The organism is Vibrio lentus (genome assembly GCF_002875945.1).
GTDB lineage: Bacteria > Pseudomonadota > Gammaproteobacteria > Enterobacterales > Vibrionaceae > Vibrio > Vibrio apostichopi.
The window spans coordinates 1-53,441 of sequence record NZ_MCZK01000010.1 but is presented as its reverse complement, the minus strand read 5'-3'; the positions used below and the strand labels follow the sequence as shown (position 1 = coordinate 53,441).

The window sequence follows — 53,441 nt, the reverse complement described above, 5'->3', positions numbered from 1 at the left end:
TAAGCGGAGAAGAGCCCTTTAGGTAATCCGCATAATGCACATCACATGCGGTCTCGTTCGCATCGCCGGAGTTTTGCCCGCGAAGCGATAAAGAGTGATTAAGGGGGAAAGCACCACGATAAGAGACTGCTGGTGGAATACGCTCTACGCCTGCCATTAACGGCCCCATGCCTTCACGAAAACAAGCTTCACCGCCGACAGATATTGCATCCAGTGACGCACCATGGAAGGAATCCCACAATGACACTACTTTGAAGTTGTTAGTGACATGTCGAGCCAGCTTGAGTGCCATACCGATAACCGATGTACCACCTGGCGCAAACAAAACACGGTTTAAATCGCCACCGCAGATCTGTGTCAGCTTTTCAGCGCACTGAACCGCAGTTTCATTGGTAAAGCGACGCGGTGAAAACGGCAATGACGCCATTTGCTGAGTCACTTTATTAATGATGTGTGGGTGACCATAACCCAACTGATGAACGTTGTTACCGTGAAAGTCCATGTACTTCTTGCCAGTCGCATCTTGAATGTAGATGCCCTCTGCGGCTTCAAGTGTGTCTAGGCAAGGCGTTGACATCGCTTGATGGAGAAACACGTCAGAGTCACGCTTTAACATCGCTTGAGTCGCATCATCGTCTAGCGATTCGTTCCATTTCTCACGCGCTGGCGTGGTGTTCACATCGCCTTCGCTTCGAAAGTGTGTTGCTTGTAGAAGCTGCTCTTGATTAGTCGTCGTCATTATTTGATGTCCCAGTACATAGCGTTTCTCACTGCGCCGATTAGGGCTTCAATATCAGACGGGTACACTTCACCGATATTGCCGATACGGAAGCAGTCTGCGTTTGAAACCTTGCCCGGATAAATCACAAACCCTTGTTCTTTCAGACGGTCATAGAATTCCTTGAATTGGTAATCGCTATGAGTTGGAGAGTAGAAAGAGGTGATGATAGGTGAGTGAAGATCATCATTGAGTAACGGTTCAAAACCAAGAGAGCGCATGCCAGCAACCAATGTGGTTTGGTTAGTTTGGTAGCGATTGTGACGAGCTTCGATTCCGCCTTCTTGTTCTAATTCAAGCAGGGCTTGGTAAAAAGCGCGCACTGTGTGAGTCGGAGAGGTGAAGCGCCATTTACCATGGTTGCTTTCCATGCAGTGCCATTGGTCAAACAGATCAAGGCTTAATGAGCGAGCTTGGCCTTTACACTTCTCGAGATCCGATTGCTTAGCAATAACAAAGCCGAACCCCGGTACACCTTGAATACACTTATTTGCTGAGCTGATCATGTAATCGATACCCAAGTCAGCAATGTCCATAGGGATACCGCCAAAGCTCGACATCGCGTCAAGAATGATGGTTTTGTTGTGCTGTTTTGCCAATTTGGCAATCTCTTCAATTGGATTCAGCATGCCGGTAGTGGTCTCACAGTGCACAATTGCCACGTGAGTAATGTCTGAATCCATGGCCAATGCCGTTTCCATTTCGTTCAAGTCAGGCTGTGATGTTTCACCTGGGGAAACGACATGGCATGGAATGTTTAAATATTCTGCGATTTGAGCAATACGAGCACCATACGCACCGTTATCAACAACTAGAAGTTTACCGCTGTTAGAGATAACACTACCAATCGTTGCTTCAACTGAAGCCGTACCGCTACCTTGCATTAATACGCTTGTGTAGCCCGGTTGCTTGGTGGCTAAAGTCACTAGCTTGCTACGAATCACTTCAACAACGTCTTTGTTGTATTCATCATCCCAAGTACACCAATCTTTTAGCATCGCTTGGCGAACGGTTTCAGAAGTAGATAGAGGGCCTGGTGTCAGCAGTAAGTATTCGTTTCTCATGTTCAATTCTCGTGATTGTCATTTTGGACTATACCAATATTTAGGGCTACTTTAACAACCAATTTAAACGGTCGTAAATAGCCCAAACATCATTTTCACAAAAGCTTCATATTCAAATCTGTCACTTATCTTGAGAAAGCTATCGATCTTGAAACTGCCATTTTTTGTTCATTTAACCGTCACAAAAGTCGATTAGGTTAATACTCGCTATCTGGTACATACCAAGTTGTGTGTGCTAACAACCTAAATGAATTTATGGATATAGGTGCCTTTTTTAAGGCCTCTAACTTCTAACCTTGGCATTGGGCCTGACTGGAGAAAATGATGAAAAACCGTTTTATGAAAGGATCACTTGCAGCATTAGTTACTCTATTAGCTGGTAATGCTTATGCAGCACAGGAAGTGACGGTTTACACCGCTTTTGAAACTGACATTTTAGCGAAATACAAAAACGCATTTGAAAGTGAAAACCCAGACATCAACATCAAATGGGTGCGTGATTCTACCGGGATCATGACGGCGAAATTATTGGCTGAGAAAAACAACCCTCGTGCAGAAGTAGTATGGGGTCTTGCGGGTTCTTCTATGGCTTTGCTTAAAGAAGAGGGCATTCTCAAGCCTTACACACCTCAAGGTGTAGAAGCGTTGCGTGCAAACCTTAACGACCCGCAATCTACTCAAGCTTGGTACGGCAATGACGCATTCTTCAATGCAGTTTGTTTCAACGAAGTGGTTGCCAAACAACTTAACTTACCTGCACCTAAATCTTGGGATGACCTAACGAAGCCTATCTATAAAGGCCACATTGCGATGCCAAACCCAGCGTCTTCTGGTACGGGCTACATGCAGGTTTCAGCTTGGTTACAGAACATGGGTGAAGATCAAGGTTGGAACTACATGCAGAAGCTAGATCAAAATATTGCTCACTACACGCACTCAGGTTCGAAGCCATGTGTTCAAGCGGGTATGGGTGAAGTGGCGATCGGTATTTCTATGGCGAGCCGCGGTGCGAAGCTAAAAACTCAAGGTGCGCCACTTTCTGTGATTACGCCCGAAGGTATCGGTTGGGAATCTGAAGCGGTAGGTCTTGTTAAGCCTTCGGATGCAGCGCAACGAGTTATCGATTGGTCTATCTCTAAAGCAGCGAATGAACTTTACATCGAAATGTACCCAGTTGTTGGCCACCAAGATGTTACAGGTAAAGCCGAGAATTTCCCGAACGTAGAGAAGAACATGGCAAAAATGGACTTCGCTCGTATGGGCAGTGAACGTGCAGATGTTCTGAAAACATGGTCTGAGAAGTTTGACGCTAAATCAGAGCCAAAATCTTAATCTGTTGAGCTATTCAGTTAATTAATTATTGAGTTCATTAGAAGTTAGAAATCAGTAAAGGAAGGCTTCGGTCTTCCTTTTTTAGTTTTACGCCTTTAGGTTTTAAGTAAGGTACAACAAATGAAAAAGCACTACTCATATTGGTTCAAGCAAGCATTGGAACAAGAATTTGGCAGCATCAATGCGGGACTGGAATCCGCTAAACCGCTTCAAAAAGACGTTAACTGTGATATCGCCATTGTCGGCGGTGGTTACACTGGTTTATGGACGGCAATTTTAATCAAACAGCAACAGCCTCAAAAGCACGTTGTGGTGATTGAAAAAGGCTTGTGTGGCAGCGGCGCTTCTGGCGCGAACGGCGGGTGTATGTTGACGTGGTCGACTAAGTATCCAACGTTGAAAAAGCTCTACGGCAAAGAACAAGCAAAATGGTTGGTTAAGGAATCCGAAAAGGTCATTTACGAGATCGAAGCTTTCTGTAACGAACACGACATTGATGCGCATCTGTATCGAAGTGGCACTTATTACACGGCAACCAATCAAGCTCAAAAGGGTGGAATGGAGCCTGTCGTTAATGAGTTGATCAAGCAAGGCATCAATAGTTGGAAGAAGTGCGATCAGTCATTACCTGATAAAGCTGGGTCAGATCGTCATATTGAAGGTTATTACTCAGAGGCTGCTGGTAGTGTGCAACCGGCTTTATTAGCGAGAGGTTTACGTCGAGTCGCGCTCGAATTGGGTGTCGAGATTCACGAAAACACAGAGATGACTTCGCTCGATTACGGCTCTCCAGCTCGCATTCAAACTAAGGGCGGATCTGTCTTTGCCGATAAAGTGATTTTAGCGCTAAACGCGTGGATGCTCGATCACTTCAAAGAGTTCAAACGCAGTATTGTGGTTGTCTCGTCAGATATGGTTGTAACCAAGCCAATCCCAGAAAAACTCAAGCAGTTTGGCCCCGAAAAAGGAGCAGCTGTGGTGGATTCTCGAATCTTTGTTCATTACTACCGAGACACCCAAGATGGACGACTCATGTTGGGCAAAGGCGGCAATAAATTCTCGTTTGCGAATCAAGTCGAAAGCATGTTCAACCAAACCACCAATTATCTGCCGATTCTCAATCAATCATTCCAAAAGCTGTTCCCTAAACTGGAGCAAAGTGAGTTCGATTACAACTGGTCGGGCGGTTCAGATCGTTCCGTCACAGGATTGCCATTTTTCGGTAATCTAAAAGGCCAAAACAACATCTATTATGGACTCGGTTACTCAGGTAATGGTGTTGCTCAAACTCGTATGGGCGGAAAGATTCTGTCATCTATGGTGCTCGATATCGACAACGCTTGGACGTGTTGTGGGTTAACCAAAGGGCCGCTTGGGCATTTCCCACCTGAGCCATTCCGTTGGGTGGGCGCCATGATGGTTCGCGATGCAGTTCGAAGAAAAGAGAACGCGGAAGATTCTGGTAACACGCCTTTGTGGCTGGATAAGCAATTGGCAAAGCTCGCGGGTGCGGCAGGGAAAGCCGACAAGGTGAAGTAAATACGTGGTTTAGATTGATCATTACCAGTTAAGTCTAAGTCGTTTGGGAAGTAACAGTAGTTTGGAAGTAGCCGTAATTTTTTGAAGTAAGAATAGGTTTGAAACAAGGTTGGTTTTTAAGCAAGAGCTGAGTTCGAAGTGAAATTTGATTTGAAGTGAGAATTGATATGACGACCCCTCTGTATGTATTTGATCTAGAAGAAACACTCATGGACGGTAATAGTGCCATGATTTGGAACGAATTTTTGGTTGAGAAAGGCTTGGTTAATGATCCTAGTTTTTTGAACGAAGAACGCCGGTTGATGACGTTGTATGTTCAAGGGATTCTTAATGAAGAGGCTTATCTTACATTTGTTACTCGTCCACTCAGCAATAAAACACACCGAGAGGTGTGTGATTTATTAGAGGAGTGCATCGACCGCAAAGTTCTGAGCAAGATCTTCCCTCAAGTTATGCGTGAGAGCTGGTCGTCAAAAACACAAGATCAGCCGATGGTCATCTTATCTGCCGTTGTTTCATTCGTTCCTGCATGCGTGGCGAAAAGGCTCAATATTCCGAATGCGGTCGGAATTGAATTAACGGAAGAGTCTGGTCAATATACAGCTAAGATTTTAGGTCTGCCTAACCATCCATATGGGAAGTTCGTTGGCCTAAAAGAGTGGGCTAGGGATTACCATAGCACGTTTAGTCAGCAGCAAGGTTGCGACTCAATCAACGACTTACCACACTATGAATTGGCTGACCGCCCTCACTTAGTTAATCCACATGAGCGCTTAAGCACTCGAACAGATTCTATTCCGTGGTGTGCGGTGTACTGAGCTTAGCTTTGGTAGAAGCAAGAGGTAGAACCATAAGCAACCATTGATATTTGGCGGTGAAAAGTACATTGGCTTTCATCGTCGAATTTCTTTCATCGTCGAATCCCCTTAATTGTTAAATATCTTTTATTGTTAAATACCTCTCGAACGGCAACCCCTTTACTGTAACTTATTGAACATTCGAACATGTTTAACTCGCGTCATCCTCCGCCAGAATGAATTTTATTTCTGCAATATAACTGTCACTTAGCTTCTATAAATTTGTCACTCAACTGCAATATTCAAAGTTTAAATTTGGTATATACCATTTAAAGAGTGCTGTAGTATGAGCAACCAAACTTATTTGAATATTGAAAACGTTGTAAAGCAATTTGGCCAATTTACAGCGTTAAAAGACATCTCTCTATCGATCGATAAAGGTGAGTTCGTCTGTTTCCTTGGCCCATCTGGCTGCGGTAAAACGACACTACTACGTGCGATTGCAGGACTGGATTTACCGACCTCAGGTTCGATTGAGCAAAATGGAACGGATACGACGTTCCTACCTCCTGAGAAGCGCGATTTTGGCATCGTATTCCAATCTTATGCTCTGTTTCCTAATCTGACGGTAGAAGAGAACATCGCGATTGGTTTGAAGAACCAAGGGATGTCGACCAAAGAAGCGCTGGAAGCGGTAGAGTCTTGGTTAGAAACCATTGGCTTACCAACATCTGGCCAGAAATATCCGAATCAATTGTCTGGTGGACAACAGCAACGTGTTGCTCTCGCTCGTGCATTGGCTTTGTCTCCAGGTTTACTACTCCTCGATGAACCGCTCTCTGCGCTTGATGCGAAGGTCAGAACACATCTGCGTGATGAGATCTGTCAATTGCAGCGTAAGTTGGGCATCACCACCATCATGGTGACTCATGATCAAGATGAAGCCTTAACCATGGCCGATCGCATTGTAGTCATGAATCATGGTGTTATCGAACAAGTGGGTGCTCCGCAAGAAATCTATCAAAACCCAGTCAGCCGCTTTGTGGCTGAATTTGTTGGTAGCATGAACTTCATTCAAGCTTCTGTTGCTGCGAAAGGCAAAATGCGGATTGCAGAGTCGATGTTACCGTTGCCAGTTCTAGATAACATGACCCCAAAGCATGGCGATCGTTTTGATATCGCGGTGCGTCCAGAGCAAATTCAGTTTGTTGACCGTTTTAACGAGTCTTTGCCAGTCAGAATCGTATCGAGCGAGTTCCTAGGGGCTTTCTATCGAGTTGAGTGCGAATTACAACATGATTCAACGGCGAAAGAGATCATCGTTGATGTGTCAGTCAAAGAGTTCAATCGATTGAAACTGCGTCGCAGCGATATTCGTTACGTAGCGTTTGATGAAGAAGGCCTTAGAGCTTATCCCTCTGAAAGCTTACAAGCGATGAAAGACGAGGCTGCGTAACAATCATGGAATCGACTCAAATGATGCAATCTAAGCTGCTTATTCAACGACGAATGCAACCTTTCGTTGCTCGCTTAAGTAAAGACAACGTAATTCTATTTGGGCTTTTGGCATTTTTGTCCGTAGTCATGACGCTATTCATTCTGATGCCACTGTGGGCAATGTTGAAGAAAAGCGTTCAGAATGCAGATGGCGATTTTGTAGGTTTACAAAACTTCGCAACCTACTTTTCTTCTCAAAGCCTTTGGCAATCAGTAGGTAACACCTTCACTTTGGGTCTGTTGGTAACGGTTGTCGTTGGCGCATTAGCGTTTGGTTATGCCTATGCGTTGACTCGTTCATGCATGCCTTTCAAGGGGCTTTTTCAGGTACTAGGTTCTGCGCCGATTCTTGCGCCATCATTGCTTCCGGCAATAAGCCTGATCTTCCTATTTGGTAACCAAGGTATCGCCAAAGAAGTCTTGAGTGGTAACTCGGTATACGGCTTGATTGGTATATCTCTAGGCTTGATATTTTGGACTTTCCCACATGCTTTGATGATTCTAACCACTTCACTCAGAACGTCCGATGCTCGCCTTTATGAGGCAGCACGAGCACTGAATACTTCATCGCTTAAAACCTTCTTTATGGTGACTTTACCTGCAGCCAAATATGGCTTAATCAGCACTTTGATCGTTGTGTTTACGCTGGTGGTGTGTGACTTTGGTGTACCGAAAGTGATCGGCGGTAGCTACAACGTTCTATCGACGGACATCTTTAAACAGGTGGTTGGTCAACAAAACTTCTCGATGGGTGCGGTGACCAGTATCTTGTTGCTATTGCCTGCGCTACTTGCGTTTACTGTTGATCGCTGGGTGCAAAAGAAACAGAAGAGCTTGTTTGATACTCGCTCTGTCGCGTACCAACCAGAGCCAAACACCATGCGTGACAGCTTGTGTTTCCTTTACTGCACACTTATTTCGGCTGCTGTCGTTATCGTGTTGGGCATGGCGATATATGGTTCTATGGTTACCTTCTGGCCTTGGAACAAAGCGCTGACACTGAACAACTATAATTTCGCAGAGATGAGTACCTATGGTTGGACTCCGTTCTTCAACTCTCTAACGCTTGGCGCATGGACTGCCATTATCGGTACCGTGTTGATTTTCTTAGGTGCGTACTGCATTGAGAAAGGCAGAGCATTCGGTCCTGTTCGTCAGGCGATGCAGATGCTCAGTGTTGTGCCAATGGCGGTTCCGGGGATGGTGTTAGGCTTGGGCTACATCTTCTACTTTAATGACTTGAGCAACCCACTCAACTTCCTATATGGCACGATGGCGTTCTTGGTTATCAATACCGTGGTCCACTACTACACTGTAGGGCACATGACGGCATTAACTGCGCTGAAACAGCTACCTTCGGAAATTGAAGCTACGGCTGCCTCGGTAAACTTACCGCAATACAAGTTGTTCTTTAAAGTGACAGTACCCGTTTGTCTGCCTGCGATTTTAGATATTGCGACATACCTGTTTATTAATGCACTTACCACGACATCTGCGGTAGTATTCTTGTATTCTACCGATACGATACCTGCGTCAGTTTCAGTACTGAATATGGACGATGCGGGGCAAACCGGTGCAGCAGCAGCCATGGCGGTGATGATCATGATATCTGCGGCGAGTGCGAAGTTGATTCATATGTTAATCAACAAGTTATTTGAGAAGCGCACCCAAGCTTGGCGCAAGCGCTAGCGAACCATTTTATATTGCAGTTGGCCAAGGACTGGCTGACGACAAGAACAAGAATGAAAGGAAATTAAGTGCAGTACGTAAAAATCAAAGATGTCATCGTAGAGCAGATAGAGTCGGGGATGTTAACGCCACGACAGAAGCTCCCTGCAGAACGTAAGCTGGCTGAATCGTTTGATACGACACGAGTTACATTGCGCGAAGCTTTGTCTTCACTTGAAGCGGAAGGGCGCATTTATCGAGAAGATCGACGTGGTTGGTTTATCTCACCGGATCCGCTTCGTTATGATCCGACACAGACACTGAACTTCACCAATATGGCTTTGTCACAGAATCGTAAGCCGAAAACAGAGTTGGTGGCGGCAAAAGGTATGTTAGCAACCAAGGAAGCAACTAGGCTTCTTGAACTTCAACCTTTTTCGGATGTTTATCGTGTAGATAGAGTTCGTTACCTTGAAGACAGGCCGGTTGTGTATGTGACCAACTACATTCGACCAGAGCTGTTTCCCAACTTACTCGATTATGATTTGTCTAAATCACTGACTGATATCTACCGCGAGCACTTTGGCGTGGTGTATCAGAAGATCCGTTACCGAGTAAGCACAACGTCTTTGCTTGGTGAGACAGCGCAAGCCCTGCGTGCGACTTCTGGTTCTCCTGCGATGGTTGTTGAGCGTGTTAACTACAATCAAAACGGTGATTTGATTGACTGCGATATTGAATATTGGCGTCATGACGCGATCAGTATTGAGTCGATAGCGCAGTTAGAGCGTTAGTCTCTCAGTTAGTTAGAAAGCTAACCTGCCAATTAGAACGCTAGTCATAAAGCTAGAACGCGCATCGTATTGGTTGGCACCTGCAATTTTGTAGCGTGCTTAAGTGAAACGATCAAAGGTCTCTTATTCGGAGGCCTTTTTTATCAGCTATTTTCAGCGACTGTTCTTATCAGTTATCAATTTAGGAATGAAATGGAATTCTCTGCCATCATCATCGTGATCATTTCGGCTTTGCTTCATGCGGGTTGGAATGTTTTAGGTAAATCTAATCAAGGATCGGGCTCGTCTTTTTTCTTAGCATCTGGGGTTGCTGCCGCAGCGATATTGACGCCATATTTGATTTGGTATGTTCACAGTGTTGGGCTATCAAATATCTCACTTCCATTTTGGCAATTGGTTTTCTTGAGCGGGATTTGCCAAATCGTCTATTTGATTGGGTTGGGTGCTGCCTATAAACAAGATGATATTGGTGTGATTTACCCAATGGCACGAGCACTTCCGGTGTTAATGGTTGGTTTGGGTACCGTATTGATTGGCTATGAACTGTCGCCGAATCAGTGGATGGGTTTTGCACTGATCACATTGGGTTGTTTGTTTGTGCCGCTTAAACAATTCTCTGAACTGAGGCTCAAGGCTTACCTGAACCTTGGCGTGTTGTGGGCATTAATCGCCGCCATTGGTACCACGGGTTACTCCATTATTGATAAAGAAGCGCTTCTGTTATTGGAGCCGTTAAGCACACCCATCATTACCAATAAGCACACCGCGGTTTTCTATTTAGGCATTCAGTTTTGGGCGATCGTGATTCCGCTGAGTATTTGGTTGCTGGTGACCAATCAAAGAGTCGAGTTTACCAACGCATGGATACTACGTAAGAAAGCCACAGTTGCAGGCATTATGATGGCATCGACTTATGGCTTGGTGTTATTTGCGATGACTATGACAGAGAACGTCAGCTTGGTTGTGGCACTTAGGCAAGTAAGCATCATCTTCGGCGTAGTGATGGGGATCTACTTTTTAAAGGAAAAGTGGCACATGACTCGCGGTGTAGGCGTCATTTTTATCATAGCTGGTTTAGTTATCTCACTGACGTAAAAGGAAATTTAAACACACCTCCAACCTATAATGTGACTTTTCAGCCACATTTTTCTTATTGATAGCAAACGTTTTACTAATGTTAAAGATGTGATCCTTCTCATAGACAAGGCTGTAAAGTTACCGGTAACATCCACTCCAACGTTACCGGTAACATATAACAACAAACCGGACTCTGTGAAACTCATAAGGATACCCAAATGAAAGCTCTGACTAAAACGCTGATTGCTGCTTCCCTCACTGGCCTATTTGCTACTTCAGCAATGGCTGCAGACTTTAAACTTAAGATTCAATCTTCAGACCCATCTGGTGATTTGAACTTCAAAGTTCAGCAGAAGTGGGCTGAGCGCGTAGAGACGATGTCTAACGGACGTATCGATATCGATCTTCTTCCTGTTGGCGCTGTGGTAAAGCACACAGAAACGTTAGGCGCGATCAAAATGGGTATCCTAGATGGTCACATCACAGCAACAGGTTACTTCTCTGGTAAAGATCCAGCATTCGGCCTTATCGGTAACATGGTTGGTGCATGGTCAGACACAACACAACTGCTTCAGTACATGAACTACGGCGGTGGTAATGAGCTAATGACTGAACTGTACAAGCCTTACGGTGTTCAGTTCGTTGGTGCTTCAACAACCGGCGTTGAGTCTTTCATTTCTAAAAAGCCAATCGACGGTGTTGCGGATCTTAAAGGTCTTAAACTGCGTGCGCCTGAAGGCCTAGTACAACAAGTATTTGCAGCCGCAGGCGCGACTCCAGTAAACCTGCCGGGTTCTGAAGTCTTTACTGGCCTAAGCAAAGGCGTAATCGATGCTGCGGACTACACAGTATTTTCTACAAACCAAAAAGCCGGCATGAACGATATCGCTACCCACCCAGTTCAACCGGGTTTCCACTCACTGCCTCTTATCGATATCTCTGTATCTCAGAAAAAATGGGACAAGATGCCAGCTGATCTACAAACCATTCTACAAACATCAGTGCGCGACTTCTCTTACGACATGACGACTCAGCTGAAAATGGCTGACCAAGCTGCACTTAAAGAAGCTCAAGCGAACCCAGAAATCACTATCCATGACTGGTCTCAAGAAGAACGTAAGAAGTTCCGTGAAATCGCGAAAGGCCAATGGAAAGTATTTGCAGAGCGCTCTGACAACGCAGGGAAAGTTTACACCTCAGTGACTGTGTTCCTAGAAGAAAACGGCTTACTGTAATTCAAATTTAGTTTACTGACGGGGGAGGGCACTGCTCTCCCGTATTCTCCCAGGAAATTTGGCTCATGACCGATAAAATCCCCCACGCCCCAGCTGAAAACGACGAGCAACCAAGAAATGCGCTTGATCGTTTTGTTATAAAGTTCAGTAATCTCGTTAGCTGGTTGTTTATTTTTACTGTATTGATTTCATTTTATGAAGTTGTGATGCGTTACGCATTTGATGCCCCGACCACATGGGTACATGAAACAGCTTCTTTCATCGGTGGTTCATTATTCATTATTGGTGGTATCTACGCGTTTGCTGCGAATAAGCATGTACGTGTGGTTCTTATCTACGATTCGGTGTCTAACCAAGCACGCAAATATCTTAATCTTGTTCACCACATTGTTGGTTTGGCCTTTGCTGGCATGCTCGCTTATGCGGCTTACTTCACTGCGGAAGAAGCGTGGTTTGCACCTTGGGGTGAATTCCGCCTTGAAACATCAGGTTCAGTGTTAAACGCGCCTTATCCTGCGTTGTTGAAAGGCCTGATCTTTGTCGTTTTGTGTGTTCTTGTTGTCCAGTTTGTATTGCACCTAATCCAAGAGTTGATGGGTCTAAGGAAGAATGACGATGTTTGATTTATCTTCTATTGGTATCGCGTGGGGCAGTTTGCTCATGCTGGTTATGATGATTGGCTTGCTACTCACTGGTATGCAGCTGGCCTTCGTAACAGGCTTCGTGGCGATTTTCTTCACCCTATGTTGGTTTGGTCCTGATGCATTGCCTTTGATTGCAAGCCGAACTTACAGCTTTGCTTCTGGTTATGTATTCCTCGCGGTTCCCATGTTCGTATTGATGGCGGCTTTATTAGACCGTTCGGGTATCGCACGTGACCTGTTTGATGCAATGAAATCCGTTGGCCGCAAGGTTCGTGGTGGCGTTGCAGTACAGACGTTATTGGTAGCCGTGTTATTGGCTTCCATGTCGGGCGTTATCGGTGGTGAAACTGTACTACTAGGTATTCTTGCACTGCCTCAAATGCTTCGTTTGGGTTATGACCGTAAGCTTGCTATCGGTACAACTTGTGCGGGCGGCGCACTTGGAACCATGCTTCCACCAAGTATCGTACTTATCATTTACGGCATGACAGCCAGCGTATCGATTGGCGACCTGTTCAAAGCGTCTTTCTTGCCTGCGTTTATCCTTGCGGGTTGTTACATCGGTTACGTATTGATTCGCTGTAAGTTGAATCCTTCTCTTGCGCCAATTCCAAGTGATGATGAGACAGAAGAAGACATTGCAAATCAGCCTAGTTACTTCAAGGCTCTGTTCTTCCCACTGCTCTCTGTAGCAACGGTGTTGGGCAGTATCTACACCGGTATCGCTTCAGTAACAGAAGCTTCTGCTTTGGGTGTGGTCGGCATCATGATCAGTGCGCTGATCCGTGGTGAGCTGAACTTCAGCATGTTGAAAGAGAGTGCCATCGCAACCATGCGTACCTGCGGCATGATCATGTGGATTGGTATCGGTGCAAGTGCATTGGTTGGAATCTACAACCTGATGGGCGGTATTGACTTTGTTGAAGAAACCATCCTTGCGCTCAGTGGCGGTAACGCGACAGTAACGCTATTAATCATGATGGCTATCTTACTGGTTCTAGGCATGTTCCTTGACTGGGTCGGTGTAGCACTTCTAACAATGCCAATCTTCGTACCAATCATCACTGGCCTTGGTTTTGACCCAGTATGGTTTGGTGTGGTGTTCTGCCTAAACATGCAGGTGTCGTTCTTGTCACCACCGTTTGGTCCTGCGGCTTTCTACCTAAAATCGGTAGCACCAAAAGACATCAGTTTGGGTGAGATTTTCTCTTCACTACTGCCGTTCATTGCACTTCAAGTTCTGGTTCTGGCACTGGTTATTATCTTCCCTCAGCTAGCACTTTGGTGGCAATAACGGCGAAGGTTCCTGAGCAAATTTAGCGTTCAGGGACCGATCATCAGCAACACAAGTTTAACTATTAGATTCGATTGTCAGCCCCAGTTTTGGTTGGGGCTTAGGGAAGGCTTGCCTTATGAAAAGCAAAAAAATACTCGTGATGGGCGTATCTGGATGCGGAAAAAGCCTTATTGGTAGCCGTATCGCAGAAGCATTAACGCTTCAGTTTTTTGATGGGGATGACTTCCATCCCCAAAGCAATGTAGAAAAGATGCGTCAAGGTATTCCTCTGACAGACGATGATCGTCAAGGATGGCTGGAAACACTGAATAAGCTATATATTGAGCAACCAAGTGCGGTGATCGCCTGCTCTGCATTGAAACCTCAATATCGCGACATTCTACGTGAGAATAACGAAGACTTGGTGATTGTGTACCTACAGGGCAGTTTCGATACGATTTGGAATCGTCATAAAGCTCGTGAAAATCATTATTTTAATGGTCAAGAGATGTTGAAAAGCCAGTTTGAAACCTTGGTTGAACCTGAGCTAGATGAGGCGTTATTTGTCGATATCTCGCAAGATGTTGAGCACGTGGTTGCAAGCGCACTTAAACAAATTAAGCAGATAGGCTAAACCATGACTCAGATAAAAAATGACATCGCGATGATTGGTTTAGGAGTGATGGGCAAAAGCTTAGCGCTCAACCTACTTGATAACGGCTTTAACGTTGCTGGCTTTGATTTGAATATAGAAAACATTGATCGCGCCAGTTCAGAAGCGAAGGAGCTTAATGAATCGTTTACTGGTAAAGGTCAGCTCACTAAAGGCACTAGCCTTGAACATATGTTGCAAGGATTAGCGAAACCGCGTGTCATTGCGTTGTCGGTTCCTGCAGGGAAGCCCGTTGATATCGTCGTGAATAGCTTGCTAGATGCAGGTTTAGAAAGCGACGATATTGTTATCGATACAGGCAACAGCTTATGGACAGATACCGAGGCGCGTGAAGTGAGCTACCAAGGCAAGCTTCGCTTCTTCAGTACCGCCGTTTCTGGAGGTGAAGAGGGTGCCCGCGTTGGCCCAGCGCTCATGGCGAGTGGCGACCAATCAGCTTGGCAGTATGTGAAGCCGATGTGGGAAGCGATTGCTGCGAAAGTCGATGCGAACGGTTTACCTGTCGCCCAGTTTGAAGCGGGTGAAGCATGCGCTGCTTATGTTGGACCTTCGGGTACTGGGCATTACGTTAAGATGGTTCACAATGGTATTGAGTATGCCGACATGCAGCTTATCTGCGAAGTGTACCATTTCATGCGTGATGTGCTTGAAATGCCAGCTCAAGAGATTGGGCAAGTCTTTGAGCAATGGAATAATGGTGTACTTAATAGTTACCTGATGGAAATCAGTGCCGACATTCTTCAGCAAGAAGATGTGATGACGGGTAAGCCATTTGTTGATGTTGTGCTTGATAAAGCGGGACAAAAAGGCACGGGATTGTGGACAGCAGTTAACAGCCTGCAAGAAGGGTGTCCAACCCCAACAATTGCTCAGGCGGTTTATGCTCGTGCGATGAGCGGTCAAAAATCTCAACGCGTTCAAGGCAGCAAGCTCCTTAAAGGTAATGTTGCTGATGCCAGCCAGTTGGATAAAACAGAGGTTATTTCTGAGCTTCACGATGCTCTATATTGCGCCAAGTTGTCTGTTTACGCGCAAGGTTTTGATTTACTAAAAACAGCGTCCGACAAAGAAGGCTGGAATCTCGATTTCATCCAAATAGCTAAGATTTGGCGAGCGGGTTGTATTATCCGTGCTGCTTTCTTGCAAAGTATCACGTCGGCTTACCAACAAAATAGTGAGCTAGCGAATCTGTTGTTTGATGAGGCTTTCATCAAACAGGTGGAGGAGCGTGAGCTTGCTTGGCGTATCGCCGTTGCTAATTCCGCTTTGTATGGTGTGCCGATGCCGGGAATTAGTTCAGCATTAAGCTACTTTGATTCTCTTCGCTGTGTAGTGCTACCAGCGAATCTATTGCAAGCGCAACGTGACTTTTTTGGCTCTCATACTTATTCGCGAGTCGATAGAGATGAGGCTGAAAAATTCCATGTAACTTGGAGTCAGTCTCCAAGAACTGAAGTAAAAGTTAACGCTTAAATGATGTATAACGCCCTCGCAATGAGGGCGTTATTGTTTGAACAGTAAGCAGCATTAAATATATCTGTTTTTATGTTCTTGTCGCGGTATCAACCTTTTGTTAGATAAGGCTTCAAATTCCAAGTCAGTTGGATACACTGTTACCAGTAACATAACCAAAAATAATAACTATTAATTATGTCGAATAAGAAAAAACGTCCCACATTACAAGATGTTGCCAACCTAGTTGGTGTCACTAAAATGACCGTCAGTCGCTGTCTGAGAGATTCTTCTCAAGTATCAGAAGCACTACGAGACAAGATCAACGCTGCAGTCGATGAACTGGGTTATATCCCTAACCGTGCGCCAGACATCCTTTCCAATGCCAAGAGTAATGCCATTGGCGTGCTGGTTCCCTCGTTAACCAACCAAGTTTTTGCTGAGGTTATCCGTGGTATCGAGCAAGTCACCGCACCTGCGGGTTATCAAACCATGATTGCTCACTATGGCTATAGCGCTGAACTGGAAGAACAAAGCATTGCTTCGCTGCTCTCGTACAATGTTGATGCGATTATTCTGTCTGAGAATGTCCACACAGATAGATCTCGAAAAATGCTGCAGACCGCTTCAATCCCTGTGATTGAGATTATGGACTCGGTATCGCCAAGAATTGAGCAAGCCGTCGGCTTTGATAACTTCGAAGCGGCTAGAGCGATGACCAAAACCATGCTCGACAGAGGACGCACCGATATTGCTTATTTAGCCGCTCGTATGGATGAGCGTACTCGTTTGAAAATGGCAGGCTATGAACATGCGATGCAAGAAGCCAACAAAACGCCAGTAACACTGCAAACGGAAGACGCTTCCTCGTTTACTCTCGGTGCTAAACTGATTGGTGAGCTACTTGAGAAACACCCACAAGTGAATGGCATTTTCTGTACTAACGATGACTTGGCGATTGGTGCCTTCTACGAATGTATACGTCGTGGTATTCAGGTTCCAGAACAGATGGCGATAGCAGGTTTCCACGGACACGACATTACAGTGGCGATGACACCTCGTTTAGCGACTGTGCTAACACCTAGGGAGCAAATAGGTAAAGTCGCGGCAGAGCAAATTGTGGCGCGTTTAAAAGGCAATAAAGAGTGGGTTGCGAAGTTGGATCTTGGCTATGAGATTGAAGTCGGTGAGAGTATTTAACTCGGTATTACGCTTCTTTGATTGAATTCAATAAAAACGCCCTTAACGAGATTAGCTTCGTTAAGGGCGTTTTCAATTTGTCTTTCTATACTTTTAGCATCAAGGCTTGTCTAACAATTAGCATCGAGGCTTGTGTAGCAAGGAACTTTAACTCGCTAAGGCCTGAGCATCCTGTTGTTTCAACACTTTATGACCATCTTCAGTCACGCCACGTTTCCAGTAACTGCTGATGTAGATGTTCTCTTTGGTTACTTCTTTTTCGTTTCGGAAGTACTGTCTTAGTTCACGCATGCTTTCAAATTCACACGCTGTCCAAATCGAAACCTGACCGTCTAACCATTCTGAATTGCGAACTGTCTGTGAAAGTGTTTCTTCAGTTTCATCTTCAATTAACCAAGTGACCTTGATTCCTTGAGGGACTTCAAGTGTTTGCTTATCTGCTGCTGAATTGATCTGAATGACAGCGTGGCCCGTTGCTGTTTCTGGAAGTGTTTTCACTTTTGCAGAAAGCGCAGGCAGTGACGTCATGTCTGCAACTAAGAAGAACCAGTCAGACTCAAGATTTAGCCCTTGAATCAAACCAGGGCCCGCCACTGAAATCGTGTCACCCACCTCTGCGCTCATTGCCCATAGTGCGGCAAAGGCACATTGCAAATCTGTGGTGATGTGACGAACGAAATCAACCTCAATCCACTTTTCTACAGGATTGTATTGTCGAATGGTGTAGGTGCGCATGGTTGGACGCTCACCTTCACTCAGTTGGCTTAAATCGGTTGTGCCTAGTGGCGAGAATAGAAGCTTGATGTAGCCGCCAGCACATTCTGTTGGATACTTACTTAATCCCTCACCGCTAAGCGTTATACGCTGCATGTTTGGAGTAATGGTTGAGGTTTGAGTAACGGTTAATGTGATAGGGCTAGGCTTGCTCATATAGGGCTCTCTTAGATTTTGATTTCCACATCATAATCCTGAACCAGAAAACACTCAATACTAATAGTTATCATTTACTTTTATTTACACAGGCGCAACGTAACTTGAATGCTCTGATCTATATTGGCAACAACCTCAACAAAAAAGCCCTTTAGAAAACTAAAGGGCTTGATGCATTAGAGCGGGCTAACGTGAGCAGAATTAGCTGTTTGCTTGCTCTAGTTCAATCGTTTCTTCAGCCGCTTTCGCTGCTTCTAGCATCTTACGAATAATGAACGACGCAGCCATTGCGATACCCACCATCACTACCGCTAAAACGGTTAGCATTTGGAAGTAATCGCCGTAAACCGTTTGTACGATCTCTTGTGTGATTTGTTGACCTTTCTCTAGTGCAATAGACGTTGAGAACACCGCGCCAACAATACCTGATAGTGCGATTGCTACAGAGAACAAGCTTACTGAGAAGTTCTCGATGTGCTTAGGTGCAACAGACAGAATGAACGCCACAACCATAGAGCCAACAATTACTTCACCAAATGCTAAGAAGAAGTGGATAGCTAGGAACACTTCTGGGCGAATCAGAACGTCATCACCAACTGTGGTTACTGCCATCGTAAGGATACCGAAAGCGATAGCCGTGAGAATGAACGAGAAACCCACTTTGGTAGCGGTAGAGAAGTTGATGTTTTTCTTTTCTAGGTTAGAGAAGATGCCCGCGATGATTGGGCCAGCGACCATGCACCATAGTGGGTTCATTGCCATTGAAGCTTCTGGAGCAACAGGGATGAAGCCAAATAGGTCACCACGCATTGTGTTGATCGCTACCATTGTCATCGATGTCATCATCTGACCGTAGTACACGAAGAAACATGTGGTTAGGAATGTGATGATTAAGATAGTGCCCATTTTCAGCATGTCTGACTTCTTCGATTTTAGCATCAAAGAGACAAAGTAGACGATCGCTGCACCACCAATTGCGTAAACGATGTTTTGGCCAATATCCATGTTAGAGAACATGAAGAATACCAAACCAATCATTGCTGCAGAAAGACCAAGGAACGCAGCCCAGTTTTTCGTGCTTACTGGTTGTTGATCGATTTCAGCACTTGCTTCAACAAGGCCTTTGCGAACAAAGATCATCATTAGAAGCGCAGCACCTGCTAGAACCGCTGAAAGAAGGAAACCACCGTGGAAACCCACAACAAGCACTAGCATTGGGAACAAGTATTGGCCTAGTAACGCACCAATGTTGTTTACTGAGTAGTTGATAGGGTAGCAGTTTTCAAAATCTTCTTGAGTTTTGAACGTGCGTTTGTAAAGACTTGGGTAAGAAGGGGACATCAAACCACGTGCATAACTTGCTAAAGCGATACCACATAATGCCATCGGTACATTGGTTGCTGCTGCACCGAGTACCAGTAAAACATAACCACTTGCGAAGCCTAAAAAGGCAATGGTCAAAGATCGGTATGCGCCTAAAAATTTGTCGGCGATAAAGCCACCTGCGATAGCAAATAGCGGTCCGATTGCAGAGAAAGCACCAACAACCATCATGGTGTCGGCTTCATTGTAGTTCAGATCTTCAAGGAAGAAACGAGTCAAGATCACCATGACGCCATAGAACGAAAGTCCGAACATCATTTGGCAGAACATCATTGATTTGTTTAATCTATTCCACATTATTTTATTCTCACATTTGTATTGATATGTAGTGTAATTACCCAATTATAATATCATTACTAGCAATACATAAACTGAAACATGTATCCCAAACCGGACTTTGCTCGATATACCTTTTCTTATGAGTGCATTGATATTTCTCATGAATGAAATTTGCAATGTTAGATTTTGCTAATGGATGCATGGCTGTGTGAAATTCAACCATTTTTATTTGTGGCTAAGTAATGAACAAATATAGGGAAAGTTAGCGAGGATCATCTTGTAAAGTTTTTCAAGTGAGTATCACTTTCAATTGGCCGTTGGGTTTTAGCCATTAAAAAAGCCAGCTTGGCAGCTGGCTTTGTTTGGATATTGAAAACTAAGTTTACAATAATGAGGTCTGAGTGAGGGCTTCTGTTAGTCGAATAGCTTCACTTCATTGCACTTCAACTATTTGTAGCATCTCACTACTCACTTCATCGCATCTCAACTATTCACAAGGTGGTGCCATGTGGATTACCGCTAGGCCACCTAAAGACGTTTCGCGGTACTTCTTGTTCATGTCTTTACCTGTCTGGTACATGGTTGCGATAACCTTGTCTAACGAGATAAGGCACTTGCTAGTGCGTTTCAGCGCCATACGTGATGCGTTGATGGCTTTCATTGCACCCATGGCATTACGTTCAATACACGGTACCTGAACAAGCCCACCGATTGGGTCGCATGTCATGCCTAGTGAGTGTTCCATTGCGATCTCAGCAGCAATACAGATTTGCTCGTTACTACCGCCTCGAAGGGCTGTTAACCCTGCCGCTGCCATTGAAGAAGATACGCCAACTTCACCCTGACAACCTACTTCAGCACCCGAAATCGAAGCATTAGTTTTGTAAAGGATGCCGATAGCGCCAGAAACTGCCAAGAAGTCTTTCAACTGCTTAGTGTCTAGCTCTTTGATGAAACGATGGTAGTACATTAATACCGCAGGAATAACGCCAGCAGCACCGTTAGTTGGGGATGTTACAACCTGACCACCTGCTGCATTCTCTTCACTTACAGCAAAGGCAAACAGGTTAATCCAATCCATGATCTCCATTGGATCGTTTTCAATCGAGGCATTCGCTTCAAGCTTTTTCAGCAGAGCAGGCGCTCGACGTGTCACTTCTAATCCGCCATCAAGGATGCCTTCGGTATCGAAGCCACGTTGCATACAAAGAGACATCACCTTCCAGATTTGGTCGGCTTTCTGGTCAATCACATCCATACCTTGGAACGAGACTTCGTTGCGCAGGATTAAGCCTCCAAGGCTAAGTCCTTGTTGTTCAGACAACTCAAGCAATTGATCAGCAGAAGTAAAAGGGAATTCAACTTGTGTTTCTGACTCTGACTTGCCGTTTTGTAGCTCATCAGCGGTCGCGATAAAGCCACCACCAATGGAGTAGTAAGTCTCCATATCCAAAAGGTTACCGCTTGCATCAAACGCAGAGATCGTCATGCCGTTTTCATGAAGTGGAAGATTGGTTTTATGGAAGAGTAGGTCGCTTTCTACATCGAAATGAATGTCGTGTTTGCCACTAACCATTAAAGATTTATCTTCAATTGCTTTACGCATGGCTAAATTAGCGCTGGTTATTTTGATCGTATCAGGGCGATTGCCAAGCAGGCCTAATAGGGTTGCACGGTCGGTGTGGTGACCGATACCTGTTAGTGACAGTGAACCGTATAAATCGATTTGAATACGGGTAACTTGATCAAGTACCGATTCAATCTTTTGGGTAAAATTAAACCCAGCGATCATTGGTCCATTGGTGTGGGAGCTGGAAGGCCCGACCCCGATTTTGTAAATGTCAAAAATAGACAGCATAGTAACTTCCTGTGAAGACGGTTCGATGTACGAACTCTGTGTAAAATTTGTATTTTGTTCGTTTCACTTTTCATGAAACATTTTTAGTCGAGCTTGTTCTTTGCTTGAAACGTCTCTTTTATTGAAACTTGTGTTAGCAAGCGTAGAGCAATGAAATACAAGAGCGTGTTATGTTTGCTTTATAAGCGTCACGTCTATTCCTGCATTACATATGGTGTTGCTATCAATAGTGAGCATTATTGCGAGCAACCTATGAGAATTTAAAAATACTTTTGTTACTGGATATTGTATACATAATTCACTCTATCTAATCACTAAAACGAGACTTGAACATAAAATGAGCATTAATCACCTCCTTATTGTGCTGGGTAAGCGACTTAATGGGAATAAATTGACTGATGAAGGGATCAGTCGAGTTGATGCTTTAGTTGAGTATCTGGCGGAGCTTTTGGTAGAAGAGTCCAATCAGCAAACTGCGGTTGCATTTTGCGGTGGGGTGACAAAAGGCCAAACCCTCTCTGAAGCGGATGCTATGCACCAGTATTTTCGAAAGCTGGAAAGTGAACGTGAAGCGCCGTTTGTGTTGGGCGAGATCTTACTAGAGCAGCATTCGACAAACACAGTTGAGAATATTCAGAATTTGGCTTCAGAAATGATAGAAAGCGGGTTGTTTTCTCGCGGGCAGAGTGTAAAAGTGACTTTCGTTTCGAATGACTATCACTTACAACGTATTTTTGAGATTCAGATGTTGATGGACGAACAAGGCTTACTTAAGGTTCTAGTCGAGAAGTGTTCTGCACTTGGGGTGGATCTGCAAATAGATCGTCAACTAGAGGCTCATGTTGCGGTGCCATATCCTCATCAAAGTACGCAAGGGCAATTGTTTTTATTGATGGATGTACTGACGACCTATCGCGTCTATCTTGAAGGAGTTGTTGCTGGTTCGTTTGAACGTGATTTAGAGTCCGTAAGGCGAGAACCTGAAAGATTGGCATTAGAGGCTTTAACGAGAGTGGGGTGCCTTCTGAAAGAGTCATCTCAGTTTGGCATCATAGGTACCTTGCGACCTGTTTTAGCAAGCTGTATTCAACAAACTCCTGCAGTTACAGACATTAAAAAAGTCAGGGAGTATCTAGCGCTGTTAGACACAAACCTGACTTTATTGAACCGATATTTAGACCCAGAGCAGGATAAGACTCAACGCTGGTGGCGATAAATGGTTATTTCTTTTTTGTGATGCCATTAACCGTCTTTAGACTGGCAAAAGCAATCAAACAATAAGCGAGTAGCTCGATGCCTTCTTCGGCGATATTTTTAACCACGCGAACGTAATCATCACCCATAACATTGTGCCAAAAACTTCCCATGCCAAACAGACGAGAGAACACCAATAGCAACACTACGCCTGTAACCAGAAGGTTCATGTGCGGAGACGCAAGGATCAACGCAAGTTGGTCAATGGTGCGCTTACCATTCTTTATTGCGTAGAAAATGGCACTACCTGCAACCAATAGAGCAGGGACAACCCATGCACCATGTACGATTTTGTCGAACCAAAAATCCATTTCACGAATGAACAAAACTGCGAAAAATGCACTGATGAGAAGAGCTGCATGCTTAACTTCACTTTTCTCTCTTGCTAAATAAGCGAAAGATGCAGATGTCACGATAAGCAATAATTGTTGCAGCATCTCGGTCACTGAGATCTCACCAACATTGCCATTCAACAATACAAAATCAATTCGAAGTGCAAGGTTTGCGACAATGCTGATCGCTAAAACGACCAATGCTGTCTGGCAGCGCTTATAGATAACTTCAGAGGTTGATTGTGAGAGTGTGAACTCTGGGAGTTCAAGTGACATGTAAGTTTGTTCTTTCGTTTTAGATTGGCTTTTCATTTCAATTCAGCTTGTAATATTTTGTAACAGGCTGGCATTCTATCGGGCAGAAGCTTACTAATGTCAGAGTAATGTCATAAATAAAACACTGTTCAATTGGTGTGTGTATACGGTAAACCGCTGCCTTAAGGCAGACAGTTTACGTAATTTAATAGAATTTTGGGGGTGGGTTTTTACAGCGGTGAGGTTGGAAACTTGCAGTAGAAGTGATTACTTTTCAGTTTCTTGCTCGTGGTTATTGCGGTAGTACTCCCACTGTTCGATGCGCTCGCCGTCATCGAATACACAATAAGTTGTGCGTTGATTGTTTTCAGTCACAGTGTCTAATTCGCCGTCTTGTTGAACACAGTAAACCGCGGCTGGGTTAGCAACTGAAACTCGTTGGCCTTCACTATATTCTGCATAGTCGTTCGCACAACCGCCTAATACAACGGCAAATACAGCCATCAAACCAATTTTCTTCATGTGTATCTCCTACGTGATAAGTCTATAAATAAATGCGTTAAGTTCTACAGAACCCAATTAGAAGCCCTATGAAATGAGTATATTTTAGATTTCAGAAAAGGTTGTCCTAATTTGGTCAAGATATTGAAATAGGTTGATATTTCTTCATGTTTAGCTGCTTTTTGGGTGTTAGATCAAGCTAAGCTGATTGTTGCTATGACAGGTGTATTCTTGTCTGAGGCGTGTTGGTTTGATGGTTATTGCGCTTCGATCACCATTCAATAGTGATGAGTGAGCAACAATGAGAATGAACGGGTAGCCGTTCTGGTCCGCGATTGTGCACCTCGAATCTATTGATGATTATGATATGATGCCGCCAAATTTCAGTTGAGCAGTCAGAATCATGAGACACCTAAAAACCACTATTCACCCTGATATCGATCACCTAGACAACAAAACTGTATATAAGCGCAATGCAGCACGTGCGATTGTGTTAGATGGCGAAGACATTTTGATGCTTTATACAGAGCGTTATCACGACTACACCATTCCTGGTGGTGGCTTGGACGAAGGTGAAGATGTGATCGCAGGTATGGTCCGTGAACTGGAAGAAGAGACTGGCGCAAAGAACATTCACAGCATCAAGCCATTCGGAATTTTTGAAGAGTTTCGCCCTTGGTATAAAGACGACGCAGATATGATGCACATGATCTCTTACTGCTACTCATGCAAGATCGATCGTGAGCTTGGTGAAACGGCTTACGAAGATTATGAAGTCAAAAATGGGATGAAACCTGTTTGGTTGAATATCCATGAAGCGATTGCTCATAATGAAAAAACCATGGCAGAGAGTGCTAAAAAGGGCATGAGCATCGAACGTGAAACCTATCTTCTGCACTTGATTGCTAAAGAGATGCTGTAAGCCGCAATAACTTCCTCCTTATCAAGCTTCTATCTTTTAAACTTGCTAATTATTAACCGCCTAAGAGTCCTGCGCTTTTCGGCGGTTTTTGTATCTGGCACCAATCGCTTTGTTTGAAAGTGAGTGTAGCGCTCGCCTTTTGATTCCCCTATATCGGTATAAATCTTGGTTAAAAGTCGGTGGTTTTTAAATTGACGTAACACTTGAGCAATTTGATTCTTATTTTGAGTATATTGATCACGAATCCTAGCTTTAAAACCAAAATAAAAAATTTATCTTTGATTTCATTATCTTAATTCCATGTTTTTTTGAACGGAAACTTGGCCTTCCTCTTGCTTCATTGACTAAGCAGCTCGCTTTATCGACACCAAAATAACAAACCACTACTTTGGCTTAATTATTAATTTGGCATGTGGAAAACTTTTATTTAACCGTCGTTCAGAGTTCACACACTTTTCAAGGAAATCGCTCATGCGAAGAAGAAGTCGAGGTTTACTATGAAATACAAACAAGTGATTTGTCTGTTGACGGCAGTAGTCAGTGTCCCTATCTACGCAACGACGGTGGATTTGGACTTTTCAAACCATATAGAATCAACTAATGGGAGTAGTAGCTGGGCGGGACCGACGTACGATGGGGTGTCAATGCATTTTCTGAATGTCGGAACACATGATGGAAAAATAATCGATGCCAAAGTGACTAGTAGTGTGTTTGGTGATGCGACATTTTTGTTTCATGCTCCTAACTACAAAGTTGGCGCAACGCAGCCTTCAGGAGATATTGGTTTTCTTTACCAAACTAATTCTGCGGGCTCTGCAGGCTTAATCTATACCTTTGAATTTTATGATGGCACGGATGGCCTCTCCGGAACCTTCTCAGTACCTTATACACTTCCCGAATTTGACATGATTGGTTATGACATAGATGGAGAACCCGCACAGTCTGAACAAGTACGAGTCTTTAAAAGCGAAGGTTTTTTCAGTTATCAGCTCGGTAGTGCGAGTGCAAGTTTGACGGCAGAAGAGAGTGCCGACGGGACTTCAGTTTTATTCACGGGACCAGGTACAAACTACTCTGAAATAGACACTTCAGGGGCGGTTAAATTCACCTACAAAAACACTTCTATCGTTACACTTCAGTTTGAAACGGTTACCACGAGTACTGGACCGAACCCTATATTCTCGGCATTTGATGGTAACTGGGAGCTATCCGGTTTTACAACTCCCATCGAAAGCTCAGACGAATCTGATTTTGGTGATGCGCCTGATAGTTACAGCACGTTACAAGCGAGTAATGGTGCTGAACATGCGATTTCGTCAACGCTTTATTTAGGGGCTAGCATCGATGCTGATACTGACGGCCAACCTGGTGCAGCATCCAATGGCGACGACTTGGATCTTGGCGGGAACGACGACGATGGAATTACCTTGTTGTCCAACCTAGAAATTGGATTGGACAGCTTAATCAATGTCAACGTAGTCGGTAGCGGCTATCTACAGGCTTGGGCTGACTGGGACATGAATGGCGTTTTCGATGATGACGAGCAAATACTGAAAAATCATTCTGTTGTCGATGGAAGCCAAGTTGTTCCTATTCGTGTCGGCGATGATGCCGTCGTTGGTACAGTACAAACTCGATTCCGCTTGGCTAGTAGCCCAAACATTCCTAGCGATGGTTATGTTGGTGATGGGGAAGTTGAGGATTACGTTTTCAATGTAACCGACCCAGGGACCACGATCCAACACTCTAATTACTACACTGCGGCCTTTGAAGATAATTGGCCAGAAGTGGGCGACTTTGACTTAAATGATGTCGTTGTTTACTACCGAACCACCATTTTAAGTAAAGACGATGCCGTTCTTCGAATGGATATTACTGGTACTGTCATGGCTTATGGTGCTTCTTACGGCAATGGCTTAGGTTGGAAGCTCAATGGATTCGACGAGGCGGATGTTGATCTTCAAACTGCTCGAGTACAAAAAAATGGGGCGACTCGCGTTAATATTTCACCATTTACTGGTGAGGATAAAGCGGTTGCATCGCCAGGAGGAGACGTTGTCGTTGTTGCATCTCTAAACTTAAGAAATGATCTGCCTATTAATGCCGAATGTATGTTCCACCGTACTAACCCATCTTGTAGCATGTCGCTCGAAGCAGATAATATGACGTTCAGTATTTCTCTACCGTTTGCGTCTGGAAGCGAGCCAACTGTGAGTTCATTGATGCCATTGAGTGGCTTTGACCCATTCATCTTCGGTCCGGGTGAAGGTTTGTATCACGGTTCGAGTTTCACGGGTTCTCCAGGGAAAGATCTCGAGATTCATACTGCAGATCTACCTCCAACAACTCGTGGTACGTTAGTCAGTGATTTCTATGGCATAGCGCAAGATGACTCGGATCCATCGAGCAATAAGTACTACAAAACCACACAAAATATGCCTTGGGGTATCTTAATTTCATCTCCTTGGAATCATCCATCAGAGTACGTTGACATCAGTGAGGCATACCCAGACTTTGCTGAATGGGCGACCTCAGGAGGTTCTTCAAAACCAACTTGGTACTTGAACCCTAACTCAGACAAAACTTGGTCTACTGAAGATTAATCAAGGAGGATTTATGAATACAACTAAACTAATGCTGAGTAGTGTCACTCTGGTCTTTCTTACTGCTTGTGGCGGCGGAGGCGGTGGTGGCGGTTCAACTACTTCATCGCCAAGTTCCGTTGCTCCGCCGAGTAGCGCTCCTGCTGGCGGTAGTAACGCGGTTACCTCTAGCGTTGCACCTGCACAAGCGCTGAAATCAGTAGAGCTATCCGTACCAGAAGGTTTTGACTTCTCTACCGAGAGGGAGGTTGTTGTAACCGTTGATGTAGCAAGCTCACAGAGCTCACGAGGCTTTATGAGTATCTACACTGATTTCAATGGTGAGGTTGTTGATTACACCTCACAAGTGTTGAGAACGCCGATCAATGAGGACATCGATTTTTCAACGACGCTGCTTCTTCCAAACCATGTCGATAAAGTTTGGGTGGAAGTATGGTATCCATCAGCAATGGGAAGTGAAGTGAAGCGTTTAGTGGACATCAACAACGGGCAGGTGGACGTCGTCCTTTAAATATCATCATTTAACAAACCTAAAATATTTGCCGCCATTTTGGCGGCAAATTTTCTTTTTGTAGCCTTGAAAAACAACGGAACGATCAAAATATCAATTTGGTTGATATTGTCAACTATGTCTTTTTGGTGTACCTTTAAACCTGAGAATGTACCAAGCTCCTGATGAATCCATGGTACAGCCGCGAACCCGTCCTCAAAGAAAGAATTCCATGAATAAAAGACAGTTTATTGCCCACTATTTGCGTATGAATCGCACTTCTTATTTGTTGGCGATAGTTTTCATTTTTCTCGTAAATTGGCTTCAAGTTGAAATACCGCGCTATATCCAATTGGCGATAGATCTGATTGATGATGCCTCCTCAAGTGGCCATCAGCAGCTTCAAACTTATGTTTGGATTGTGGTTGGCATGTCGGTCGCTATGGTTGTGGTGCGTATATTGTCTCGTATCTATGCGCTGAACCCTGGGCGGATTACAGAGGCGGCTCTTAAGACGACACTTCTCCAAAAGTTAAACCGTTTACCTAACAGCTTTCACCAAAGGTTTGCGTCAGGCAGGCTGATCTCCATCATTAATAATGACCTCAGTGGCATTCGTTTGCTGTTTGGTGTGGGCTTTCTGCAGTTCTTTAATGCTTTGTTAGCACTGTCATTAACACCGCTCTATATGTGGCGTATATCGCCAGAGCTTACGATGTATTCGATTATTCCTATCTCAATCGCATTTGTGATTTTCCGTGTTGGTTTTAAACGGATGAAGACGTTGCATTTAGAACATATGAAGCGTCTACAGAATCTGTCTGCTCAATTGATGAGTTACCTATCAGGGATTGATTTGATTAAGAGCCAACAGATGTCACCTTGGGTGAAGGCCGAAACCGAAAAGCTCAATCAGCTACTGCTTGAATGCCGCCTTAAGATCACTCGTATTCAGGTGTTCTTTATGCCTGTTCTCGACTACGCCAACGACTTAATGAAAATCATCATTCTGGGACTTGGTGGCTTTATGCTAATGAGGCAGGAGCTTACTCTAGGCGAAATAACAGCTTTCCTGACGTACTCCGTTTTGCTCGCAATGCCATTGATGCAGCTAGGCAGAATCGCGACGATTTATCAGCGTGGCATGGTAGGTATTCAAAGTGCACAAACTATTCTCAATGCGCAAGTTCCAGAATTGGATGAAGCGAAGTTGTCTGAATTAGACGTTGAATCTCTCAAGGGAAAGGCGTTTTCTGTGCGTAACCTGAGTTTCCAATACGAAGGTGAGGATCGACTCATTCTCGATAACATCAGTTTTGATATTCCAGCAGGTAAGAAAATTGGTGTATTAGGAGGAATTGGCTCAGGTAAAACGACATTAGTTAACTGCTTAAACCATCACTTGGACGTTCCAGAAGGAACGGTTTTTCTCGGGGAAACAGACGTAACAAGTTTCTCCCGCAGTGATCTACGTCGCTATGTTAAAACGGTCACTCAAGACCCTTATCTGTTTTCAGCAACGGTTGAAGACAACATTCGTTTTGGTAGCTTAGATAACGATCTCGCAAAGAGTCAGGTTGATGAAGTTCTTGAGTTGAGCCAACTCGCGAATGACGTTACTCGCTTTGAAAACGGTGATCAAACCTTAGTCGGTGAAAAAGGGATCATGTTATCGGGTGGCCAGAAGCAACGCCTAAGTATTGCGCGTGCTTTATTAGAGCCTACAGATCTAATCATCATGGATAACGTTCTGTCAGCGGTCGATTATGAAACGGAAAGAAAGATCTTAGAAGGTCTGTTTAATCGTTTGAAAAATCAATCTGTGCTGGTGGTATCGCATCGTGTTAATGCCCTTGAATATATGGACGAAATCATTGTTCTGAATGAAGGGAAAGTGATCGCCAAAGGTGATCATGACACCTTATTAAAAACCTGTGCTTACTACTACGACACTTGGCAATTACAACAGAATGAAACGGAGGCTGCAGCATGTTAAAAGGTGTTGATGTTAAGTATCTAAAGCACTTTTTTAAGTTTGCTAAGAAATACAAACGCTCAGCAATTCTGGGTGTTGCCATGCTTCCGTTGTCGGTGATCACAAGCCTGCTGTTCCCTTGGCTGATCATTCAAGTGATCGACGTGCATTTGAGCCAAGGGGATATGGACGGGTTGCTTGAGTATGTCTTCTACTTAGTTCTGGTCTTGATTGCCAGTTATGTGGTCGACACCACCTATTCGTATAATCTGCGTAAAACAGGCCAATACACCATCACAGACATGCGTTCAGTGTTGTTTGAGCGTGTGCTTAAACTGCCTCGTAGCTATTTTGATAATACACCAATAGGTGTGACTCTTTCGCGCCTGACCAGCGATCTAGAAACTATCGGTGAGACGTTTATTCAATCTGTTGTTGGATTGGTTAAAGACAGCATCAACACCATTGCTCTGCTTATCATGATGCTCTTCATTGATTGGCAGTTGACTTTGATTGTGCTGATTATCATGCCTCCCGTGATGTACTTGACGGTCTATGTGCGTAATCGTCTACGTGTGATGTACAAGATTACTCGCTCAACACTGGCTCGTGGTATTGGCTTCCTACAAGAAGTTTTATTTGGCATGAAAACCGTTCAGATGTATCGCGCCGAGGAACAAGTCGAGCAACGATACCAAGGTTACACGGATGAGTTTTTGCGAGCGCAAAAGAAGATCAATAAATACGATGCGATTTTGTTCTCGTTTATCTCGGGCATTACCTCAATCACCATCGCGATTATGATCTGGTACGGTTCAGAGCAAGTCATCGAAGGCGCGTTAACATTGGGTGTGCTGATCGCATTCATCAACACGCTCGAAAAGGTGTTTGTGCCAATTCGTGACTTTACTTCTCAGATTGCCTCTATTCAAAGTTCATTTGCGGCCTTTGATCATATTGAAGAGTTGTTTGTTGAGCCTACGGAAGAAGAAGGGCGCAACTTATTACCATCACATCAAGTCAAAAACCAGCTCGAAAAGTTTGTCAGTCTTGAGTTCAAAAATGTGAGTTTCCGCTACAAAAACGACTCTCCATATGTTCTAAAAAATGTCTCTTTTGTGTTGGGAAAAGGGCATCAAATCGCACTTGTCGGTTCAACGGGGTCAGGTAAGTCGACGATTCTTCGTCTTATCTCTAAAACCTATCAAGATTACGAAGGCAGCATTTTGTTGAATGGCGTAGAGCTGTCGCAGATCTCAAGCGAAGACTCTGCTCACTTGTTCTCAATGATGATGCAAGATGTGCACTTATTTGAAGAGACGATTCAATTCAATATTGCTTTGGGTAAGGAACATCTTACAAGAGCAGAGGTTGAACAAGCAGCGCGCTATGTTTACGCCGATAAGTTCATTGAACAATTGCCACAAGGCTATGACTTCCATTTAGAAAAGAACGGCTCCAACCTGTCAGTGGGGCAAACACAGCTCATTTCGTTTGCTAGAGCGGTCGCACAAGGCGGGCAACTGATGATGCTTGATGAAGCAACCAGCTCGGTAGATTCAATCACCGAAGATCTCATTCAAAGAGCGATGCAGCGTCTTTTCAAGGAAAAAACTGTGATTGCGATTGCGCACCGTCTGAGTACCGTTCGCCACTCTGATACGATTTTGGTATTGGAAAAGGGTGAAATTGTCGAACAAGGTAACCATCAACAATTGGTCGCACACAATGGTATTTATGCTGGTTTGCTACAAGAATCGATTGTAGAAACGAGTGATTCTCAAGTGACGGTAGCCTGATCACCTCAAGTCAGGGCTACCGCTTCGACAAGTCGAATGGGTGCGGCTTATGCTTAATCAGCTTCTATGCTTTTCTAGTATTCCCAGTAGCTTAGGGAAAATAAAACATATTTTACGAATATTAATATGTTATGATCTCCCTACTACTAAAGGGGTGTCTTAGGGCATCGGGATGTATGCGAGCAAGACGAACCTGCTTGTGTCAGTCACTTTCTGGCGAATATGGAATCGAAGATGTTGTTGGAAGAAGTTGTAGAAATTATTGAATTAACCGACTCAGACCATTTATCTCAAGCAATGGAGCTGTTTAACGAGCATGGTTTTGTTGATGCTGAATCTTTGCCTTTTATGAACGTTGTGTTTGAAACAGCACCGGATCAGCTTGCGAAGAAGTTGTCGCAAACTGGTTTTAAAGGCTTAGTGCAAGTCGAGAAGAATGAAGACGCATCGGGCTTCACCATTATTGATGCTGAGCGCGTTCTGCTAAAAGATTCGGCTTAGCTAAAAACTCTGCTTAGCTGCAAGACTCTATTCAGCCCAGTAAAAGCGACTAAGCCATACCGCGCTCTTTCTCGTCATACTCTAAGTTCAGCAAAAAGAACCGAGTTCAGTAACACCCGTTATGATTATTTGAGGTTAACACAGTGACAACAGCGACCGTTTCATCAACAGAGCAACATATCTCCAATGAACATGCGCTTTTAGGTGCATCGTTATTAGCGTCTCAAAAAGTTGAGTTGGCTCTGTTCAGTGTTATCTCTAAGTTAGCTAAAGCACTACCAAAGGAAGCGCAACATCAACTAGGTTTGGACTTGGATACCTTTCTAAGAGAGAAACCAAGTGAGCAAGACGCAACGCTGAGTTTGTACGTGCAAAAGTTTGGTGAACAACTTCCTTTGCAAAAAAATGAAATCAGCGATTTTATTTATCATCGTAATCTCGTTACCCGCAGCTTTTGGCGAGTGACCGGCGCTGATGTAAAAGGCGGCGAAAAACTTGAAAATCCAGAGCTCTATTTAAAAGAGTTCTTAGCCAAATGTGAATATTGGCAAGTGATGCTCGATACTCAAAAGAACTGAGCACTTAAATAGATTGAATAAAGCCATAGCTTACACGCTGTGGCTTTTTTGTTTGTGCTCAAAAGTTTGAATTATTAAATCTAGATCATCATCTTCAACACGTAATTCTTAGAGACAAAGTGATGTTTGAGCGCGGCACTAATATGCAAGAGGATCAAACAAGCAAGGGCAATACAACTGGCACGATGTAAATAGAAAAAGAAGCTGTTGATTGCGGGGTCGGTTATTAGGTTGTCGACGGTTGTCAGCCAAAATAATGAATAGGGCTCTTTAAGCATTAAATAACCGGTGCTGAAAACAATGAACATAACGAGATACATGAGTGAATGGGCGAGCTTGGCAATGCATATTTGACCAACAGCCACAGATGAAGGCATGGGCGGTGAGGTTCTAAAGTGACTCCATACATATCGTATTGCCAACAAAGGAGTCGCGACAGTAGCCAGCGACATGTTAAGCACTGACAGGAAAGAAAATAGCTCTGGATTGCCGGTGACAAGGTGCATCACATACCCTGCGATAGTTGCATAGATGATCACAGAAGCCATCACCCAGTGCAGCACACGGCTTAGTAAATCGTATCGTGGATTATTCAAATTAACCTCGTTCTGATCGTTATAACAATAATTTTCAAATAGATGCCAAAACTAGCTTTTAGTATATTTGCATCGCGAATTAATTATATCGAACAGTAATACGCCGTATTCTCCTTAATTATAAATTAATGATGTTGCTTCAGGTGTTTTATAATTATCAATGATGTTTTAGAGTGTTAATTCCAATACAGACAAGGCAAACTTGCCGACTTCCTAGCTTGTATGCCTATAACGAGATACAGTTAGTTTAAAGCTAAATATATAAGGAATGTATAATGCTTCGAATCTTATTGATTGCAGTTATCTCAATGTTCACGACCATGAGTTTTGCAAACGAAGAGGTTAAGTACTCAGATCAAGAGTATTTGGATAGACCATTGATGGAACGCTATATCTTGGATGAGTTGAAGCAATTACGCATGGAGCAACAAGATCTCGAAAGGCGTTTAACGATTCAAATGACCGATCGTGAACTCACCGTCGCAGATAAGTCGTTGAATTACGCCAATGTTACGGTGACTTATTTCTTCTACATTATTGCGGGCGTCGCTTCACTTATTGCATTGGTCGGGTGGCAATCACTGAAAGAACTCAAACACACAACCAAAGAGATGGCTGACCAGCGATTGAATTCTATCGCTCAAGAGTACGAAAAGAAATTTAATGTACTTGAAAGGGATCTGAAAAGGAAAACTCGAATCATCTCTGAAAATAACCGAGAGATTGAGATCATCAATGAGATTCACAATTTATGGCTAAGAGCACAAAACGCGCAGACCGCTGAGCAGAAAATTGAGATTTACGATGAGATCTTAAAAGTCCGTCCCGGTGATTTGGAAGCGCTGACTTATAAAGCCGATGCGGCAATGGACATGCAAGAATACCATTGGGCAATGAGTTTATGTAATCGTGTATTAGAAGTGGATGACCAGAATGCACACGCTCTGTACCAACGTGCTTGTGCCTACGCAAGATTAGGTGCTGAAGGTCAGGCAATAGATGACTTAGAGCGTTCTATTGCAGCCAGTGGCTCAATGAGAGAACTTCTGGCAGAAGAGCCTGATTTTGAGATGCTGAGAGGTTTAGAACGCTTTGAAGCTCTGTGTGTAGAATAGTTGTTTGATGACATGGTGAGCTTTGCACGCTCACCATACTTTTCACCATTTTTACGGAACGGTTTCTTACATTTTGTTTATTCTATTGAACTTATTGTTATGTTATAACATCTGAAAGATTCATTGTTATAACCGTTAAGTATTTTTATGAAGTTCCTTCGCACTGGCCTGATCATTACTGCGATCAGCGCATTTTCACTTGCCGCTTTGCTCTCTTTTCAACCTGAGCCTGCAAAAGATATCTCAATTCAAATAACACCTTATCAAAACTCTCAGGTTTCTGATGAGGAAAGCGCTGAACCACACGTTAAGCCAAGCTCACTGGTTAAAATCCATTACTTCGTAAAGGTTGGCGATACGCTTAGTAACGTATTTTCATCATGGCAACTGCCTTATGGAACCGTTCAAAAGGTGCTGGAAGCGGATCTTGAGTCGTTAAAATTGGATACTATTAAACCAGGTGATCACCTAGAACTACTTTTGGACAGTGAAACGAAGCAGCTCGTCGAGTTGATCTTCCACGAAAGCTTGGTTGAACAGGCTGTTTATACAAAAAATGATGACGGCACGTTCAGTTATCAATTCATAGAAACTCCTGGTGAATGGAAAGAAAAACTGTACGCAGGTGCGGTGACAGGAAGCTTTTCGATGTCGGCTCATCGAGCGGGTTTGACGACTGCACAGATAGCCAATATCACTCGAACGCTGAAAGATAAAATCAACTTCTCCAAAGAGCTCAGAGCTGGTGACAGCTTTAATGTGTTGGTTAAAGAGCAATACACGGAAGATCACTTAACGGGTAAGACTGAAGTGCAAGGGATCTCAATTAAGTTACGAAATAGGGAAGTGGCGGCTTTTCTTGCTCCGGATGGACGTTTCTATGACCGAGAAGGCAATAGCCTTGAGCAAGCTTTCAATCGATACCCGATAGATAAACAATTCCGAAGAATTACTTCGCCATTCAATCCGTTCCGCAAGCACCCTGTGACTGGGCGTATATCACCACATAATGGCACTGATTTCGCGACACCTGTGGGTTCACCGATTTATTCAACCGGAGACGGAAGGGTTGTGGCGCTTCGTGACCACCCTTACGCAGGAAAGTATCTGGTGATTGAGCATAACAGTGTTTACACAACTCGTTATTTGCACCTGAGCCGCTTCTTGGTGAAGAAAGGGCAACAGGTTAAACGCGGTCAGAAGATAGCGCTATCGGGTGCAACCGGCCGTTTAACTGGGCCTCACCTACATTTTGAGGTGTTAGTACGTGGCAAAGCGGTCGACTCGATGAAGGCTGACCTACCTTTGGCAAGCTCTATATTGCCGAAAGACAAGGGTGCATTCCTTGCTCGAATTGCGTCTTTTGATGGCATCATCTCTGAGCAACAAGGCACAACGAGTTAAATCAAACTCAGTCTCAGCTTATATTTATTCCAACCCTTCGGTGATGAAAGACCGAAGGTTGGAATAAGTGTTTATAGATAATTGCAGGTTGGATTAAGCGACAACGACTGCTGTGCCACTGGCTGAAACCATCAGCATGCCATTACCCGTCCCCAATACTTCATAATCAATATCGACGCCAACCACCGCGTTTGCACCCGCTTCAATGGCTTTCTGTTCCAGCTCTTTGAATGCGTAGTTACGTGCTTTCTCCAGTTCCTTTTCATAAGTTCCAGAACGTCCACCGACGAAGTCTCGAATACCTGAGAACATATCTTTGAAAACGTTAACCCCTAGAATGGCTTCTCCGGCAATAACCCCTTTGTAATCGACAATGCGTTTGCCTTCGACAGATTGTGTGGTGGTAATAATCATAGTGGCCTCTGTAAGTTAGATGATTGGTTGCTAGATGAGTTGTTACTAAATGATTGGTTACTTGATGATTAGTTACTCGCTGAGCTTTGTCTCTGAGCGAGTGAATTCATGCCTCAACCATGTTCTCAGTTTTAGCACACTTTCTTGTTTTAATTTGTTTTTTGGACAAACGAAATAGAAATCTTGATGGGGGTTAGCCACTGGCTCACTAATTTCGACCAACATGCCATGGCTGATGTCATCTTTCACAAACAAGCGGTGAGTGACTAATACACCAAGCGAACGAGTCGCAGCTTGTACGGCTTGAATGGAGACATCGAACGTTAAGTTACTGTGGAACGTCGGCATTGGTATTTGGTAATGATCACACCACACTTGCCAGTCATGTTGTCGTCTTGGGTTAAACGCACCAATGGTTGGGTTTTGTTTCACAAGTTGTTCAACGCTTAACCCCATTTGGTTTTTCAATAGTGCCGGGCTGCACACCAATACCAGATCATCGTTACCGAGCTTTTCGCTGTAATATTTGTCCCACTCGTTCGGCTTGCCATGGACAAGGGCAATATCGACACCTTCCTGCTCGATATCAAAAGGGCCGGTTAACGTGGAAATACGGATATCAAGAGAGGGAGCAAAGGCTTGGAAGTCGGGCACTCGAGGGATCCACCAGTGCATCGCGAGTGAATTGACCATGTTGAGAGTAATGCGGTGATCGTTAGGCATTCTTGCCAGTTCTTCGGTGGCTTCTATCACCTGTTCCAGTGCAGGCGCGACTTTACGATAATATCGCTTACCTGCGGCATTAAGCACAACACGACGGCCTACACGTTGGAATAATGGTTTATTGACCAGTTGTTCCAATGATTTGATAGCTTGGCTTACCGCAGAGTGGCTGACGTACAACACACGAGCGGCGTCGGTCATGCTGCCAGTTTCAGCCACAGCGATGAACGCATAAACGGATTTAAGCGGAACGAGTTTTTTCATTGGTAAGTTTTCCTTACAGTTACCGTTAATATTACTCGCTATTTTTCATCACGTCACGCTTCTAAAATAGGTGTCATAGGAGGTGATAATTATGTCTGATATTACCAAGGCGACGACTTTTATGTTGTTGTCGACGTTCAGTTTGTCTTTAAGTGGCTTGATGGCCAAGTATCTATCTGAAACGATGCCCATTTCGTTATTGAGTTTTGTGCGTTTTTTCTTACCCAGTCTGTTTTTATTTCTATTCTTGATGTTTTACAAGATCACAAAACCTTCACTCGATATGTGGAAGCCTTTGGTGATGCGTGCGATCTTTATGGTGGCATGCCAGTGGTGTTTCCTGACTTCATTACAAACCTTAACGTTGGTTGAAGGTGTGGTCTTATTCAGCACGGGTCCACTGTTTATTCCGTTGTTAGAAAAATTAATGTTTGGAACTAAGATCCATACAACGACCATCGCTTGTTTAGGGATTACCTTTGTTGGTGTCGTGATGATGGCAGGGGATTGGTCGCAGTTTGAGTTTGGCTCTGAGTTCTTTAGACCTGCACTGTTGCTGGGTTTATTGGCGGGGATGTTTAACTCTGGCTCACAGGTGAGCTTGTACCGAGCCTCTAAGACGAGCCTGACACCCGCAGAGCTTAACGCGTGGACGTTCTTGGTCGCGGCAATCATTGTGATACCAATGGTTGTGTTTACTTCAGTATCTGCTGTTCCTGTTGTGCTTGAGAGTGCTGCGGACAATGAAACCTTGTCGGCTCTGTTATCTTTTGATGACTTACGTTGGATTGGGTTGGGCGCTTTTGGATTGGCTCTGTTTACCATTAACACGCAAATCTTCCGCTCGAAAGCGTACAAGTTGGCAGACAGCGGTTCTCAATTAGCTCCCCTAATTTTTACTAACATGCTGTTCAGTGCGTTATGGCAGAGCTTGTTCTTTGATGATGTGTTTTCTACTCAGCAGCTAATCGGCATCAATTTGATCGTCGTGGCGAGCATAACCAATACTCTATTGGCTAAAAGACACAGCAGAGTGAAAGCCAAGCAAACATCGAGCACCACAGTGACTGTAGCGAACGTTACGGTGTTGGAGTCTGCCGCTAAAAGCTAAACATTGAGCTAAGTTAAAGACTAAAAGCTACAGACTGAAACTTAGAACTTAGAGTCTAGAACAATGAACGTATGTACTCTTTTACTCGTTCGATATGCTTACTCTGATCAATCTCGCAGCGTTGGTTAGTTTCAAGGAATCGCTCCGCGTATTTGTCATAGATTTTGTTTTCTAAGAACAGTAGATACAATTTTGGATCGATATGACCGCTGGTGGCCATGTCGGTCATGATATTGAGTGATTCGCTTAGGAGTTTGCCTTTCTTATACGGGCGATCACTGGAGGTGAGCGCTTCAAATACATCAGCGATCGCCATCGCTCTAGAAGGCAGAGGTAATTGATCTTCGTTTAAGCCTCTCGGGTAACCCTTACCATCGATACGTTCGTGGTGTCCGCTGGCAATGTCAGGAATGTTCTTGAGATAAGATGGGTAAGGGAGCTTGTTGAGCATGGTGAAGGTTTGAATGATATGGTCGTTTATCATGAAGCGTTCTTCGTCGTTTAAGGTACCGCGACGTACTTTCAAATTGTGCAATTCACCCTGGTTGTACTTCACTTCACCGGGCTTGAGTACAAACGCTTCTTGCCACACGTCGGCTGGGTTAAAGCCATTATCCCAAGGTATTTTATGTTCGGGTTTATCAGCAAGCAGTGGCTCCATCACCGGTAGTGTTTGGTTTTTGCTTGTTGGCTCAGCTTCACTATTCTCTGTGGTGTCTTGTTGTGCATTAAATCTCTCTTTTTCAGACCAAGATAACCCTAGTTGATCATCGAGTGTTCGTTTCCATTGGCGTTTGGCTATTTGGTCTAAGCGATCTAATTGCTCGTCCGTCATCGACTCCCCGCCAAGGTTGCACTGTGCAACGAAGGCAAACTCTTCATCCAATTCAGACAGACTTTGTTCGAGTATTTTAAGTTGCTCTTCTTGGAGTGCACCGTTCGCCATGGCTTTCCAATAATCGGTTTCAGCTTGTTGCTTTAGCAATTCAAAACGCATGCGTATTTCGTGGATTCGGTCATATATCGTTTCTAATTTTGTTGCCTTATCTACCACATATTCTGGTGTGGTCACTTTGCCACAATCGTGCAGCCAAGCCGCTAACATCAGTTCTTCCCATTGTTTGTTATCGAGTGAGAACTGTGGGTAGTAACGGTCATCGTCTATGGTGGCTTGGGTTAACCATTTGGTGAGCTCAGGAACACGTTGGCAATGTCCGCCCGTGTAAGGCGATTTGGTATCAATCGCAGAGGCGATCAATTCTATGAAGGCATTGAGCATGTCTTTCTGTTGCTGCATTTGGTCAATGTTGTCTTTAGCTATTTCGGCAAAGCTAAGCAGCTCTCTTAAAAAGGCATGTTTATCTGCCTGTATCTTGGTGATCGGTCTCTCATAGCCAATCACAACAATGCCCACCAACAACTTTTCACGATTCAACAGAGGGAATAGGTACAGATCTGAATTGAAGATAGAATCTTGATAATAGTTAAGAACATTATCCTCTCGGTTGAGGTGAATGGTCTCGCCAGATTTAAGCTGACACAGCAACCAAGGGGTATGCTTGATGAAGTCATTGATGTCGGCCTTAAAGGGAAGAATGGCGAGGTTGGCTGCCGTATCAAACACATCCTTTTCTTCGGACTGAGTAAACAGCACGATGGTTTCAGCTTTGGTAATTAGGTAGCTTTGATGGGCAATATTTTTGGCTAATATCGAAAACTCCTGATTACCCGCGGTGTCTCGCAGTAAATTAATCAGATCATGAAGTGTGTGTTCCATCAGCTCAATGGAATGGGCGAGGTTGGCCACTTCTTTGATCATGCTCTTGGGGTAATGGGTTCGTCTGAAATCAAATCGAGCAATGTTGTCAGTCAGCTGCATGAGTGTATTGAGAGGTTGAGAAAGGCGATTGGCGACCAACCACACGATACCAAAACAGATAAACAACATACCAATCGCGACGGCAACTTGTTTATCACGCATCGAGATAAGATCAGAAAGCAGATCATTGTGCGGTGTCGCTTCGGCCAAATAAAGGGTGACATCTTGGGTCAGCTCAACGGGCGTTAATGTTAATGCCCAAGTGTTTAGGTTGTACTCAATGTTCTTTAAATTGAGGTTGAATTTCTCTTCATCAGAAATAAGAGGGGCTAGAACAGACGACTTTAAGGCGGCCATTTGATCACGTTTAGGGATGTTGAATAGTTGTTGGCTTTGCTCACTACTAGATCTTTTATTGTCCTCTAAGTTGCTATTGGTGCGGTCGTTATCACCTATGGGGCTTAAGTTGGGTATTGCTAGGTCAAGTTGGTGTTGGCCTAACAGGTTGAAATGTTGGTCAAACAAAGCCAAGCGGCTCTGTGGTGAATAGGCGAGTTGGCTTATTTGAGAGGATAAAGAGTCCAAAGTGAAATCAGCGCCAACCACATGATTACCCTCATAAGTTCGCCTTGAAAGGGTGATGCCGTTCTTCTTAAGAAAGTAAAACAGATAAGGCTCAGAGAGTTTGATTGTTCCATCGGGTTTAGCGTTGCGAAACCAAGGTCGGGTGGTAGGGTTAAACTCACTCTCTTGTTGTACGATGCTCAATACCTTATGTGCGCCATCAAGATAAGAGATAAGATTTTCGCCCTTTAGGTTGATCGTACTGACCATCATCGTGGCTTTGGCTGGTGCGTTGTTTTCAAGTCTTTGTTTGTTGGTGCTCAGTGGTCGGAAAATCCTAAACTCTCCATCATCAGACCCATAAAACAGCGCGACTAAATTGGTATTTTGCTTAAATATGATGTCGATAGAAGCGATCCAAGATTCCTGCTCAGTAGACGAAGTTTGATGAGAAACAAACGGGCTTACAGCCATCACATTCAAGGTTGTGATAACGGGCGCGATGGCTTGCTTAAATACCGATTCCAGTTTATCGCGATGTTCATTACTGATTTCGCGCACCGTGCCTAATAGCAACTCTTGCGAATGGCGGTAGCTTATTGAGATAAGTACGGCACCAACAAGTGTTGTCAAAATCAGGAAAAGGCTAGTGATGTGGATACTCAGCGGATATCGTCTTCGTCTCATCAAACACTCCAGCTTGTTAACTGGTATAAGTATTGACGAACTTGGGTAGGTTGCAAAAAATTGGTGTAATTAAGACGTTGGTTTGGATACGCAGTGCTTTACTGTGACGAAGTGAAATAACAATAAAGCCTTATCTTTAAGTGCTAATTGTCACTTTCAGCTGATAAACTGGTTAAATTGTTGCCACGAGGCACTCCATTTCAAAAAGGGGTTCAGGAATACCTTTTTGAAAAACGTTTAAAGACCAAGCTATGAGGGCATTGATTCATGAAACTTAAAGTAGATACCCACACCCACACATATGCAAGTGGTCATGCTTACAGCACGCTGATCGAAAACGCGAAATCGGCGAAACAAAACGGTTTAGCTATGTTTTGTACTACTGACCATTCCGAGTCTATGCCGGGCGCGCCACACTATTGGTTCTTCAGTAACCAGCGTGTGCTTCCTCGTTTTATTGAAGATGTCGCAATTATTCGTGGTGTTGAGTCCAACATCATGAACACACAGGGTGAAATAGATATTCATCCGAGTGTCGATAAGAACTTGGATTGGGTGATCGCGAGTTTTCATGAGCCAGTATTTCGTCCATCGGATGTTGCCACTCACACAGAAGCGTTGTTGAATGTGATTAAAGGTGGTCGCATTGACGCACTTGGTCACTTAGGAAATCCTAATTTTGATTTCGATTTTGAAGCTGTGATTCAATGCGCGGCAGAACATAACGTAGCAATCGAAATTAATAACACCACGCTTAAAGGCAATAGCCGCGTTGGCAGTGTCGATCGTTGTTACGAGATCGCAAGAATTGCTAAAGCGAAAGGGGCATTTATTACGACAGGTAGCGATGCGCATTTCTGCGTAGATGTGGGCGGGTTGGATCTCGTGTCTTCACTACTTGATGAGGTGGGCGTGGATTCGAGCAAGGTTATTACCTATTCACCACAGCAATTCTTAGCCTTTTTGGCATTGCGTGGTCGTCAATCGATTGCCGAGTTTTCGGTATTTGAGTGATGGTTTGCCCGGTACTTGTCAGTAATTAGCTAGCTAGTTTGCATTTCGACACAATCAATTTTTGTACCCGACGGATTTTTGTATACACTAGCCGAAAATAATAAAGTCGAAGTGCCACAATAACGATGGCGCTATCTTCAAAGACATCGCTTCACCTGGAGAAACAATGAAAACTCGCTCAATCCTTTTATCTGGCTTAATCGCTGCTTCGCTATTGTCTGGCAACGCTTTTGCTAATGTTGACCTTAAGAAAAACATGCAAGAAATGAAGCTTGCGTTCAAACAAGCGGCAGAAGCTCAAAACATTGAAGAGATGCAAAAGCCTATCGTACGTATCGACACGTTAGTTGCTGAGCTCAAAACGGGTGTTTACCCAATTGAGAAAGAAGAACACTTCATGGAAGGTTTCAAAAAGATCAGTGCATCGATTGATAGCATTGAGAAGAAGCTAGACCAAGGCGAATTTGAATCAGCACAACAAGAGCTTCGTACTATCGATGGTCTTCGTGAAGAGTATCACGAGAAGCGTAATCCAAGCATTTGGAGCAAGATCTTCGGTTAATCTGCTAACCAATAGAGTTTGCTTGTTAGATACGTATCAAAGAGCAAAACCTTAAGATTTGATTTCTAAAACGCCGCCTTACATTATCCTCTTAGGAGAAGGTGTAAGGCGGCGTTTTTTATTGTCTTTTTTATAAACAGTTTGTTATGTCGAGTTTCGCCACATTTTCTTGGCTCTTTCGTTGTAACCAGTTTTTAACTAAAAAGAGTGTGCGTTAGCTTCAATTTTTTAACCTGATGTTAATCTTTACGTTTACCTATATAGCAAGTGCCTCATAATAAGGGAAATTTATAAAGATTAGGAATAATGCGCCGAACCTCGTTCAACTTCTCCATGTTACTTGCTACAGCATTAAGCTGGGTGCTAGTAACATTAATGCCTGTTATCAATGCTCATGGTAATAGTGCGGGAGTATGGGCGTCGTTATGTACGGTCAACGGCTTTGAACTGGTTCAAATTGAAGAAGGCGAACCCAATACCCACAAAGGAAAGCCGTGTCCCTTTAGCCATTTTTCCACGTTTCACCAAGACGAACTTCCAACTACACTACTGACAACTCGACTGAGTTCTATTGTCTCAGACAGCTACGCTTTTTTGGCTCTAAGCGAACGCTACATGAGGCAAGCCCCACGTGGCCCTCCCTTTGATCTTGCTTATATCTAACCCACTAAAATAATTAAAAAATAAAGTATTAAGTAAAGTTAACCATGCTCAGATTACTTTCTGGTTTTTTCAGAAGGTATGTTTGCGTGTGTCAAAGGAAATAATAATGTTGAGAAATGAATCTCAAGATACTGCGAAAGCACAAGCTAATTCGCAGTCTAAAAGCAGTGTAAAAACGAAAGATCGCAATAAAACCCTCTACTTCCTCACTTGGCGTTGGCACTTCTATGCTGGGCTATTCGTTATCCCGTTTATGTTAATGCTAAGCATTACAGGCTTGGTGATGCTGTTTGATGATGAAATCGAACTCGCTTTCCATCACGATGAGATTGAGATTGTTGCATCGGGCGAACCGATTAAGGTGTCGCAACAATTAGCTGTCGTACAAAATCAATACCCACAAGGTTCGGTGACACAATTTGTACCGAGTAAAGCGCCTGATTTGGCCAACCGCTTTTCGGTAGCACTTGAAGACGGAACATCTGTTTTCGCCACGGTGAATCAATACACGGGCGAAGTGGTAGGAGAAATCCCGCGCAGCGATAGCCTTTATCAGCTCGCGAATGATATTCACGGAACATTACTGATTGGCGATTGGGGTGATTACCTGATTGAGGTTGCAATCAGCTTGTCGATCCTACTGTTAGTGAGTGGAATCTATTTATGGCTTCCTCGAGACAACGCGAGCCGCGCTGGTTTTCTCAAGCTTAGATTTGCTTCAGGAACACGTGTATTAATGCGTGATTTGCATGCGAATATTGGTGGGACACTGTCATTCATTCTTCTGTTGTTTATTCTCTCGGGATTATCATGGACAGGTTTTTGGGGCGGTAAGCTAGTGCAAGCCTGGAGTACTTTTCCTGCTCAAATGTGGGACGACATTCCCCTTTCTAACGAAACGCATGCTTCTTTAAATCACGGGTCGGAAGAAGAAATGCCTTGGAACCTAGAGCAAACGCCATTGCCTTTGTCTCAAGATAAGCCAGCCGAACATGTGCATCATGCAGAAGAGGCGACTGAACCTCATGATCATTCTAAGATGGGTGAGGATCATTCTCAGCATGTGTTATCCGCCAGTAATTTCTCTATTGATGGTGTGATAGCAAAAGCTCAATCACTTGGTTTTACGCAGTATAAAGTTAATTTCCCACGTTCAGAGTCGGGTGTTTACACCGTGGCCGCGAATACTATGGGAGGTGACATTATCGACCCAACTAAAGATCGCACGACTCACCTCGACCAATATTCAGGGCGCATTCTAGGAGAGGTAACGTGGCAAGATTACAATTTATTCGCCAAAACTTTAGCCGTTGGTATTTCTCTGCACCAAGGTGACATCAGCATCATCAACAAGCTTCTAAACGCGTTGTTCTGTTTGGCCTTCATAGTGGTGTCGGTGACTGGTGGAGTAATGTGGTGGATGCGCAGACCTTCAGGCCAAAGAAAGCTGGGAACGCCACCGAAGTTTGGTGATGCAGGCTTATGGAAAGCAGGCTTGGTGACTGTGGTTGTTATTTCGGTACTGTTTCCACTCGCGGGTGCAACGATTGTGGCTGCAATGCTATTGGATTGGTTACTGTTTTCACGCGTTGAGAAATTCAAGACGGCATTGAGTTAATTGACATGCAAACGGACTTTCTCGATTTGAGAAGGTCCGTTTTATCAATCAGATGAGCGCTTCTTCTGTGAGGCAGACTTTAGACTTGATACAGCTCTAGATTTGATAAAGCTTTAGATCTGATAAAGCTCTAGCGGCAGGCCGTCTGGGTCTGCGAAAAACGTAAATGATTTCTCCGTAAACTCATCAACTCGAATCGGTTCGACTTCAATGCCTTGTTCTTCCAAATAGCTTTTGGCATGTTGAACGTCATCAACACAAAAAGCCAAATGTCTCAGCCCTTGAGCTTCTGGAAAGCTTGGTCTTTCAGGTGCGTTAGGGAAGCTGAATAATTCTATTTGAGCGCCATTAGGCAGTGCCAAGTCGAGCTTATACGACTGACGCGCTTCACGATAATTCTCCGCAATCACCTCAAGCTTTAAAACTTTCGTATAAAAGCGTTTAGAGACTTCGTAGTCTGAGCAAATAATGGCGGCGTGGTGTATTCCTTTCAGCATCAGTTTATTTCTCCTGCCAGCTTGTCACCTAAGTGCTCCATCGCGTAATCAATGAATACACGCAGGCGAGCAGGCATGTACTTGGTTTGAGCAAACTGCATCGCGATAGCGCCATGGTAGTTACTCTTGATGGTCCAATCTTCCAATACTTGAACTACAGAACCTTCAGCTAATGCATCTTGAATCACGAAGTCATGAAAAATACCCACGCCAAGCCCTTCTTTAACGCCTTTCAATCGCATCTGAGAGTGGTTCACAGCGTAACGTCCGCTGACGGGTACTGTGTAAAACTCATCATCTTTAAGGAAGTCCCAAATGTGGTCTTTATCTGTTTCTGCAAGGTATAAGCAGTCGTGCTCAGAAAGCTCGGTAGGGTGGTGAGGAATTCCTTTGGCATCTAGATAGTCGGGGCTCGCACATAACACGAGGTTCGTTTTTCCAAGCTCTTTCAAAACCAAGCTCTCGTCGGGCTTATCGGTAAGGCGAAATGCGATGTCGATGCCTTGGCGCAATATGTCGATGTCGCCATCGGCGGCTCTTAGCTTGAGTTGAATCTCTGGATACTGATTTAAGAATGGAACAACGAAAGGCTGCAGTACCGAGTTTAAGAAGGCTTCTGGCGCCGCTACCGTTATAGAACCTGCAGGTTCAGTATGGTCGGAGGTAGACAGCTCAACCGCTTGTTGCGCCGCATTAATCATGACCACGCTTTGGTCGTATACCAACTGACCGGCCTGCGTGATGATCAATGTACGAGTGGTACGTTCAAATAGCTTTACTGAGAGCGCTTTTTCTAAACGTGTTATCAATTTACTCAACGCTGAAGGTGTCACGCCTAGCAGCTTTGCTGCAGCGGTAAAGCTACCTTCATTCACAACTAAGATAAACGAGGCGAGATCGGGAAGTAGGGCGATGAGTTTTGGGTTAATCATAAGTATCCAGTTAGACTGATTTCAACGGTGACCATAATCTTGATTGTGAGTGATCTCTTCTAATTTGTGAATCAATTTCATTAATTGATACGCGTAGTATTAGTCGTGATGGAAGCCGTTCTTCTGTTGTTCCTATTTCATATTACTCAGTTATTCACGTCTCAAGTCAATATGGCGATTCCGTTGCTTCAAATTGGTTGTTAGATGCTTTTGTTATATGAATGTAAATACTTATGATTGCTTGTTAAATTTCAATTAAACGGTGTTAGTATCCCTCCAACTAATGCTGAATCGAATCAGCTATATTTTCATCGTTCGAAGAGAACTTTTAACTTCGAGTTCGGAAGTGCGAAAGCATCGTCAGAGGTAAGTATTTTGCAACGTACTGATATCACCCCAACGCAATCTCCCGCGTTAGCCGCGTTAATTAATAACGATTACGAGCTTAATTTCCAAGAGTTTATGGACCAAATACAGCTGGCGAATAAACCTATGTCTCTGGCCTCTATTCGGTTCATATTGGATAACATCGAGCTGAGTAAAGAAGAGATCAAGTCGTTGGCAAGTTTCGATAAAGAAACATATTGCCGACAAAGGCTTTTCAAAAATGACCACTGTGAAGTTTTAATTTTGAGCTGGCTTAACGGGCAAAGAAGTAAAATACATGATCATTTGAATACGTCTTGTGGCGTAAAGGTTCTACATGGGCAAGCAACGGAAACCTTGTTTGAAACGGCGGCTAATGGCCATATTTTTGCTTCTCAGTCGACTCATTTCCAAGAGGGCAGTGTGACTGTAAGTAAAGATAATGATATCCATCAGATATCGAATCTACAGGCTGGCGATGAACCGCTAATTACGTTGCACGTGTATTCGCCCCCTTTAAGCCAATTCCACCTCTATCAGCTAGAGAGCGGTAAGTCAGAGCTGCTCGATATACAACAAGAGTGCTGGGCCTACGAGATTTAACATTTTTACGTAGCGAATTGCCTGTTAGTTTCACCAAGCTCTGGAGTGAATTCTGATTAAACGAGGTTATGTTCGATGCTTCATGTCATAGTAGTGATAAGTAAACTACACTAGTTAAAAAGCTAGGTAAGTGACAGATGAATAAAGAAAATTTCCCAATAGAGTTAAAACGACTTCGTGAATCAGTCTCCATTTCACAGGAAGAATTTGCAGAATTGCTTTCCAATTCTCATCGGGCGTTTTTTGGTGTCAATCAGGTAATGGTCAGCCAGTGGGAAAGGGCAAAGACGCTGCCTAGTTTTGTTCGTCGCCTTGGTATCGCGAGCTTCTTTCAGATCGACTATGACTTTTCAGTAGAAGAGATGGTGCAGGTGAAAGCGGCAACCAAGAACGTGGAACGCCCGTTTAGTGTTGATATTGGGTATGACTATGAGGTGACTAGCGTTGAGTCATTTAACATGGGAGCACTTCCAGCGAAAAGGCTTAAGTCGATTCAAATTATGCATCAAAAAACCTATGGCAAAGATTTTATCGAGGTATCTCAGCATCTGGGCGTGAAAAAAGAAGATATGCAGGTGCTTTGCTTTCTTTTTGAGGGAGTCATTATTGGTCATGTGGTGTATGACGGCTTAAGTAAGATGCTTTGCAGTGTTGGCGCCGTTAGCATTGTGATTCGTCGTAAGATCTTCGATTACATGGCGGATAATTTGTCTGATACAGAGTTTCGGTTTCCAACCCTTGATCCTGCCATGTGTCAGTTCCTGTATGACCTGTATTTAGAGCCTTACATGAGCAAGCTCGGCATGCCGTTTTTCAAGGCAGATATAAAGAAAGTGGTGAAAAATCCCTTTTCTCAAAACATCCAAAATAAACACGATATCTACTTCAAGTACATCCGTTACCATGACCTCAAGCAGAAGAAAAAAAGCGTCGAGTTTGTTTTAAGCTCTAGCTTGTAAAAAGTGTTCTACATGACCAGCCTTAGATCGGTTAAAGGCAGAGGTTTCGAGTACAAAAAGCCTTGGTAGCGATCAAAACCTAGCTGGTGGACCAGTTGACGTGTATCTGTGTCTTCAACGCCTTCCGCAACGGTTTCGATTCCAGACTTTTTGCAGTACGCCAAAGCGCGCTTAACCAAGTCGGAGCTTGCTGGCTCAATACTATTCACAATCGATTTATCGAACTTCACTTCATCGACATTAAGACCCATCACCTTATTCATATCTGAATAGCCAATACCAAAATCGTCGATAGAAATTCTGACGCCCAGAGACTTAAAGCGCTTTATTTGCTCACAAAGCTGCTCATCTAACTGATCATTTTCACTGAGTTCAAAGGTAAGCTGTTCTGCCTTGAAAGACGCATTCCAAAGTAACTCACGAACTTTCTGCACGTTATCTGGGTTCGCCAGTACTTTCTTACTGATGTTCACGGCTAAGTTCAAGTGAACAGAAAGCGATTTTACCTCTGTTAATGATTGCTCAAGCACACTAAAGAAAATCTCTTCTTCATAACCCAATGCAAACGCACGATCGATAAACACGCCTGGAGAGAAAATCCCTTCTTCTGGGATGTCTAGGCGAAATAATGCTTCAACTCCAGTCACTTTTTCGACACTAGGCTGAACCTTTGGCTGATAAAAGCAGGTGTACCAGTCGTTTTCGAAGGCTTCTTGTATGGTGTGATCGGATAGGGTCATGTGCTTGTTTCTCATCTTGTCTCATCTGTATAGCGGCGTAGCGGCCGCACATTCTGAGAGAAGCGGAGAATCATCACTATATCGTTCTGAGATGAAAAATTGATATTTGATATGAATGAGAGGTAAATATTATATTTTCTAATATTTTCTTTTATATCAGTTGGTTAGATGTTGTTGGTGTAAAAGTGTGATCCTAAGTCAATAAAAACGCGCATCACATTTTTTTGTAACTGGAGGGATTATTTACAAAATTGGTCATGTTACACTTGCCCGGTTATAGGAGAGCACCCCATTTATGAAAAATTACAGTGACATACTAGCTTTAATAGTTGATGACTCCCCGGTGATCTTGTCGAGTATTCGAAGAATGTTGATTAGCTTAGGCTTGCATGATAAAAATATTTATCATGCAAAAGATCCTAAAGCTGCAATTTGGCACTGTAAAAAAATGGGTTTTGACCTGATTATTTGTGATTATAATTTTTATACTCGCCTTAATGGAAAGCAAGTTTTTGAAGAGCTTCAACACTATAGCCTCATAAAGCCAAAAAGTAGCTTTATAGTAATAACTGGCGAGTCATTATCAAAAATCGTTCGCTCTATTATTGAACTCTCTCCTGATGAATATATTTTAAAGCCTTTTAATTCAGTCTATTTTACTAACAAGATTAGAAGGTCACTCGCAAGAAAGTCGGCATTATATAAACTATACCAAGCTAAAAATCAGAAAGATTATACTCGTGGCCTTAAGTTATGTGACGAACTGGAGTTTGAGCACCCCCAATACCACTTTCTAATACAAAAATTTAGAGGAGAGTTCTACGCATTGTTAAACATGTTTAATGAAGCGAAAGAGCTTTATGACTCAATTATTGTTGAAAAAGATGTTGAGTGGGCAAATGCAGGTTTAGCCGATAGCTTAATAGAGCTGGGTGAGTTTGCTAGAGCTCAATCTATTGTCGAGAAAATGCTGGCAAAGGTGCCTAACTCGACACAAGCCATGACGTTAAATGCAAAATATGACATTTATAATGGTGATATTCCTAAAGCGATAAAACAGTTTTCTATTATTTCAGAATTGACTCCTGGTAACCCTGAAAGAGAATTGGTTATTGCAAACCTATGTGTTTCTCAAGGTGATTATAGAAACGCTGCTGCGAGGTTTATGATGTATTATGAACTTAATATTGATACATATCGAGACAGCTTAGAGTCACGTTATAACTACATTCGATGTATACTATTTATTTATGACTCGATTGAAAAAGATAGCCTAGTAATAAATGAAGACCAAGTAGAAGAAGACCCTAAAAAATTAAAAATAGAAGCATTAAATGAATTTAGGCAGATATCACTGATTAAGGATAAAAATAATAATCGAACCGATGAGCAACATGATTATCAGCCTAGTTATGATGTTGATCAAGAGCTCATTATGTGTCATTTATCCATTCTTGAAGGTAAGCTGAGTGAGGCAATTACGATACTTAAGCACATTTATTCAAATGACTTAGTGTTAGGGTTTTACAATAAATATCACTTTAACTATTTACTATGCTTACTTTCCTTTAATAAGGAGTTTGGTGAATGCATTAGATCAATTAAAGTGTTATTGGATGAGAGTGATTCCAGTCCTATGTTGTTAAAATCACAAGTTGAGTTACTTAGATCCTTGACCCAACAGCATAGAACGCAAACTGATGCTGTTAACACCAATATGGATAGAGTTACTCATTTAATTAAGTCAAAAGAGCTTGTCGCTGCTTTAGATTGTTTGATTGATGTAAGGTCTAAGAATACTTATATTCGAGAAGTTAACTTACAAATCATTGAGTGCTTGACCCAAGCTTGGCCTTCGAATTACAGAGCAAGGGAAGTGAAAACCTTATTGAAATCATGCTTTAAGGTATGTCGAGAATTGTATAACGAAAAAGAATTAGAAACGTTAAATGTGCTTCGCAACTTTGAGTTGGCTGAAAGCCGAGTTGCGAAACATGCTCTAGATTAACCGTTAAGTATTGTCCAAAATAACTACTGACTTTGACAAACAGTTGTGAAGCTTCTCTAGTGGTACCGGTGCTCCTGTAAAATAACCTTGGCATTGTTCAAAACCGAGTTCTTTTAAAATGTTCCAAGTCGCCATATCCTCAACACCTTCTACAACGGTATTCATCTCAAGAGAGTTGGCTACCTGGAGGAGCATTTTTACTAAAGCTTGATATTTAGGCTTAGAAGGTAAGTCGCTAATAAAGCGCCTATCGACCTTCATCTCAGTAAAGGGTAGATCTAGAAGCTTATCCAACGAGGCATATCCGGTCCCAAAATCATCTATTGATAGTTTGAACCCGTGTATCCGCAACCTTGCTAGTGTAGCTAGCGCAGTTGGATTGTTTTGGTATGCGTGAGACTCAGTGAGTTCTAATGTTAACTTATGATGCGAAAAGTCATGAAGAGCGCAAACATCTATGATTTGGTCACATACATTAGGGATTTCTAGGTTGCCTTGTGTCATGTTAATAGATACAGAAATATCATAATGGTAAGCGGCAACTTCTTTTACAGCATTGTTTAGTACGACAAAGAACAATTCATCCATCATGTCATTTTCTTCCATACACTCTATGAAAGAAATAGGACTTAATGTACCTAAATCTTCATGCTTAACCCTAGCTAGAGCCTCAACTGCGACGAGTGTATTATTTGAAAATAGAACCTTAGGTTGGTAGTGATTTATAATGTTTTTATTTAAAAATGCGCATCTAACGTCACTCAGAGTCAGTTGAGGTGGTGTTTGATGATTTCTTTCTTCTTGAATTTGATTGTGAAAGCCATCAATTGATTCTAATAGTTTTGACTTGATATCAGATTTTCTTAGCAACGTATGATATTTGAAGTTTAATAGAGAACAGATATTAACGGTTAATTCACTAATGTCGTCCTCAACAGCAGTGACAATAACAACACCAAGAGAATTATCTATTTCTGATAATTGAAGAAGAAACTTGATTCCGTCCATCTTAGGCATATTAATATCGCAGAAGATTAAGTCGATCTTTTCTGCTTCAATGATCTTTAACGCTTCTAATCCATCATTAGCGACATATGTTGTCTTATGACCGAGTAAACTCAAATCAATTTTCAACCTTGTACTTTGGATCAAATCGTCTTCAACGATGAGGATGCTTAACTCATCCATCATACATGAGCCTTAGTTAGAAGGTTTTTTACATCTTTGATTGTTGCTGTCATAGCGAGTTTAAGCCTCTCTATTTTTTCTTTACTTTTCTCTGTGTCTATTTCATTTTGCAACGATTGTGCAAGTTCAGAAACAGAACTGATCCCTAACATATTGGCAGAGCCTTTGATTTTATGAGCCAAACTTCTAACATCATCTGTGGTGTCTAAACCCTTTAGGTCTTTAGTCATAGAGCTAATAATAACGTTATAGATCTCAATCTTATTTTCTGCGCTATAGTGAGTGAAATTGTCTTCAATTTCCTCTTGGTTATCAAAACTGGAATCGTCATCTGAACTAATGAGAAATTTTGAGATCTTGTTATGAATGGTTTGAGCATCAAAAGGTTTGAGTATTAGCTCATCAAAATTAGGGAAGTCACCAAGTTGGTAATCGCGCTCACCTGAACTACCTACAATATTGATATAGCCGTACTTTACGATATCTTCTTTGATAGCCTTAGCGAGGCTAGGGCCGCTAAGGTTCGGCATATGAATATCTGTTATAATCAAGTCATAACCATCTTTACGATTTTGTAATTGAGATAGGGCCTCATTTCCATCATTGACAACATCACTTGATAGCCCCAGCTCTTTAAGTTGGTTCTTCAGTAATAACTGATTCACAATATCGTCTTCAACGATCAATACGTGTCCAATTAGTTGTTGCATTGATTCTTCCTTTATAATTTCTGTTGATGTCTTATCGACCTGTTCTTTAGGCGTTCTAATCTGTAGAAGTAAAGCACATAGCTGTGAGTTTATATCGTTGAGAGCATCTTCGTTGTGAGAGTATTCATAAGTATCGCAAGCTTGTTGTAGTCGAGTTGCACCTAGGTTACCTGCCGTACCTGAAGTGGTCAAGTAAAA

46 protein-coding genes and 1 pseudogene are annotated in these 53,441 nt (G+C 43.3%); 31 read left to right on the top strand and 16 right to left on the bottom strand.

Going from position 1 to position 53,441, the window contains the following annotated elements; translation table 11 throughout:
* Nucleotides 1-739, bottom strand: a 739-nt coding sequence (locus BCT49_RS01130) for an aminotransferase class III-fold pyridoxal phosphate-dependent enzyme (RefSeq protein WP_133151627.1), incomplete at its 3' end; no start/stop codon positions are given.
* The gene (gene phnW, locus BCT49_RS01125; protein ID WP_102433821.1) at nt 739-1,842 is read right to left on the bottom strand and encodes a 2-aminoethylphosphonate--pyruvate transaminase; all 1,104 of its coding nucleotides are present in this window, start codon (nt 1,840-1,842) and stop codon (nt 739-741) included. The genes BCT49_RS01130 and phnW, both read right to left, overlap by 1 nt.
* Nucleotides 1,843-2,163: 321 nt before the next feature.
* On the opposite strand from phnW, the gene BCT49_RS01120 reads away from it, so the two are divergent.
* The 13 genes and pseudogenes from BCT49_RS01120 (at nt 2,164) to gntR (ending at nt 17,026) form a co-directional block, all read left to right on the top strand.
* Nucleotides 2,164-3,174 (top strand): putative 2-aminoethylphosphonate ABC transporter substrate-binding protein, encoded by a 1,011-nt coding sequence (locus BCT49_RS01120; RefSeq protein WP_017104203.1) that lies wholly within the window; start codon nt 2,164-2,166, stop codon nt 3,172-3,174.
* A gap of 120 nt (nt 3,175-3,294) precedes the next feature.
* Nucleotides 3,295-4,713, top strand: coding sequence for an FAD-dependent oxidoreductase (locus BCT49_RS01115; RefSeq protein ID WP_102433820.1), 1,419 nt, complete (start codon nt 3,295-3,297; stop codon nt 4,711-4,713).
* Nucleotides 4,714-4,880: 167 nt separating this feature from the next.
* Nucleotides 4,881-5,531, top strand: a complete 651-nt coding sequence (locus BCT49_RS01110; protein ID WP_102433819.1) for a haloacid dehalogenase-like hydrolase — start codon at nt 4,881-4,883, stop codon at nt 5,529-5,531.
* Nucleotides 5,532-5,856: 325 nt separating this feature from the next.
* On the top strand, nt 5,857-6,966 hold the full coding sequence (locus tag BCT49_RS01105; RefSeq protein WP_102433818.1) for a putative 2-aminoethylphosphonate ABC transporter ATP-binding protein: 1,110 nt from the start codon (nt 5,857-5,859) through the stop codon (nt 6,964-6,966).
* Between the two features lie 71 nt (nt 6,967-7,037).
* A pseudogene (locus BCT49_RS01100) lies at nt 7,038-8,696 on the top strand (putative 2-aminoethylphosphonate ABC transporter permease subunit); the annotation flags it as partial.
* Between the two features lie 68 nt (nt 8,697-8,764).
* The gene (phnR, locus tag BCT49_RS01095) at nt 8,765-9,469 is read left to right on the top strand and encodes a phosphonate utilization transcriptional regulator PhnR (protein WP_102433816.1); all 705 of its coding nucleotides are present in this window, start codon (nt 8,765-8,767) and stop codon (nt 9,467-9,469) included.
* 192 nt (nt 9,470-9,661) lie between these two features.
* Nucleotides 9,662-10,564, top strand: coding sequence for a multidrug transporter (locus BCT49_RS01090; RefSeq protein WP_102433815.1), 903 nt, complete (start codon nt 9,662-9,664; stop codon nt 10,562-10,564).
* Between the two features lie 200 nt (nt 10,565-10,764).
* Nucleotides 10,765-11,781, top strand: coding sequence for a TRAP transporter substrate-binding protein (locus BCT49_RS01085; RefSeq protein ID WP_016797095.1), 1,017 nt, complete (start codon nt 10,765-10,767; stop codon nt 11,779-11,781).
* A gap of 65 nt (nt 11,782-11,846) precedes the next feature.
* Entirely contained in the window at nt 11,847-12,404 is a 558-nt protein-coding gene (locus BCT49_RS01080) for a TRAP transporter small permease subunit (protein ID WP_004730132.1), read from the top strand.
* The gene (locus BCT49_RS01075) at nt 12,397-13,719 is read left to right on the top strand and encodes a TRAP transporter large permease (protein ID WP_010428786.1); all 1,323 of its coding nucleotides are present in this window, start codon (nt 12,397-12,399) and stop codon (nt 13,717-13,719) included. The genes BCT49_RS01080 and BCT49_RS01075 overlap by 8 nt, the downstream gene beginning before the upstream one ends.
* A gap of 118 nt (nt 13,720-13,837) precedes the next feature.
* Complete coding sequence (locus BCT49_RS01070; RefSeq protein ID WP_102433814.1) at nt 13,838-14,335, top strand: gluconokinase; 498 nt, start codon at nt 13,838-13,840, stop codon at nt 14,333-14,335.
* A gap of 3 nt (nt 14,336-14,338) precedes the next feature.
* Nucleotides 14,339-15,847, top strand: a complete 1,509-nt coding sequence (gndA, locus tag BCT49_RS01065; RefSeq protein ID WP_102433813.1) for an NADP-dependent phosphogluconate dehydrogenase — start codon at nt 14,339-14,341, stop codon at nt 15,845-15,847.
* A 177-nt stretch (nt 15,848-16,024) separates the two neighbouring features.
* On the top strand, nt 16,025-17,026 hold the full coding sequence (gene gntR, locus BCT49_RS01060) for a gluconate operon transcriptional repressor GntR (RefSeq protein WP_102433812.1): 1,002 nt from the start codon (nt 16,025-16,027) through the stop codon (nt 17,024-17,026).
* A 147-nt stretch (nt 17,027-17,173) separates the two neighbouring features.
* Here the strand turns inward: gntR and BCT49_RS01055 are convergent, their stop codons facing one another.
* From BCT49_RS01055 to BCT49_RS01045, 3 genes are all read right to left on the bottom strand, one after another.
* Complete coding sequence (locus BCT49_RS01055) at nt 17,174-17,956, bottom strand: siderophore-interacting protein (RefSeq protein ID WP_102433811.1); 783 nt, start codon at nt 17,954-17,956, stop codon at nt 17,174-17,176.
* A 201-nt stretch (nt 17,957-18,157) separates the two neighbouring features.
* On the bottom strand, nt 18,158-19,636 hold the full coding sequence (locus BCT49_RS01050) for a peptide MFS transporter (protein WP_029223660.1): 1,479 nt from the start codon (nt 19,634-19,636) through the stop codon (nt 18,158-18,160).
* A gap of 469 nt (nt 19,637-20,105) precedes the next feature.
* On the bottom strand, nt 20,106-21,476 hold the full coding sequence (locus BCT49_RS01045) for an L-serine ammonia-lyase (RefSeq protein WP_102433810.1): 1,371 nt from the start codon (nt 21,474-21,476) through the stop codon (nt 20,106-20,108).
* Between the two features lie 337 nt (nt 21,477-21,813).
* Between BCT49_RS01045 and BCT49_RS01040 the strand changes: the two genes are divergently transcribed.
* The gene (locus tag BCT49_RS01040; RefSeq protein WP_102433809.1) at nt 21,814-22,692 is read left to right on the top strand and encodes a YdcF family protein; all 879 of its coding nucleotides are present in this window, start codon (nt 21,814-21,816) and stop codon (nt 22,690-22,692) included.
* A 4-nt stretch (nt 22,693-22,696) separates the two neighbouring features.
* Here the strand turns inward: BCT49_RS01040 and BCT49_RS01035 are convergent, their stop codons facing one another.
* Nucleotides 22,697-23,374, bottom strand: coding sequence for a hypothetical protein (locus BCT49_RS01035; RefSeq protein WP_102433808.1), 678 nt, complete (start codon nt 23,372-23,374; stop codon nt 22,697-22,699).
* Nucleotides 23,375-23,584: 210 nt separating this feature from the next.
* A complete protein-coding gene (locus BCT49_RS01030) occupies nt 23,585-23,839 on the bottom strand; it encodes a putative hemolysin (protein WP_048659117.1) in 255 nt (84 codons plus the stop codon).
* A gap of 382 nt (nt 23,840-24,221) precedes the next feature.
* Here BCT49_RS01030 and BCT49_RS01025 point away from each other — a divergent pair, with 382 nt between their 5' ends.
* The 7 genes from BCT49_RS01025 to BCT49_RS00990 all read left to right on the top strand — a co-directional run bounded on the left by BCT49_RS01025 (nt 24,222) and on the right by BCT49_RS00990 (nt 32,686).
* Nucleotides 24,222-24,740 (top strand): NUDIX hydrolase, encoded by a 519-nt coding sequence (locus tag BCT49_RS01025; RefSeq protein ID WP_102433807.1) that lies wholly within the window; start codon nt 24,222-24,224, stop codon nt 24,738-24,740.
* Between the two features lie 497 nt (nt 24,741-25,237).
* Nucleotides 25,238-27,343 carry an LruC domain-containing protein gene (locus BCT49_RS01015; protein WP_102433806.1) on the top strand — a complete coding sequence of 702 codons (2,106 nt, stop codon included), beginning with the start codon at nt 25,238-25,240 and terminating at the stop codon, nt 27,341-27,343.
* A gap of 13 nt (nt 27,344-27,356) precedes the next feature.
* Nucleotides 27,357-27,854, top strand: a complete 498-nt coding sequence (locus BCT49_RS01010; protein ID WP_017105219.1) for a hypothetical protein — start codon at nt 27,357-27,359, stop codon at nt 27,852-27,854.
* A gap of 211 nt (nt 27,855-28,065) precedes the next feature.
* Nucleotides 28,066-29,829, top strand: a complete 1,764-nt coding sequence (locus tag BCT49_RS01005) for an ABC transporter ATP-binding protein (protein WP_102433805.1) — start codon at nt 28,066-28,068, stop codon at nt 29,827-29,829.
* On the top strand, nt 29,823-31,607 hold the full coding sequence (locus BCT49_RS01000) for an ABC transporter ATP-binding protein (RefSeq protein WP_102433804.1): 1,785 nt from the start codon (nt 29,823-29,825) through the stop codon (nt 31,605-31,607). The genes BCT49_RS01005 and BCT49_RS01000 overlap by 7 nt, the downstream gene beginning before the upstream one ends.
* Nucleotides 31,608-31,841: 234 nt before the next feature.
* On the top strand, nt 31,842-32,108 hold the full coding sequence (locus BCT49_RS00995; RefSeq protein ID WP_102433803.1) for a hypothetical protein: 267 nt from the start codon (nt 31,842-31,844) through the stop codon (nt 32,106-32,108).
* 143 nt (nt 32,109-32,251) lie between these two features.
* Nucleotides 32,252-32,686, top strand: a complete 435-nt coding sequence (locus BCT49_RS00990; RefSeq protein WP_102433802.1) for a hypothetical protein — start codon at nt 32,252-32,254, stop codon at nt 32,684-32,686.
* 80 nt (nt 32,687-32,766) lie between these two features.
* On the opposite strand, the gene BCT49_RS00985 is transcribed toward BCT49_RS00990, so the two are convergent.
* Nucleotides 32,767-33,282 (bottom strand): cytochrome b, encoded by a 516-nt coding sequence (locus BCT49_RS00985; RefSeq protein ID WP_102433801.1) that lies wholly within the window; start codon nt 33,280-33,282, stop codon nt 32,767-32,769.
* A gap of 275 nt (nt 33,283-33,557) precedes the next feature.
* Here BCT49_RS00985 and BCT49_RS00980 point away from each other — a divergent pair, with 275 nt between their 5' ends.
* Together BCT49_RS00980 and BCT49_RS00975 are read left to right on the top strand one after the other, a co-directional pair.
* On the top strand, nt 33,558-34,397 hold the full coding sequence (locus BCT49_RS00980; protein WP_102433800.1) for a tetratricopeptide repeat protein: 840 nt from the start codon (nt 33,558-33,560) through the stop codon (nt 34,395-34,397).
* A gap of 147 nt (nt 34,398-34,544) precedes the next feature.
* On the top strand, nt 34,545-35,801 hold the full coding sequence (locus BCT49_RS00975; protein ID WP_102433799.1) for a peptidoglycan DD-metalloendopeptidase family protein: 1,257 nt from the start codon (nt 34,545-34,547) through the stop codon (nt 35,799-35,801).
* Nucleotides 35,802-35,894: 93 nt separating this feature from the next.
* On the opposite strand, the gene BCT49_RS00970 is transcribed toward BCT49_RS00975, so the two are convergent.
* A complete protein-coding gene (locus BCT49_RS00970; RefSeq protein WP_004730185.1) occupies nt 35,895-36,215 on the bottom strand; it encodes a heavy metal-binding domain-containing protein in 321 nt (106 codons plus the stop codon).
* A gap of 72 nt (nt 36,216-36,287) precedes the next feature.
* Entirely contained in the window at nt 36,288-37,202 is a 915-nt protein-coding gene (locus BCT49_RS00965) for a LysR substrate-binding domain-containing protein (RefSeq protein ID WP_102433798.1), read from the bottom strand.
* A gap of 91 nt (nt 37,203-37,293) precedes the next feature.
* On the opposite strand from BCT49_RS00965, the gene BCT49_RS00960 reads away from it, so the two are divergent.
* A complete protein-coding gene (locus BCT49_RS00960) occupies nt 37,294-38,313 on the top strand; it encodes a DMT family transporter (protein WP_102433797.1) in 1,020 nt (339 codons plus the stop codon).
* 55 nt (nt 38,314-38,368) lie between these two features.
* On the opposite strand, the gene BCT49_RS00955 is transcribed toward BCT49_RS00960, so the two are convergent.
* A complete protein-coding gene (locus BCT49_RS00955) occupies nt 38,369-41,383 on the bottom strand; it encodes an HD domain-containing phosphohydrolase (protein ID WP_102433796.1) in 3,015 nt (1,004 codons plus the stop codon).
* Nucleotides 41,384-41,650: 267 nt separating this feature from the next.
* Between BCT49_RS00955 and BCT49_RS00950 the strand changes: the two genes are divergently transcribed.
* The 4 genes from BCT49_RS00950 to BCT49_RS00935 all read left to right on the top strand — a co-directional run bounded on the left by BCT49_RS00950 (nt 41,651) and on the right by BCT49_RS00935 (nt 45,240).
* Nucleotides 41,651-42,397: a phosphatase gene (locus BCT49_RS00950; RefSeq protein ID WP_102433795.1), complete on the top strand. Its 747-nt coding sequence runs from the start codon at nt 41,651-41,653 to the stop codon at nt 42,395-42,397.
* Between the two features lie 166 nt (nt 42,398-42,563).
* Entirely contained in the window at nt 42,564-42,959 is a 396-nt protein-coding gene (locus tag BCT49_RS00945; protein WP_004730193.1) for a cytochrome b562, read from the top strand.
* Nucleotides 42,960-43,265: 306 nt separating this feature from the next.
* On the top strand, nt 43,266-43,622 hold the full coding sequence (locus BCT49_RS00940) for a hypothetical protein (protein WP_102433794.1): 357 nt from the start codon (nt 43,266-43,268) through the stop codon (nt 43,620-43,622).
* A 106-nt stretch (nt 43,623-43,728) separates the two neighbouring features.
* Complete coding sequence (locus tag BCT49_RS00935) at nt 43,729-45,240, top strand: PepSY-associated TM helix domain-containing protein (protein WP_102433793.1); 1,512 nt, start codon at nt 43,729-43,731, stop codon at nt 45,238-45,240.
* Between the two features lie 113 nt (nt 45,241-45,353).
* Here the strand turns inward: BCT49_RS00935 and gloA2 are convergent, their stop codons facing one another.
* Together gloA2 and BCT49_RS00925 are read right to left on the bottom strand one after the other, a co-directional pair.
* Nucleotides 45,354-45,737, bottom strand: coding sequence for an SMU1112c/YaeR family gloxylase I-like metalloprotein (gene gloA2, locus BCT49_RS00930; RefSeq protein WP_102433792.1), 384 nt, complete (start codon nt 45,735-45,737; stop codon nt 45,354-45,356).
* Nucleotides 45,737-46,669, bottom strand: coding sequence for a LysR family transcriptional regulator (locus BCT49_RS00925; protein ID WP_102433791.1), 933 nt, complete (start codon nt 46,667-46,669; stop codon nt 45,737-45,739). The genes gloA2 and BCT49_RS00925 overlap by 1 nt, the downstream gene beginning before the upstream one ends.
* Nucleotides 46,670-47,044: 375 nt before the next feature.
* Between BCT49_RS00925 and BCT49_RS00920 the strand changes: the two genes are divergently transcribed.
* Both BCT49_RS00920 and BCT49_RS00915 read left to right on the top strand, forming a co-directional pair.
* A complete protein-coding gene (locus BCT49_RS00920; RefSeq protein ID WP_017079740.1) occupies nt 47,045-47,638 on the top strand; it encodes a cysteine dioxygenase in 594 nt (197 codons plus the stop codon).
* A 137-nt stretch (nt 47,639-47,775) separates the two neighbouring features.
* Entirely contained in the window at nt 47,776-48,597 is an 822-nt protein-coding gene (locus tag BCT49_RS00915; protein ID WP_102433790.1) for a helix-turn-helix transcriptional regulator, read from the top strand.
* An 8-nt stretch (nt 48,598-48,605) separates the two neighbouring features.
* Here BCT49_RS00915 and BCT49_RS00910 read toward each other — a convergent pair whose 3' ends face one another.
* On the bottom strand, nt 48,606-49,337 hold the full coding sequence (locus BCT49_RS00910; protein ID WP_102433823.1) for an EAL domain-containing protein: 732 nt from the start codon (nt 49,335-49,337) through the stop codon (nt 48,606-48,608).
* A gap of 295 nt (nt 49,338-49,632) precedes the next feature.
* On the opposite strand from BCT49_RS00910, the gene BCT49_RS00905 reads away from it, so the two are divergent.
* Nucleotides 49,633-51,345, top strand: coding sequence for a response regulator (locus BCT49_RS00905; protein WP_102433789.1), 1,713 nt, complete (start codon nt 49,633-49,635; stop codon nt 51,343-51,345).
* Nucleotides 51,346-51,348: 3 nt separating this feature from the next.
* On the opposite strand, the gene BCT49_RS00900 is transcribed toward BCT49_RS00905, so the two are convergent.
* Nucleotides 51,349-52,536, bottom strand: coding sequence for an EAL domain-containing response regulator (locus tag BCT49_RS00900; protein WP_241908007.1), 1,188 nt, complete (start codon nt 52,534-52,536; stop codon nt 51,349-51,351).
* Nucleotides 52,533-53,441, bottom strand: a 909-nt coding sequence (locus BCT49_RS00895; RefSeq protein WP_133151626.1) for a response regulator, incomplete at its 5' end; no start/stop codon positions are given. The genes BCT49_RS00900 and BCT49_RS00895, both read right to left, overlap by 4 nt.

What these genes read in the sequence shown, in the direction of transcription:
- BCT49_RS00995 (WP_102433803.1), top strand. Translation starts at nt 31,842, where the DNA reads ATGTTGTTGGAAGAAGTTGTAGAAATTATTGAATTAACCGACTCAGAC.
- BCT49_RS01005 (WP_102433805.1), top strand. Translation starts at nt 28,066, where the DNA reads ATGAATAAAAGACAGTTTATTGCCCACTATTTGCGTATGAATCGCACT.
- BCT49_RS01010 (WP_017105219.1), top strand. Translation starts at nt 27,357, where the DNA reads ATGAATACAACTAAACTAATGCTGAGTAGTGTCACTCTGGTCTTTCTT.
- BCT49_RS01050 (WP_029223660.1), bottom strand. Translation starts at nt 19,636, where the DNA reads ATGTGGAATAGATTAAACAAATCAATGATGTTCTGCCAAATGATGTTC.
- BCT49_RS00935 (WP_102433793.1), top strand. Translation starts at nt 43,729, where the DNA reads ATGTTGAGAAATGAATCTCAAGATACTGCGAAAGCACAAGCTAATTCG.
- BCT49_RS01120 (WP_017104203.1), top strand. Translation starts at nt 2,164, where the DNA reads ATGATGAAAAACCGTTTTATGAAAGGATCACTTGCAGCATTAGTTACT.
- BCT49_RS00940 (WP_102433794.1), top strand. Translation starts at nt 43,266, where the DNA reads ATGCGCCGAACCTCGTTCAACTTCTCCATGTTACTTGCTACAGCATTA.
- BCT49_RS00945 (WP_004730193.1), top strand. Translation starts at nt 42,564, where the DNA reads ATGAAAACTCGCTCAATCCTTTTATCTGGCTTAATCGCTGCTTCGCTA.
- BCT49_RS00980 (WP_102433800.1), top strand. Translation starts at nt 33,558, where the DNA reads ATGCTTCGAATCTTATTGATTGCAGTTATCTCAATGTTCACGACCATG.
- BCT49_RS01110 (WP_102433819.1), top strand. Translation starts at nt 4,881, where the DNA reads ATGACGACCCCTCTGTATGTATTTGATCTAGAAGAAACACTCATGGAC.
- BCT49_RS00950 (WP_102433795.1), top strand. Translation starts at nt 41,651, where the DNA reads ATGAAACTTAAAGTAGATACCCACACCCACACATATGCAAGTGGTCAT.
- BCT49_RS00925 (WP_102433791.1), bottom strand. Translation starts at nt 46,669, where the DNA reads ATGATTAACCCAAAACTCATCGCCCTACTTCCCGATCTCGCCTCGTTT.
- BCT49_RS00965 (WP_102433798.1), bottom strand. Translation starts at nt 37,202, where the DNA reads ATGAAAAAACTCGTTCCGCTTAAATCCGTTTATGCGTTCATCGCTGTG.
- gloA2 (WP_102433792.1), bottom strand. Translation starts at nt 45,737, where the DNA reads ATGCTGAAAGGAATACACCACGCCGCCATTATTTGCTCAGACTACGAA.
- BCT49_RS01075 (WP_010428786.1), top strand. Translation starts at nt 12,397, where the DNA reads ATGTTTGATTTATCTTCTATTGGTATCGCGTGGGGCAGTTTGCTCATG.
- BCT49_RS00960 (WP_102433797.1), top strand. Translation starts at nt 37,294, where the DNA reads ATGTCTGATATTACCAAGGCGACGACTTTTATGTTGTTGTCGACGTTC.
- BCT49_RS01040 (WP_102433809.1), top strand. Translation starts at nt 21,814, where the DNA reads ATGAGCATTAATCACCTCCTTATTGTGCTGGGTAAGCGACTTAATGGG.
- BCT49_RS01105 (WP_102433818.1), top strand. Translation starts at nt 5,857, where the DNA reads ATGAGCAACCAAACTTATTTGAATATTGAAAACGTTGTAAAGCAATTT.
- BCT49_RS00970 (WP_004730185.1), bottom strand. Translation starts at nt 36,215, where the DNA reads ATGATTATTACCACCACACAATCTGTCGAAGGCAAACGCATTGTCGAT.
- BCT49_RS01115 (WP_102433820.1), top strand. Translation starts at nt 3,295, where the DNA reads ATGAAAAAGCACTACTCATATTGGTTCAAGCAAGCATTGGAACAAGAA.
- BCT49_RS00955 (WP_102433796.1), bottom strand. Translation starts at nt 41,383, where the DNA reads ATGAGACGAAGACGATATCCGCTGAGTATCCACATCACTAGCCTTTTC.
- BCT49_RS01090 (WP_102433815.1), top strand. Translation starts at nt 9,662, where the DNA reads ATGGAATTCTCTGCCATCATCATCGTGATCATTTCGGCTTTGCTTCAT.
- BCT49_RS01000 (WP_102433804.1), top strand. Translation starts at nt 29,823, where the DNA reads ATGTTAAAAGGTGTTGATGTTAAGTATCTAAAGCACTTTTTTAAGTTT.
- BCT49_RS00910 (WP_102433823.1), bottom strand. Translation starts at nt 49,337, where the DNA reads ATGACCCTATCCGATCACACCATACAAGAAGCCTTCGAAAACGACTGG.
- BCT49_RS00900 (WP_241908007.1), bottom strand. Translation starts at nt 52,536, where the DNA reads ATGATGGATGAGTTAAGCATCCTCATCGTTGAAGACGATTTGATCCAA.
- gntR (WP_102433812.1), top strand. Translation starts at nt 16,025, where the DNA reads ATGTCGAATAAGAAAAAACGTCCCACATTACAAGATGTTGCCAACCTA.
- BCT49_RS01045 (WP_102433810.1), bottom strand. Translation starts at nt 21,476, where the DNA reads ATGCTGTCTATTTTTGACATTTACAAAATCGGGGTCGGGCCTTCCAGC.
- BCT49_RS01055 (WP_102433811.1), bottom strand. Translation starts at nt 17,956, where the DNA reads ATGAGCAAGCCTAGCCCTATCACATTAACCGTTACTCAAACCTCAACC.
- BCT49_RS00915 (WP_102433790.1), top strand. Translation starts at nt 47,776, where the DNA reads ATGAATAAAGAAAATTTCCCAATAGAGTTAAAACGACTTCGTGAATCA.
- BCT49_RS00905 (WP_102433789.1), top strand. Translation starts at nt 49,633, where the DNA reads ATGAAAAATTACAGTGACATACTAGCTTTAATAGTTGATGACTCCCCG.
- gndA (WP_102433813.1), top strand. Translation starts at nt 14,339, where the DNA reads ATGACTCAGATAAAAAATGACATCGCGATGATTGGTTTAGGAGTGATG.
- phnW (WP_102433821.1), bottom strand. Translation starts at nt 1,842, where the DNA reads ATGAGAAACGAATACTTACTGCTGACACCAGGCCCTCTATCTACTTCT.
- BCT49_RS01080 (WP_004730132.1), top strand. Translation starts at nt 11,847, where the DNA reads ATGACCGATAAAATCCCCCACGCCCCAGCTGAAAACGACGAGCAACCA.
- BCT49_RS01070 (WP_102433814.1), top strand. Translation starts at nt 13,838, where the DNA reads ATGAAAAGCAAAAAAATACTCGTGATGGGCGTATCTGGATGCGGAAAA.
- BCT49_RS01085 (WP_016797095.1), top strand. Translation starts at nt 10,765, where the DNA reads ATGAAAGCTCTGACTAAAACGCTGATTGCTGCTTCCCTCACTGGCCTA.
- BCT49_RS01015 (WP_102433806.1), top strand. Translation starts at nt 25,238, where the DNA reads ATGAAATACAAACAAGTGATTTGTCTGTTGACGGCAGTAGTCAGTGTC.
- BCT49_RS01035 (WP_102433808.1), bottom strand. Translation starts at nt 23,374, where the DNA reads ATGAAAAGCCAATCTAAAACGAAAGAACAAACTTACATGTCACTTGAA.
- BCT49_RS00975 (WP_102433799.1), top strand. Translation starts at nt 34,545, where the DNA reads ATGAAGTTCCTTCGCACTGGCCTGATCATTACTGCGATCAGCGCATTT.
- BCT49_RS01025 (WP_102433807.1), top strand. Translation starts at nt 24,222, where the DNA reads ATGAGACACCTAAAAACCACTATTCACCCTGATATCGATCACCTAGAC.
- BCT49_RS01030 (WP_048659117.1), bottom strand. Translation starts at nt 23,839, where the DNA reads ATGAAGAAAATTGGTTTGATGGCTGTATTTGCCGTTGTATTAGGCGGT.